Annotated in this window: 52 protein-coding genes (1 of these 52 cut by a window edge); 13 read left to right on the top strand and 39 right to left on the bottom strand. The window is 72.7% G+C overall.

All coding sequences use genetic code 11. The features are described 5' to 3' along the window. Window positions 1–109: 109 nt before the first annotated feature. The 21 genes from PO879_RS06235 to ileS form a co-directional block, all read right to left on the bottom strand. Window positions 110–1,222 carry an amidohydrolase family protein gene (locus PO879_RS06235; RefSeq protein WP_278237052.1) on the bottom strand — a complete coding sequence of 371 codons (1,113 nt, stop codon included), beginning with the start codon at window positions 1,220–1,222 and terminating at the stop codon, window positions 110–112. Window positions 1,223–1,240: 18 nt separating this feature from the next. Then, a complete protein-coding gene (gene ffh / locus PO879_RS06230) occupies window positions 1,241–2,875 on the bottom strand; it encodes a signal recognition particle protein (protein WP_278237051.1) in 1,635 nt (544 codons plus the stop codon). Between the two features lie 55 nt (window positions 2,876–2,930). Then, complete coding sequence (locus tag PO879_RS06225) at window positions 2,931–4,793, bottom strand: HD domain-containing protein (protein WP_278237050.1); 1,863 nt, start codon at window positions 4,791–4,793, stop codon at window positions 2,931–2,933. A 5-nt stretch (window positions 4,794–4,798) separates the two neighbouring features. Beyond that, a complete protein-coding gene (locus PO879_RS06220; RefSeq protein WP_278237049.1) occupies window positions 4,799–5,137 on the bottom strand; it encodes a P-II family nitrogen regulator in 339 nt (112 codons plus the stop codon). Next, window positions 5,134–6,420 carry an ammonium transporter gene (locus PO879_RS06215; protein WP_278237048.1) on the bottom strand — a complete coding sequence of 429 codons (1,287 nt, stop codon included), beginning with the start codon at window positions 6,418–6,420 and terminating at the stop codon, window positions 5,134–5,136. The genes PO879_RS06220 and PO879_RS06215 overlap by 4 nt, the downstream gene beginning before the upstream one ends. A 194-nt stretch (window positions 6,421–6,614) precedes the next feature. Next, window positions 6,615–7,763: a signal recognition particle-docking protein FtsY gene (ftsY, locus tag PO879_RS06210; protein ID WP_278237047.1), complete on the bottom strand. Its 1,149-nt coding sequence runs from the start codon at window positions 7,761–7,763 to the stop codon at window positions 6,615–6,617. Window positions 7,764–7,802: 39 nt separating this feature from the next. Beyond that, the gene (locus PO879_RS06205) at window positions 7,803–8,132 is read right to left on the bottom strand and encodes a hypothetical protein (protein WP_278237046.1); all 330 of its coding nucleotides are present in this window, start codon (window positions 8,130–8,132) and stop codon (window positions 7,803–7,805) included. Between the two features lie 10 nt (window positions 8,133–8,142). Continuing rightward, complete coding sequence (gene smc / locus PO879_RS06200) at window positions 8,143–11,709, bottom strand: chromosome segregation protein SMC (RefSeq protein ID WP_278237045.1); 3,567 nt, start codon at window positions 11,707–11,709, stop codon at window positions 8,143–8,145. A gap of 147 nt (window positions 11,710–11,856) precedes the next feature. Further along, on the bottom strand, window positions 11,857–12,297 hold the full coding sequence (ndk, locus tag PO879_RS06195) for a nucleoside-diphosphate kinase (RefSeq protein ID WP_278237044.1): 441 nt from the start codon (window positions 12,295–12,297) through the stop codon (window positions 11,857–11,859). 52 nt (window positions 12,298–12,349) lie between these two features. After that, window positions 12,350–12,796, bottom strand: a complete 447-nt coding sequence (locus PO879_RS06190; protein WP_278237043.1) for a DUF4233 domain-containing protein — start codon at window positions 12,794–12,796, stop codon at window positions 12,350–12,352. Next, window positions 12,793–14,496 carry an MDR family MFS transporter gene (locus tag PO879_RS06185; protein ID WP_278237042.1) on the bottom strand — a complete coding sequence of 568 codons (1,704 nt, stop codon included), beginning with the start codon at window positions 14,494–14,496 and terminating at the stop codon, window positions 12,793–12,795. The genes PO879_RS06190 and PO879_RS06185 overlap by 4 nt, the downstream gene beginning before the upstream one ends. Window positions 14,497–14,548: 52 nt before the next feature. Next, window positions 14,549–15,154, bottom strand: coding sequence for a TetR/AcrR family transcriptional regulator (locus PO879_RS06180; protein ID WP_278237041.1), 606 nt, complete (start codon window positions 15,152–15,154; stop codon window positions 14,549–14,551). Between the two features lie 58 nt (window positions 15,155–15,212). After that, a complete protein-coding gene (gene dhaM, locus PO879_RS06175) occupies window positions 15,213–15,974 on the bottom strand; it encodes a dihydroxyacetone kinase phosphoryl donor subunit DhaM (protein WP_278237040.1) in 762 nt (253 codons plus the stop codon). Beyond that, complete coding sequence (dhaL, locus tag PO879_RS06170) at window positions 15,971–16,576, bottom strand: dihydroxyacetone kinase subunit DhaL (protein WP_278237468.1); 606 nt, start codon at window positions 16,574–16,576, stop codon at window positions 15,971–15,973. Before dhaL ends, dhaM begins: the two co-directional genes overlap by 4 nt. 32 nt (window positions 16,577–16,608) lie before the next feature. Continuing rightward, window positions 16,609–17,604, bottom strand: coding sequence for a dihydroxyacetone kinase subunit DhaK (dhaK, locus tag PO879_RS06165; protein ID WP_278237039.1), 996 nt, complete (start codon window positions 17,602–17,604; stop codon window positions 16,609–16,611). A gap of 87 nt (window positions 17,605–17,691) precedes the next feature. Beyond that, complete coding sequence (locus PO879_RS06160) at window positions 17,692–18,477, bottom strand: ATP-binding cassette domain-containing protein (protein WP_278237038.1); 786 nt, start codon at window positions 18,475–18,477, stop codon at window positions 17,692–17,694. Continuing rightward, window positions 18,474–19,520, bottom strand: a complete 1,047-nt coding sequence (locus PO879_RS06155; protein WP_278237037.1) for an iron chelate uptake ABC transporter family permease subunit — start codon at window positions 19,518–19,520, stop codon at window positions 18,474–18,476. The genes PO879_RS06160 and PO879_RS06155 overlap by 4 nt, the downstream gene beginning before the upstream one ends. After that, a complete protein-coding gene (locus tag PO879_RS06150; RefSeq protein ID WP_278237036.1) occupies window positions 19,510–20,514 on the bottom strand; it encodes an iron chelate uptake ABC transporter family permease subunit in 1,005 nt (334 codons plus the stop codon). The genes PO879_RS06155 and PO879_RS06150 overlap by 11 nt, the downstream gene beginning before the upstream one ends. Window positions 20,515–20,518: 4 nt before the next feature. Then, complete coding sequence (locus PO879_RS06145) at window positions 20,519–21,499, bottom strand: siderophore ABC transporter substrate-binding protein (RefSeq protein WP_278237035.1); 981 nt, start codon at window positions 21,497–21,499, stop codon at window positions 20,519–20,521. 168 nt (window positions 21,500–21,667) lie between these two features. After that, the gene (locus PO879_RS06140; protein ID WP_278237034.1) at window positions 21,668–23,089 is read right to left on the bottom strand and encodes a Mur ligase family protein; all 1,422 of its coding nucleotides are present in this window, start codon (window positions 23,087–23,089) and stop codon (window positions 21,668–21,670) included. A 191-nt stretch (window positions 23,090–23,280) separates the two neighbouring features. Then, window positions 23,281–26,604: an isoleucine--tRNA ligase gene (gene ileS / locus PO879_RS06135; protein WP_278237467.1), complete on the bottom strand. Its 3,324-nt coding sequence runs from the start codon at window positions 26,602–26,604 to the stop codon at window positions 23,281–23,283. Between the two features lie 352 nt (window positions 26,605–26,956). On the opposite strand from ileS, the gene PO879_RS06130 reads away from it, so the two are divergent. Further along, window positions 26,957–28,288 carry an MFS transporter gene (locus PO879_RS06130; protein ID WP_278237033.1) on the top strand — a complete coding sequence of 444 codons (1,332 nt, stop codon included), beginning with the start codon at window positions 26,957–26,959 and terminating at the stop codon, window positions 28,286–28,288. 129 nt (window positions 28,289–28,417) lie between these two features. On the opposite strand, the gene PO879_RS06125 is transcribed toward PO879_RS06130, so the two are convergent. The 9 genes from PO879_RS06125 to PO879_RS06085 form a co-directional block, all read right to left on the bottom strand. Then, complete coding sequence (locus tag PO879_RS06125) at window positions 28,418–29,203, bottom strand: SDR family oxidoreductase (protein ID WP_278237032.1); 786 nt, start codon at window positions 29,201–29,203, stop codon at window positions 28,418–28,420. 19 nt (window positions 29,204–29,222) lie between these two features. Beyond that, window positions 29,223–30,566, bottom strand: a complete 1,344-nt coding sequence (locus PO879_RS06120) for an aspartate aminotransferase family protein (protein WP_278237031.1) — start codon at window positions 30,564–30,566, stop codon at window positions 29,223–29,225. Between the two features lie 81 nt (window positions 30,567–30,647). Then, window positions 30,648–31,796, bottom strand: a complete 1,149-nt coding sequence (locus PO879_RS06115) for an ABC transporter substrate-binding protein (protein WP_278237030.1) — start codon at window positions 31,794–31,796, stop codon at window positions 30,648–30,650. 82 nt (window positions 31,797–31,878) lie between these two features. Further along, complete coding sequence (locus tag PO879_RS06110; protein ID WP_278237029.1) at window positions 31,879–32,661, bottom strand: ABC transporter permease subunit; 783 nt, start codon at window positions 32,659–32,661, stop codon at window positions 31,879–31,881. Next, the gene (locus PO879_RS06105; protein ID WP_278237028.1) at window positions 32,658–33,545 is read right to left on the bottom strand and encodes an ABC transporter ATP-binding protein; all 888 of its coding nucleotides are present in this window, start codon (window positions 33,543–33,545) and stop codon (window positions 32,658–32,660) included. Before PO879_RS06105 ends, PO879_RS06110 begins: the two co-directional genes overlap by 4 nt. Continuing rightward, window positions 33,542–34,402 (bottom strand): ABC transporter permease subunit, encoded by an 861-nt coding sequence (locus PO879_RS06100; RefSeq protein WP_278237027.1) that lies wholly within the window; start codon window positions 34,400–34,402, stop codon window positions 33,542–33,544. The genes PO879_RS06105 and PO879_RS06100 overlap by 4 nt, the downstream gene beginning before the upstream one ends. Further along, window positions 34,399–35,430, bottom strand: coding sequence for a TIGR03842 family LLM class F420-dependent oxidoreductase (locus PO879_RS06095; protein WP_278237026.1), 1,032 nt, complete (start codon window positions 35,428–35,430; stop codon window positions 34,399–34,401). The genes PO879_RS06100 and PO879_RS06095 overlap by 4 nt, the downstream gene beginning before the upstream one ends. Before the next feature lie 21 nt (window positions 35,431–35,451). After that, the gene (gene hydA, locus PO879_RS06090) at window positions 35,452–36,885 is read right to left on the bottom strand and encodes a dihydropyrimidinase (RefSeq protein ID WP_278237025.1); all 1,434 of its coding nucleotides are present in this window, start codon (window positions 36,883–36,885) and stop codon (window positions 35,452–35,454) included. Window positions 36,886–36,919: 34 nt separating this feature from the next. Then, complete coding sequence (locus PO879_RS06085) at window positions 36,920–37,768, bottom strand: nitrilase-related carbon-nitrogen hydrolase (protein ID WP_278237024.1); 849 nt, start codon at window positions 37,766–37,768, stop codon at window positions 36,920–36,922. 188 nt (window positions 37,769–37,956) lie between these two features. Between PO879_RS06085 and PO879_RS06080 the strand changes: the two genes are divergently transcribed. Next, window positions 37,957–39,375 (top strand): aminotransferase class I/II-fold pyridoxal phosphate-dependent enzyme, encoded by a 1,419-nt coding sequence (locus PO879_RS06080; protein WP_278237023.1) that lies wholly within the window; start codon window positions 37,957–37,959, stop codon window positions 39,373–39,375. A gap of 25 nt (window positions 39,376–39,400) precedes the next feature. On the opposite strand, the gene PO879_RS06075 is transcribed toward PO879_RS06080, so the two are convergent. Further along, complete coding sequence (locus tag PO879_RS06075; RefSeq protein WP_278237022.1) at window positions 39,401–41,035, bottom strand: molybdopterin-dependent oxidoreductase; 1,635 nt, start codon at window positions 41,033–41,035, stop codon at window positions 39,401–39,403. A gap of 311 nt (window positions 41,036–41,346) precedes the next feature. Here PO879_RS06075 and PO879_RS06070 point away from each other — a divergent pair, with 311 nt between their 5' ends. The 3 genes from PO879_RS06070 to PO879_RS06060 are packed head-to-tail and all read left to right on the top strand — an operon-like array spanning window position 41,347 to window position 44,403. Further along, entirely contained in the window at window positions 41,347–42,381 is a 1,035-nt protein-coding gene (locus tag PO879_RS06070; protein ID WP_278237021.1) for a putative F420-0 ABC transporter substrate-binding protein, read from the top strand. A 49-nt stretch (window positions 42,382–42,430) separates the two neighbouring features. Beyond that, on the top strand, window positions 42,431–43,450 hold the full coding sequence (locus PO879_RS06065; protein ID WP_278237466.1) for a putative F420-0 ABC transporter permease subunit: 1,020 nt from the start codon (window positions 42,431–42,433) through the stop codon (window positions 43,448–43,450). Beyond that, complete coding sequence (locus tag PO879_RS06060) at window positions 43,447–44,403, top strand: ATP-binding cassette domain-containing protein (protein WP_278237020.1); 957 nt, start codon at window positions 43,447–43,449, stop codon at window positions 44,401–44,403. The genes PO879_RS06065 and PO879_RS06060 overlap by 4 nt, the downstream gene beginning before the upstream one ends. Window positions 44,404–44,417: 14 nt before the next feature. On the opposite strand, the gene PO879_RS06055 is transcribed toward PO879_RS06060, so the two are convergent. Together PO879_RS06055 and PO879_RS06050 are read right to left on the bottom strand one after the other, a co-directional pair. Then, on the bottom strand, window positions 44,418–45,044 hold the full coding sequence (locus PO879_RS06055; RefSeq protein ID WP_278237019.1) for a hypothetical protein: 627 nt from the start codon (window positions 45,042–45,044) through the stop codon (window positions 44,418–44,420). A gap of 78 nt (window positions 45,045–45,122) precedes the next feature. Continuing rightward, window positions 45,123–45,503 (bottom strand): DoxX family protein, encoded by a 381-nt coding sequence (locus tag PO879_RS06050; protein WP_278237018.1) that lies wholly within the window; start codon window positions 45,501–45,503, stop codon window positions 45,123–45,125. 162 nt (window positions 45,504–45,665) lie between these two features. Here PO879_RS06050 and PO879_RS06045 point away from each other — a divergent pair, with 162 nt between their 5' ends. The 7 genes from PO879_RS06045 (at window position 45,666) to PO879_RS06015 (ending at window position 51,227) form a co-directional block, all read left to right on the top strand. Next, window positions 45,666–46,103 carry a hypothetical protein gene (locus PO879_RS06045; protein WP_278237017.1) on the top strand — a complete coding sequence of 146 codons (438 nt, stop codon included), beginning with the start codon at window positions 45,666–45,668 and terminating at the stop codon, window positions 46,101–46,103. Between the two features lie 190 nt (window positions 46,104–46,293). Then, a complete protein-coding gene (locus PO879_RS06040; RefSeq protein WP_278237016.1) occupies window positions 46,294–46,896 on the top strand; it encodes an HhH-GPD-type base excision DNA repair protein in 603 nt (200 codons plus the stop codon). A 68-nt stretch (window positions 46,897–46,964) separates the two neighbouring features. Further along, entirely contained in the window at window positions 46,965–47,972 is a 1,008-nt protein-coding gene (locus PO879_RS06035) for a glutathione S-transferase C-terminal domain-containing protein (protein WP_278237465.1), read from the top strand. A 13-nt stretch (window positions 47,973–47,985) separates the two neighbouring features. After that, complete coding sequence (locus PO879_RS06030) at window positions 47,986–48,645, top strand: DUF4126 domain-containing protein (protein ID WP_278237015.1); 660 nt, start codon at window positions 47,986–47,988, stop codon at window positions 48,643–48,645. 10 nt (window positions 48,646–48,655) lie between these two features. Continuing rightward, window positions 48,656–49,501, top strand: coding sequence for a hypothetical protein (locus PO879_RS06025; protein WP_278237014.1), 846 nt, complete (start codon window positions 48,656–48,658; stop codon window positions 49,499–49,501). Window positions 49,502–49,713: 212 nt separating this feature from the next. Then, window positions 49,714–50,352, top strand: a complete 639-nt coding sequence (locus tag PO879_RS06020; RefSeq protein WP_278237013.1) for a DUF6318 family protein — start codon at window positions 49,714–49,716, stop codon at window positions 50,350–50,352. Between the two features lie 140 nt (window positions 50,353–50,492). Beyond that, complete coding sequence (locus PO879_RS06015) at window positions 50,493–51,227, top strand: hypothetical protein (RefSeq protein ID WP_278237012.1); 735 nt, start codon at window positions 50,493–50,495, stop codon at window positions 51,225–51,227. A 6-nt stretch (window positions 51,228–51,233) separates the two neighbouring features. Here the strand turns inward: PO879_RS06015 and cutA are convergent, their stop codons facing one another. From cutA to PO879_RS06000, 3 genes are read right to left on the bottom strand one after another with little or no spacing between them, the layout of a single operon-like run. Beyond that, entirely contained in the window at window positions 51,234–51,551 is a 318-nt protein-coding gene (gene cutA / locus PO879_RS06010; RefSeq protein WP_278237011.1) for a divalent-cation tolerance protein CutA, read from the bottom strand. Window positions 51,552–51,602: 51 nt separating this feature from the next. Continuing rightward, complete coding sequence (locus PO879_RS06005) at window positions 51,603–52,175, bottom strand: hypothetical protein (RefSeq protein ID WP_278237010.1); 573 nt, start codon at window positions 52,173–52,175, stop codon at window positions 51,603–51,605. Window positions 52,176–52,185: 10 nt separating this feature from the next. Next, window positions 52,186–53,556: an MFS transporter gene (locus PO879_RS06000; RefSeq protein WP_278237009.1), complete on the bottom strand. Its 1,371-nt coding sequence runs from the start codon at window positions 53,554–53,556 to the stop codon at window positions 52,186–52,188. Window positions 53,557–53,703: 147 nt separating this feature from the next. On the opposite strand from PO879_RS06000, the gene PO879_RS05995 reads away from it, so the two are divergent. Beyond that, window positions 53,704–53,964: a helix-turn-helix domain-containing protein gene (locus PO879_RS05995; protein WP_278237008.1), complete on the top strand. Its 261-nt coding sequence runs from the start codon at window positions 53,704–53,706 to the stop codon at window positions 53,962–53,964. A 134-nt stretch (window positions 53,965–54,098) separates the two neighbouring features. Here PO879_RS05995 and PO879_RS05990 read toward each other — a convergent pair whose 3' ends face one another. The 3 genes from PO879_RS05990 to PO879_RS05980 form a co-directional block, all read right to left on the bottom strand. Further along, window positions 54,099–55,820 carry a DUF2075 domain-containing protein gene (locus tag PO879_RS05990; protein ID WP_278237007.1) on the bottom strand — a complete coding sequence of 574 codons (1,722 nt, stop codon included), beginning with the start codon at window positions 55,818–55,820 and terminating at the stop codon, window positions 54,099–54,101. Continuing rightward, the gene (locus PO879_RS05985) at window positions 55,807–56,127 is read right to left on the bottom strand and encodes a nucleotide pyrophosphohydrolase (protein WP_278237006.1); all 321 of its coding nucleotides are present in this window, start codon (window positions 56,125–56,127) and stop codon (window positions 55,807–55,809) included. The genes PO879_RS05990 and PO879_RS05985 overlap by 14 nt, the downstream gene beginning before the upstream one ends. Before the next feature lie 241 nt (window positions 56,128–56,368). Further along, a protein-coding gene (locus PO879_RS05980) for a hypothetical protein (protein ID WP_278237005.1) crosses the window boundary here: on the bottom strand, window positions 56,369–56,638 show its end. It continues 441 nt past the right edge of the window; only the last 270 of its 711 coding nucleotides appear in the window; the start codon falls outside the window, past its right edge; the stop codon is at window positions 56,369–56,371.

Below are 56,638 nucleotides of genomic sequence, written 5' to 3'. Positions count from 1 at the left end.
GCACGCAGGTGAGAGGGGCCTGGGCACGCCGAGTACCCCGCCATTGTGCCAGAAGAGCGGCCCGGCACCCAACCGGACCTGCGTCACACGACGGGCCCGACCAGCGCGGCTACGGCGCGACGACCCGTCCCCGCAGCACGATCGCCGTCGGGTGGCGCAGCACCTCGATGTCCTCCCGGGGGTCGGCCGGGTAGACGACGAAGTCCGCGCTGGCCCCCTCGACCATCCCGGCCTGGCCCAGGAACGCCCGCGCGCGCCACGTGGCCATGGCCACCACCTCGGCCGCCGGGATCCCCGCCGCGACGAGCTCGGCGCACTCGTCGGCGATCCGACCGTGGTCGATGGTCCCGCCCGCGTCCGTGCCGACCAGCAGCGGGACCCCCGCCTCGTGCAGGGCGCGCACCTGCTCGTGGCGGCGGGCGTGCATGCGCCGCATCCGGGCGGCGTAGACGGGGTACTTGCCGTCGGCCCGGGCGGCGATGTTCTCGAACTGGTTCACCTGCAGCAGGGTCGGCGTGACCGGGATGCCGCGGTGCGCGACCTCGACGATCTGGTCCGCCGTCAGCCCGGTGCCGTGCTCGATGCCGTCGACTCCGGCGGCGAGCAGGTCCGGCACGACCTCCGCGGAGAAGGCGTGCACCGTCACCCGGGCGGCCTCGGCGTGCGCCGCGGCGACGGCCTCGGTCAGCACGTCCGCCGGCCACAGCGGTCGCAGGTCGCCGTCGGCGCCCAGGTCGCGGTCGATCCAGTCCCCGACGAGCTTGACCCAGCCGTCACCGGCGCGGGCCTGCTCGCGCACGACGCGCGGGAGGTCGGCGACGTCGTCGAGCTCGAGGCCGTAGCGCCGCAGGTACCGCTTGGGCCGGGACAGGTGGGCACCGGCCCGCACCAGGCGGGGCAGGTCGGCGCGGTCGGCCACCCACGAGGTGTCCAGCGGGGACCCGGCGTCGCGGATCAGCAGCACGCCGGAGTCGCGGTCGGCCAGCGCCTGCTTGGCGGCGGTCGCGGGGTCCGTCGCTCCCCCGGCGTCGAGCCCGACGTGGCAGTGCACGTCGACGAGGCCGGGGACGACCCACCCCTCCAGCTCCGTGGCGGAGCTGCCCTGCGGCGTCGGGCGCAGCAGGCTGAGGCGTCCGTCGCGGACCCACATCTCGCCGACCTCGCGCTCGCCGTCGAGCAGGATCCGGCCGGTGACGTGCAGCGGGACGTGCGGGACGGACATGGCGTCAGCCTACTCCGGTCAGCGTCCGCCACCCAGGAGCTTGCTGACGTCCGACGGCAGCTCGAGGTTCTCCACGTCCTGGGCCTCGGACTGGTCGCCACCGATGCCGAACGCGGACCCGGACGCGGCCGGCTTCTTGCCGCCCCCGCCGAGCGCCCGCTGCATGGCCTCGCGCTCCTGCTGCGCCCGCTTGGCGGGGTTGCCGGACTTGCCCTTGACCTTCTTCTTGGGGGCCTGCTTGCCCCGGGACTTCTTGCCGCCGCCCGGCATGCCCGGCATCCCGGGCATCCCCGGCATGCCACCGGGGCCACCGCCCGGCATACCGCCGCCCGAGGACATCTGGCGCATCATCTTCTGCGCCTGGGCGAAGCGGTCCAGCAGGCCGTTGACCGCCGCCGTCGTCTGCCCCGCACCGCGGGCGATGCGCGCCCGGCGCGAGCCGTTGATGATCTTGGGGTTGTCCCGCTCGGCGGGCGTCATCGACTGGATCAGCGCCTGGACACGGTCGACCTCGCGCTCGTCGAAGTTCTCGATCTGCTCGCGCATCTGGGCCATGCCGGGCATCATCCCGAGCATCTTCTTCATCGACCCGAGCTTCTTCATCTGCTGCATCTGCACCAGGAAGTCGCTGAGCGTGAAGTCCTCGCCGCCGGCCACCTTGGCGGCCATCTTCTCGGCCTCTTCGGCGTCGAACGCCTTCTCGGCCTGCTCGATGAGGGTGAGCACGTCACCCATGTCGAGGATGCGCGAGGCCATGCGGTCCGGGTGGAAGACCTCGAAGTCGGTGAGCTTCTCACCGGTCGAGGCGAACATGATCGGACGGCCCGTGACCTTCGCGACGGAGAGCGCCGCGCCACCGCGGGCGTCGCCGTCGAGCTTGGACAGGACGACACCGGTGAAGTCGACACCCTCGGCGAACGCGCTGGCCGTGCTGACGGCGTCCTGGCCGATCATCGCGTCGATGACGAACAGGACCTCGTCCGGGTCGATCGCCGTGCGGATGTCCGCGGCCTGCTGCATGAGCACCTGGTCGATGCCCAGCCGGCCCGCGGTGTCGACGATGACCACGTCGTGCTGCTTGGCGCGCGCCTCGCCGACGCCGTCGCGCGCGACCCCGACCGGGTCGCCGATGACGGCGTCGGTGTCCTCGGCGGAGGTGTTGCCCGGGTGCGGCGCGAAGACCGGCACCCCGGCCCGCTGGGCGACCACCGAGAGCTGGGTCACGGCGTTGGGCCGCTGCAGGTCGGCGGCGACCAGCAGCGGGGTGTGCCCCTGCTCCTTGAGCGCCAGCGCCAGCTTGCCGGCCAGCGTCGTCTTCCCGGCGCCCTGCAGACCGGCCAGCATGATGACCGTCGGCGGGTTCTTGGCCAGCGACAGCGGGCGGGTCTGCCCGCCGAGGATCTCAACGAGCTCGTCGTTGACGATCTTGACGACCTGCTGGGCAGGGTTCAGCGCGGCCGAGACCTCGGCGCCGAGCGCACGCTCGCGCACGGCGCGCGTGAACTCCCGCACGACGGGGACGGCGACGTCGGCATCGAGCAGCGCGCGCCGGATCTCCCGCACGGTCGCGTCGATGTCCGCCTCGGACAGCCGTCCCCGGCCGCGCAGGTTCTTGAACGTCGCAGCGAGACGGTCCGACAGGGAGTTGAACACCAGGTGGTCCTCTTCACGGGATGGATGAAGTGCGGTCCCCTAGCCTACCGGCCTCCTACCGGCGGGGTTCACCGTCGGTCGGACCGTCGGCCGGGGCGCCCTCCTCGGCCAGGGCGGCACGCGCCAGGTCGGTGAGCTGGTCGACGAGGCTGCCCCGCCAGCCGGTCCAGCCGGCGGGTCCCAGGGAGGTCGCGTCGCACTCGGTGAGCGCCCGCAGCACCTCGAGCAGGTCGGGCCGGTGGTCGACCGCCTCGAGCAGCGCCCGCACGGTCGCCGGGTCCTCGGGGTCGGAGCGCGTGGCGAGACCGGACAGCGTCAGGTGGTGGCGCACCAGCCGTTCGACGTCGGCGGTGAACTCCTCGGAGAAGCCCATGCGCCGCACGATCGGCGGAGCGATCGCCGCGCCCTCGACGGAGTGGTCGCTGCTGGTCGCGCGCCGTCGCTTGCCGATGTCGTGCAGGATCGCGGTGACGAGCAGCAGGTCCGCGGGCAGCAGGCGCGCGGGGACGCCGTCGGCGATCTGCCGCTTGCGCACCGCCGTGGCCAGCGCCGCCGTCTCGACCAGGTGCCGGTCCACCGTGTGGCGGTGGATGGCGGCCCGTTGCGGCTTGTTGCGCACGTCGGCCCACTCGGGGATCCACGTGGTCACCGCGCCGGCCAGGTCGAGCGCCTCCCAGACGTGGATCTGCGCGGGTCCGGAGGCCAGCAGGGTCAACAGGTGGCTGCGCGCCGTCTGGGGCCACGGCTCCGGGATGGGCGGGCACTCGCCCAGCGAGTGCATGGTCACCGGGGAGAGCACGAGCCCCGTGCGCGCGGCCGTCGCGGCGGCGCGCAGCGAGAGCTGGGGGTCCTCGCGCGGCGAGACGTTGACGCCGAGCACGAGCTCGCCGTCGTGCTCGACCAGCCCGTCGCCGACCGAGCGCAGCCGGGGCGGCTGCCGGCGGCCGCGCACCACCATCGGACGCCGGGCCGCGGGCCGCTGCAGGGCCTGGCGCGCACGTCGCACGGTGGAGTCGAGGGCGAAGGAGATCTCCCGGCCGGCGGCCGCCAGGCTCGCCAGCAGCTCGTCCGGGTCGTCGTAGCCGCACCGGGCCGCGACCTCGTCCAGGTCGGCCAGGAGCAGCCGGGTGGCCCGCCGGCCGGTCACGACGTGCAGCGTGTCGCGGACGTCCAGCAGGTGGGCGTAGGCCGAGTCGACCCGTCCGTGGGGCCGGTCGGTGAGCCAGGTCGCGGCGAGCGCCGAGACGACGACGGCGTCCCGGATGCCGCCACGGGCCTCCTTGAGGTCGGGCTCGATGAGGTAGGCCAGGTCCCCGGACCGTTCGGCACGCTCGCGCACGCTGGAGAGCAGCTCGGGCAGCCGGCGGCGGGCGGCGGAGCGCCAGTCGGTGAGGATCCCCGACGCGGCCCGGTGCACGACGACGGCGTCGCCCGCCACGGGGCGCACGTCCAGCCAGCCGACGGCGGCCGGCAGGTCGCGCATGGCGAGCTGGCGGGTCTGGTTCAACGAACGCACCGCGTGGTCGATGTCGACGCCCGAGTCCCACAGCGGGTACCAGAGGCGCTCGGCGACCTGGGCGAGCTCGTCGGGCTTGTGCGTGCGCCCGTCGTGCACGAGCACGAGGTCCAGGTCGGACAGCGGACCCAGCTCCCCGCGGCCCAGGGAGCCGACGGCGGCCAGCGCCAGCCCCGCGGGGTCGACGTCGGCGGTGGCCTCGGCGTACAGGACGCCGAGGCGGTCGGTGACGAGCTGCTGGAGCATGGCGCGACGCGCGACGCCCGAGCGTCCCGGTCCGGTGAGGTCCCGGGCGGTGGTGAGCAGGTCTTCGCGGAGCCCGACGACAGGGCCCCGCACCCCGGTGGTGGGGTGCGGGGCCTGCTGCGCGGGGCCGCCGCCCGGGATCGGGTGGTCGGCCATCGGCGTCAGAGAGCGGAGTCGCCGTGCTCGCCGGTGCGGACCCGGGCGATGTCGTCGACGGGGACCGTCCAGACCTTGCCGTCACCGATCTTGCCGGTCTGCGCCGCGTTGACCACGACGTCGACGATCGAGGCGGCGTCCTCGTCCCCGACGAGGATCTCGATCCGGACCTTGGGGACCAGGTCCACGGTGTACTCGGCACCGCGGTAGACCTCGGTGTGGCCCTTCTGCCGGCCGTAGCCGCTGGCCTCGCTGACGGTCATACCCCGGACCCCCGAGGCCTCGAGCGCCGACTTCACGTCGTCGAGACGGTGGGGCTGGATGACTCCGGTGACGAGCTTCATGAACGGACCTCCTTGATGACAGAACCCTGAGCGATGGTCTCGTACGCCGTCTCGGAGTGCACGGCGAGGTCGATACCGCTGACCTCGGCCTCCTCGGAGATCCGCCAGCCCATCGTGGCCTTCAGCACCAGGCCGATGACCAGGGTGACGACGCCGGCGAAGATCATCGCGACGAGGGCGATGACCGCCTGGACGCCGAGCTGGGCGAAGTCGCCGCCGTAGAAGAGGCCCGTGCTGGTGGCGAAGAAGCCGAGGGACAGCGTGCCCCACAGGCCGGCCACGAGGTGGATGCCGACGACGTCGAGCGAGTCGTCGTAGCCGAACTTGAACTTCAGGCCCACCGCGAAGGCGGACAGCGCACCGGCGATCAGACCGACGAAGATCGCGCCGACCGGCGAGACGTCGCCCGCGGCCGGGGTGATGGCGACCAGACCGGCGACGACGCCCGAGGCGGCACCGAGCGAGGTGGCCGAGCCGTCGCGCAGCTTCTCCGTGACGAGCCAGCCGATGATGGCCGCGGCGGTCGCGGTGGTGGTGTTGACCCAGGCCAGACCCGCGGCGCCGTCGGCACCGTAGGCGGAACCGGCGTTGAAGCCGAACCAGCCGAACCACAGCAGGGCGGCGCCCAGCATGACGAACGGCAGGTTGTGCGGGCGCATCGGCTCGGAGCCGAAGCCCTTGCGCTTGCCGACGATCAGGGCCAGCACGAGCGCGGCGATACCGGCGTTGATGTGCACCACGGTGCCACCGGCGAAGTCGATCGGTGCGGCGTCGCCGAAGACGAACGGGCCGGCGTCGGACAGCAGGCCGCCGCCCCAGACCATGTGCGACAGCGGGAAGTACGACAGCGTGGCGAAGAGGCCCGCGAAGACCATCCACGTGCCGAACTTGACGCGGTCGGCGATCGCACCCGAGACGAGCGCGACGGTGATGATCGCGAACGTCGCCTGGAAGCCGACGTCGACGACGACGGGCAGGCCCTCGCCGACGAACTCACCGGCGTCGTCCATGATCGCGCCGCCGCCGAGGCCGAACTGCTCGAACGGGTTGGCGAAGAGCGAGTAGCCCTCCGGCCCCACGCCCGTGGCGTAGGACATCGACCAGCCCCACAGGACATAGATGACACCGACGACCGCCATGGCGCCGAACGACATCATCATCATGTTCAGGACGGACTTGCCGCGAACCATGCCTCCGTAGAACAACGCCAGACCAGGCGTCATCAGGAGCACGAGGGATGCTGACGTCAGCATCCATGCGGTCACTCCGGTATCCAGCTCCATCGTGTGTTACTCCCCTCGCCAGCCCGTGTGGCCGGTCGGTGACCACCGTGGCGGCGCCGGGTTTCCCCTGGACTGTCCTGGTGTTACGTCCGTGTGACGAACGCCCTGCGGGGGTAAACATCGAGTTTCTGTCCGGACTGCGAGACACCCAGGGGGGTGTCGTGACCTTCCCGTGACCTCGCGGAGGCCGTCGGTCAGCCCCCGAGGATCCCGTCCACGAAGTCCTCCGCGTCGAAGGGGGCGAGGTCGTCGGGCCCCTCGCCGAGGCCCACGAGCTTGACCGGCACGCCGAGCTCGCGCTGGACCGCCACGACGATCCCGCCCTTGGCCGTGCCGTCCAGCTTCGTGAGCACGATGCCCGTCACCCCCGCGACCTCGGAGAAGACCTTCGCCTGCTGCATGCCGTTCTGCCCCGTCGTGGCGTCCAGCACGAGCAGGACCTCGGACAGCGGCGCCTCGCGCGTGATGACGCGGGAGATCTTGCCGAGCTCGTCCATGAGCCCCGCCTTGTTCTGCAGCCGGCCGGCGGTGTCCACGACCACCACGTCCGTGTCGTTCGCCGCGCCGGTGCGCACCGCGTCGAAGGCGACGGCGGCCGGGTCGGCGCCGTCCCGGTCGGACCGGACGGTCTCGACGCCCACGCGCGAGCCCCAGGTCTGCAGCTGGTCGGCCGCGGCGGCGCGGAACGTGTCGGCCGCACCCAGCACGACGGACCTGTCCTCCGCCACCAGCACGCGGGCCAGCTTGCCCACCGTCGTGGTCTTGCCCGTGCCGTTGACGCCGACCACGAGCAGGACCGCCGGCTTCGTCTCGCCGTCGACCACGGGACGGTCCAGCGCGAGCGAGCGGTCGAGGGTGGGGTCGACGACCTTGAGCAGCTCGTCGCGCAGCAGGTCGCGCACCGCCGACGGCTCGCGCACCCCCAGCACGCGCACCCGGGTCCGCAGCGACTCCAGCAGCTCCTCGGCGGGACCGGTGCCGAGGTCGGCCAGCAGCAGGGTCTCCTCGATCTCGTCCCAGTCGTCCTCGGTGAGCTGGTCGCGCGAGAGCATCGTCAGCAGCCGGGCGCCCAGCGGCGACCCGGAGCGTGCGAGCCGGTCGCGCAGGCGCACCATCCGGCCGGCGGCCGGCTCCGGGCGCTCGAGGACCGCCGTCGCGGTGCCGGTCCCCTGGTCGGCGGCACCCGCGTCGGCGGGCTCGTCCTCGACGTCGGACGGAGGCGGCGCGAGCGTGGTCCCGTCGTCGGACCGGCCCCGACGCAGGCGCGGGACGACGAGAGCGGAGCCGAGCCCCACGACCAGGACGACACCGAGAAGGATGTAGAGCCACAGAAAGTCAGTCACGGTCCCTCAGTCTCCCAGACCGCGGGACCGACGGCGGGCTCAGCGCGGCGACGCCCCGCCGTCCGACGCCGCTCCCGGCGCCTGCCCGTGCGGGCGCACCCGGCCCTGCGCGCGCTGCAGCGCACCCGAGAGCTCGTCGGCGTCGACGTAGCCCGGGGCCGACTCGAGGTTGGCGGCGAAGAAGTCGTCCATGTCGGTGTCCACCGGCCGGGACGTGCCGCCCCGGCGCCTCAGGCCGGCCCGGAAGTCGCGGACGAACCCGCGCAGGCCCTCGCCCTCGTCGTCGCCGCGGTCCATCACGCTCGCGACGAGGAACACCGCTGCGCACAGCAGCAGCGAGACGCCGAACCAGACGATGAACGTGACCACGGCAGCATTCTCACCCCGTCTCGGCGGTTTCGCTCAGCCGCTGGGAGATGACCGTCGTCACACCGTCGCCGCGCATGGTCACGCCGTACAGGGCGTCGGCGATCTCCATGGTGCGCTTCTGGTGGGTGATGACGATGAGCTGGGAGTCGTCGCGCAGCTCGCGGAAGATCTCCAGCAGGCGGCCCAGGTTGACGTCGTCCAGGGCGGCCTCGACCTCGTCCATCACGTAGAACGGGCTCGGGCGCGCCTTGAAGATCGAGACCAGGAACGCGACCGCCGTGAGCGACCGCTCGCCCCCGGACAGCAGCGACAGGCGCTTGACCTTCTTGCCCGCCGGCCGGGCCTCGATCTCGAGACCGGTCGTCAGCAGGTCGCTCGGGTCGGTGAGCACCAGGCGCCCCTCGCCCCCGGGGAACAGCCGGGAGAACACGCCCTCGAACTGCTCGGCCGTGTCCCGGAACGCCTCGGCGAACACCTGCTGCACGCGGTCGTCGATGTCGGCGACGATCTGGAGCAGGTCCTCGCGCGACTTCTTCAGGTCCGCGAGCTGGTCGGCGAGGAACTGGTGCCGCTCCTCCAGGGCCGCGAACTCCTCCAGCGCGAGGGGGTTGACGGTCCCGATGCGCTTGAGGGCGCGCTCCGCCGACGCCAGCCGCTTCTCCTGCTCGGCGCGCACGTACGGGACGGGGTCCGGGTCCGGGTCGTCCTCGGCGGCGTCCGCCGGCCGGGCCACCGGCACCGGGTGGTGCGGACCGAACTCCTCGACGAGCACCTCGGGGTCCGTGCCGAGCTCGTCGACGGCGCGGGTCCGCAGCTGCTCCAGACGCGCGAGCTGCTGGGCGCGGGCCACCTCGTCCCGGTGGGCCACGTCCGTCAGGTCCCGCAGCTCGCCGGTCAGCCGGTCGACGTCGGTGCGCACGTCGTCGACCTCGCGCCGCTGGCGGTCCCGGTCCGCCCGCGCGCGGGCCTGCTCGTCACGGGCACGCTCGATCGACCGCGAGATCGCGCCGAGCGCCGTGGCCACGTCCTCGCGCACCTCCGCCGCACGGTGCGCCTGGGCGGCCCGCCGACGGGCGCGGGCGGCCGCCTCCTCACGGGCGCGGCGCTCCTGCTCGGCCGCGTGCGCCAGCGCCTGGGCCCGGCCGGTCACGGCGCGGGCCCGCTCCTCGGCGGTCCGCAGCGCGAGGCGGGTCTCGGTCTCGGCCTGACGAGCGGTCGTCGCCGCCTGCTGCGCGGCGTCCCGGTCCGCCGTCGCGGCCTCGACGTCCTCCTCGGAACGCGCCGGTTCCGCCTCGGCGACCTCGAGCCGGCGCTGCAGGTCGACCAGCTCCTCCTCGGCGGTCCGCCGGCGCTCCGTCGCATCCTCCATCGTCGCGCGGTGACGCTCGGCCTCCGTCTGGGCCGCACGGCGGGCGGCGCCGAGGGTGCCGAGCTGCTCGGCCACCGCCGCCAGCGCGGCGTCGGACTCGTGCAGGCGCTCCAGGGTCTCGTCGTGCCGCTGCTGGGCGGCTTCGCGGGCCCGGCGGGCGTCGGTCAGCTCGCTCCCCGAGCGCTCGCCGCGACGCTCGGCGTCCTCGAGGCCGGCGCGCGCCTCGTCCAGGGCGCTGGTCAGGTGCAGCACGCTCGGGGCCCCCGCCGACCCGCCCGAGGCGCGGGTCGCGGCGAGCAGGTCGCCCGCCCGGGTGGCGGCGACGACGTCGGCGCGGGCCGCGACGAGGGCGCGCGCCTCGGCCAGGTCCTGCACGACGACGACGTCGGCCAGCAGCGAGCGCACCGCCGCGGCGGCCCCTCCCGACGCCGTGACGACGTCGACGGCGGGCCGGGCTCCCCCGGGCAGCTCTCCCAGGTCGCGGGGCGTCCCGGTCGACGAGCCACCGACGACGAGACCCGCGCGGCCGCCGTCGTCGTCCCGCAGCAGCCGCAGGGCGTCCACCGCCGCCTCCAGGCTCTCGACGGCCACGGCGTCGGCCAGCGGCCCGAGGGCGGCGGCGACCGCCTCCTCGTACCCGGGCTCCACGCCGAGCAGCGCCGCGACCGAACCGAGCACGCCCGGCTGGTCGGCGGCGAGCAGCGCGCCGGCCCCGTCCTTGCGGTCGAGGCTCAGCTCGAGCGCCTCGACCCGGGCCGACCAGGTCGCACGGTCCTTCTCGGCGGCGGCGACGAGCTCCTCGAGGCGGGCGACGGCGTCTCGCGCCCCGGCCAGCTCCTCGACGGCGTGCTCGTGGTCGGCGTCCAGCCCCTCCTCGCCGGCCTCGGCCCCGACGGCCTCGGTCTCGAGCGCCGCGAACTCCCGCGCCGCCTCCTGCGCGCGGCGCTCGGCCTCGGCCAGGCCGTCGCGCACCCGCTCGATCTCGGCGTCGGCGGCCTCGACGCGGCTGCGGCAGGTGGACACCTGGCCGGCCAGCCGGGCCAGCCCCTCGCGCCGGTCGGCCGCACCGCGGTGCAGGGTGGCGAGCTCGCGCTCGGCCTGCTGGGCCGCCCGCTCGGCCTCGGCCCGCCTCTCCTCGGCCGTCTCCAGCGCCTCGCGGGCCAGCTCGACCTCCCGGGTCAGCTCCGACTCCGAGACGCGGGCGCGCTCGGCCTGGGCCTCGAGCTCGTCGGGGTCCTGGCCCCGGTGCTCCGGCTCGGCCGCGCCGAGCAGCCGCACGCGTTCGTCGGCCAGGGAGCCCAGGCCGCGCAGCCGCTCGCGCAGCCCGTCCAGGGCGTGCACCGTCTCGGCGGCACGGGCCGCGGCGCGTCCGGTCTCGGCGGCGGCTGCCTCCAGGCCGGTCAGGCGCCGTCGGCTCGCGGCCAGCTCGTCCTCGGTGGCGCGCCGGCGCTCCGCGAGCGCGGCCTCGTCGGCCCGCTCCTGCTCCAGCCGGGCGCCGAGCTGGGCGAGGTCGTCGGCCAGCAGCCGGGCGCGGGCGTCGCGGACCTCGCTCTGGACGGCCCGGGCCTTGCGGGCGGCCTCGGCCTGCTTGCCGAGCGGGCCGAGCTGGCGTCGCAGCTCGGTGGTCAGGTCGGTGAGCCGGGCGAGGTTGCCGGCCATCGCCTCGAGCTTGCGCAGCGCCTTCTCCTTGCGCTTGCGGTGCTTGAGGACCCCCGCGGCCTCCTCGATGAAGCCGCGCCGCTCCTCGGGCGTCGCGCGCAGCACGGCGTCGAGCTGGCCCTGGCCGATGACGACGTGCATCTCGCGGCCGATGCCGGAGTCGCTGAGCAGCTCCTGGACGTCGAGGAGGCGGCAGGCGCTGCCGTTGATGGCGTACTCCGAGCCGCCGCTGCGGAACAGGGTCCGCGAGATCGTCACCTCGGTGTAGTCGATCGGCAGGGCGCCGTCGGTGTTGTCGATGGTCAGGGCGACCTCGGCGCGCCCCAGGGGCGGTCGGCCGGACGTGCCGGCGAAGATGACGTCCTCCATCTTGCCGCCGCGCAGGGACTTGGCGCCCTGCTCCCCCATGACCCACGACAGGGCGTCCACGACGTTGGACTTGCCGGAGCCGTTCGGCCCGACGACGCACGTGATCCCCGGCTCGAAGCTCAGCGTCGTCGCCGAGGCGAACGACTTGAAGCCCCGCAGGGTGAGCGTCTTGAGGTGCACGACGGCGAGCCTATCGGCCCGTACCGGCGAACCCGGGCATCTGGGCCCGGCGTTCCGGCGCCCCGGCACGGCACCGCCGCGGGGAGGAGCTCGGTCGTCGTCCTCCCCGCGGCGGGACGGGTCGCCCCCGGTCCGGGGGCAGGGTCGTCAGCGGCCGGGGAACCAGATCGCGATCTCGCGCTCGGCCGACTCCGGGGAGTCCGACCCGTGCACGAGGTTCTGCTGGACCTTCAGGCCCCAGTCGCGGGCCATGTCGCCGCGGATGGTGCCCGGGGCGGCGACCGTCGGGTCGGTGGCGCCGGCGAGGGAGCGGAAACCGGCGATGACGCCCTGGCCCTCGGCGATCACCGCGAGGGTCGGCCCGGAGAGCATGAACTCCACCAGCGGGGCGTAGAAGGGCTTGCCCTCGTGCTCGGCGTAGTGCGTGGCGAGCTGGTCGGGGGTGGCGTGCTGGAGGTCGACGGCGGCGAGCGTGTAGCCCTTGGCCTCGACGCGCCGCAGGATCTCACCGGTCAGGCCGCGGCGGACGCCGTCGGGCTTGACGAGGATCAGGGTGCGCTCGATGGCAGGCGTGGTCGGTTCGGTCATGGCGCCACCCTATCGGCGCGCGCCGCCGGTCCGGCCCGGCGCGGGGCCGGGATCAGGCGTTGGGCGCCGTGTCCGGGTTCTCGGCGTCGTACGCGGCGCGCTCGGCGTCGATCCGGCCTCCGAGGCGCAGCGCCACGACCCACAGGATCACGAAGATCCCCGCCACGAGGAACATCATCGGCAGCAGCAGCCCGAGGGCCAGGACCGGTACCTGCACCACGGACCCCGCCAGGAAGCCGCCCGGCTTGCCCACGAGGCGCGAGAGCACGATCAGCACGACGAACAGCACGCCGGTGACGGTCCACATCGCCGGCATCGACTCGATGACCAGCGGCCCGCGCTCGTAGGGCGAGTCGCGCAGCCCGTACAGGGCGAGCGCGGCGAACACCACCACGAACGCCTCGAGCTGGAGCATGGTCGCGGCGAACTGCACCTTCGCCGGCTTGCGCGGTGCGATGCGGTCGCCCGGGCGGGGGCGGTCGTCCTTCGTACGGCTCACCGCTCCAGGGTATCCGTTGCCCGGACCCCGGCGGGTCCGTCGTCGTCGGCGTCGGTCCCGTCAGCGGTCGGCCCGTCGCCCGCCCCGGCGGACGGCGCGACGACGGCGGCCCGCGGCGCCGGCAGCTCGCTCTCGTCGGTCACGGCCTCGCCGCGGGCGACCATGCCGGCGACGTCGGAGAGCTTCAGCACGGGAAGGAACAGGGCCAGCACCAGCCCGAACGCCACGAGCGGCACCAGGTACCAGAACGACGGCGCCAGCGAGTCGGCGTAGGCGTCGACGACTCCGGAGCGCACGGGGTCGGGCAGCTGGTGCACGACCTCCGGCGTCAGGCCCGCCTCGGCGTCCGCCGCACCGCCGGGCGCCCCGGCGAACACCTCCGCGAGGTTGTCCGTCAGGCGCGAGGTGAACATCGTGGTGAACAACGCCGACCCGACCGCGGCGCCGATCTCCCGGAAGAAGTTGTTGGCGCTGGTCGCGGTGCCCAGCTCGTGGGGGTCGACGGCGTTCTGCACCGCGAGCACGACGACCTGCATGACCAGCCCCATGCCGGCACCGAGCGTGAAGATCATCGCGCCGAAGGTCCACATCGAGATGTCACCGGTCAGGGTCGTCAGCCAGACCATGGACAGGCCCACCACGATCAGTCCGACGACCGGGAACGCCTTGTACCGGCCGGTCCGCGTGATCGCCAGCCCCGAGCCGATGGAGGTGATCATCATGCCGGCCATCATCGGCAGCATCAGCCAGCCGGACTCGGTGATCCCGGCACCGGTGGACATCTGCAGGAACGTCGGCAGCATGGCCATCGCCGAGAACATCCCCATGCCGAGGACCAGCCCGATGAGCGTGGAGAGCGTGAAGGTGCGGTTTGTGAACAGGCGCAGCGGCAGCAGCGGCTCGGCGGCACGGTTCTCGGCCACGACGAACACCGCGATCGCGGCCAGGGTGCCCACCACGAGCGCACCCAGGCGCCAGTCGGACCAGTCGTAGCCGCCGTCGGCCAGGGACTCCCAGCTGGTCACGAGCACGATGCCCGTGGTCGCCAGGGCCATCGAGACGATGCCGGGCCAGTCGACCGGCCGCGACGAGCGGAACGACGGCAGCCGCAGCGCGAACCAGGCCACGGCGAAGGCCGCCAGACCGATCGGGATGTTGAGCCAGAAGGCCCAGCGCCAGCCCGGACCCTCGGTGAGCCAGCCGCCGAGGAGCGGTCCGAGCACGGCCGAGATCCCGAACAGCGCACCCAGCGGACCCATGTACTTGCCGCGCTCGGAGGCGGGCACGATGTCGGCGATGATCGACTGCGACAGGATCATCAGCCCGCCGCCGCCGAGACCCTGCACGGCACGCCAGAGCACCAGGGCCAGCATCCCGTCGGCCAGGGCCGCCCCGGCCGAGGACACGGTGAACAGCCCGATGGCGACGAGGAACGGCCACCGGCGTCCGTACAGGTCGCCGAACTTGCCGTACAGGGGCATGCCGATCGCGACGGCCAGGATGTAGGCGGTGATGACCCATCCCTGGTGGGCGACCCCGTCGAGCTCGCCGACGATCGTCGGCATCGCCGTGCCGACGATCGTCTGGTCCAGCGAGGCGAGGAACATCGAGGCCAGCAGGGCGCTGAAGATCAGCCAGACGGTGCGCTGCGTCAGGACGACGACCGGCTTCTCCGGCGCGGGTGCGGGGGCGTGAGCCATGGCGAGCCCTTCGGGGACGGGAGTGGGAGGGGGGTCAGAAAGGGCCGGGGGGTCAGGCCCGGGAGAGGGCGCGCAGCGCCGCGACGGCACCGGGCACGTGGTCGGTCAGCTCGCCCGTGCGGCCGGACCGCTCCCAGCGCTCGCCGGTCGCCCGGACGAGCAGGAACACGGTCATCGAGCAGAAGTCCGGGTCGGCCGGGCCAGAGGCATGCTCGGCCCGGCGGGCGAAGAGCGCCGCGATCTCGGTGCGGTGCTTCTCCAGCCACGTGACATGACCGGCCAGCAGCCGGGGCTCGGACTCCATCAGGCCGAAGGCGCGCTCGGCCCGGTCATGCCCGCCGGCCATCGCGGCGACCAGGGCGGTCACGAGCGCCTCGACGTCGTCGAGGAAGTCGCCGGTCGGTCCGCCGGCCACGAAGGTCGCCACGGCCGCGTCGTCGACGTCCAGACCGCGCTGGCCGAGCACGGCGTCGTCCTTGGAGTCGAAGTAGTTGAAGAAGGTCCGCGGGGAGATCCCCGCCGCCTCGGCGATCCCCTCGACGGTGACGGCGTCCAGGCCGCGGTCGAGCACGAGCCGCTGGGCGGCGTCAACGATGGCGTCGGCGCGCGCCTGCTTCTTGCGGGCGCGCAGCCCGGCGGGCGGGTCGGTCGGTGTCACCGTCACATTCTGCAGCCGGTGCAACTTTGCAGTCAATGCAATGTTGTCGTGACCGACCTCACGCCTCGCCGAAACCGCCCTCGATCAGCCCCGACACCAGCGCGACCGCGCCCTGTGCGCCGTCCCCGCGAGCCGTCACGGTCACCCGTTGCCCCGCCGTCGTCCCGAGGGACATCAGGGCGAGCACGCTCGTGGCGTCCGCCCCCTCGATCGTCACCGGCACCCCCAGGTCGGCCGCGGCCCGGGCCACCACCGCCGCCGGCCGCGCGTGCAGCCCGAGCGCGTTGCGGATCTCGACGGTCGCGCTGACCTCGTCCGCGGCGCCCGACGACGGCGCCCCCGGCTCCGGCACCACCTCGCCCTGCGCCCACGTCCCCGCGATCGGCGGGCTGCCGGTCCCGGCGGCCTCCACCACCTGGTAGACCGGTTCCGGCCCGATCGACCGTGCGGCGTCCTCCGCGGCGGCCGCCACCCCGTCCAGGTCCGCACCCTGCTGGGCGCTCACGGCCGCCGCGACGGCACCCTCGACGAAGGGTGCCGAGACCATCCGCACCCGCGGTGGCAGGTCCGGGTCCAGCTCCAGCACCGACTCCACCACGAGCACCGCGGACCCGAGGTCGGCCAGCACGACGACGGAGTCGGTCCGTGCCAGCGCCGCCTCGACCGCCTCCTGCACACGGTCGAGCGAGGTGCCCAGGCCGCCGTCCACGTCGCCCGCCGCGCAGCGCACCACGACGTCCGGGGCCATCTGGGCGGTCAGCTCGGCGAGACCGTCGGCCAGCCGCGGCGAGTGGGAGACGAGCACCAGGGCCACGCTCACCCGGCCACCTCCTCGGCGGCGGTCACCGCCGCTGCCAGCAGCATCGCCGTCGACCGGGCACCCGGGTCCTCGGTGCCGGCGCTGCGCTCGCCCAGGTAGGACGCGCGACCCTTGGTGGCCACCAGCGGGATCGTCGCGACCGCACCGGCCTCGGCGGCCTCGGCCGCGGCGCGGAGCACGTCCAGGACGTCCCCCGACCCCGCCGCCTGCTCGGCCGCCTCGACGGCCGGCTGCCACGCGTCGATCATCGTCTTCTCCCCCACGTGGGCGCGACCGCGGGCCACGATCCCCTCGGTCGCCGCCTCGGCGAGCGAGACCAGGCAGGCCGGGTCGACCGTGGCCCGGTCCACCACCTTCGACGCGCGCAGGAACGCCGTGCCGTACAGCGGGCCCGAGGCCCCACCGACGGTGGACATCAGCGTCGTGGCGACCAGCTTCAGCACCTGCCCGACGGTCTCCGGCGAGCCCGCGTCGTCCAGCTTCGCGACGACGGCGGTGAAGCCGCGGTCCATGTTGCTGCCGTGGTCCCCGTCGCCGATGCGGCGGTCCAGCTCGGTCAGCTCGTCACGACCCGCCTTCAGGTCGCTCGCTGCCTGACGCATCCATCGTTCGGCCCATCCGGCGTCCAGCGAGCTCACCACGTCAGGGCCGGGGTCCGGACCGGCGCGTCCCAGAGCTCGATCAGCTCGTCGTCGAGCACCGCCACGGTCACCGACACCCCCTGCATCTCCAGCGACGTCACATAGCTGCCCACCAGGGAGCGCTCCACCTGCGCCCCGTGGTCGACCAGCATCTGCCGGGCGATCCCGTACACGACGTAGAGCTCGCTCGCGGGCGTGCCACCCATGCCGTTGACGAACAGCAGCACGCGAGCGCCCTCGGCCAGCTCGATGTCGTCCAGGACCGAGTCGACCAGGCGCCGCGTGATGTCGCTCGCGCCGCTCGCCGTCACCCGGTGACGACCGGGCTCGCCGTGGATGCCGATGCCGATCTCGACCTCGTCCTCGCCGAGGTCGAAGCTCGGCTTGCCGACGTGGGGCACCGTGCACGCGGTCAGGGCCACCCCCATGGAGCGCACCGCGGACGCCGCGCGCTCGGCCAGCGCGGTGACCTGCGCGAGCGAGTCGCCCCGGGCCGCCGCGGCACCGGCGACCTTCTCAACGAACAGCGTGCCGGCGACGCCGCGGCGTCCGGCCGTGTACAGCGAGTCCTCGACCGCGACGTCGTCGTTCACCAGCACGCTGGTGGTCTCGACGTCCTCGGCCTCGGCGAGCTCGGCGGCCGTCTCGAAGTTGAGCACGTCGCCGGTGTAGTTCTTGACGATCAGCAGGACGCCGGCTCCGGCGTCGGCGGCCTGCACGGCCGCCAGGACCTGGTCCGGCGTCGGCGAGGTGAACACCTCGCCCGGGACCGCGGCGTCCAGCATGCCGGCCCCGACGAACCCGGCGTGCAGCGGCTCGTGCCCGGAGCCACCGCCGCTGACGACGGCGACCTGGCCGGGCGGCGTCCCACCGGCCCGGACGACGTAGTTCGGCTCGTGGTGCACCGAGACCTGGTCGGCGTGCGCCAGACCGAACCCCCGGAGCGAGTCAGTGACGGCCTGTGACGGGTCGTCGAGCAACTTCTTCATCGCACAACCTCCTCAGCGCGGGTGCCACGGTCCTATCCAACACCCGGGCGGGAGTCGTCGCAGCCCACGGGGACCGTACGGGACCGTTCACGTGTAGTACAACGCGATCGGTCGGCCGTCGATCTCGTGCACGGCCACGTCCATGTCGAAGACCGCACCCAGGACGTCGGGCCGCATGATCTCGGCCGGGGTGCCGTGCGCCGCGACGCGACCGTCCTTCATGGCCACGACGCGGTCCGACCAGGCGGCGGCGAAGTTGATGTCGTGCAGCACCGTCACGACCGTCTTGCCGAGGTCGTCCGCCGCGCGACGGGCCAGCCGCATCATGGCGCGGGCGTGCACCATGTCGAGGTTGTTCAGCGGCTCGTCCAGCAGCACGTAGTCCGTGTCCTGGGCGAGGACCATCGCGACGAAGGCACGCTGGCGCTGCCCGCCCGACATCTCGTCGAGGAACCTCCCCGCGAGCCCCGTGAGGTCGAGGTACTCCAGCGCGGCGTCGACGTGGCGCCGGTCCTCCGCGGTCGTGCGCCCCTTGCTGTGGGGATACCGGCCGAAGGTCACCAGCTCGCGCACCGTCAGGCGCACCGCCAGGTGGTTGTCCTGGCGCAGGACGCCCAGGCGCCGCGCCATCACGTCCCCCGGCGTGCGGGCGATGTCGTCCCCGTCCACGACCACCCGGCCGGCGTCCACGGGCAGCAGGCGCGAGACCATGCCGAGCAGCGTCGACTTGCCGGCCCCGTTGGGGCCGATGATCGAGACCACGCCGCCGGCCGGGAGCTCGAGGCTCACGTCGTCGACGACCACGGTCCGCCCGTAGCGCTTGGTCAGGGCCTCGGCGGCGATGGCGCGCCGCACCTCGGTCGGCGCCGTCATCGCCGCCCCCCGGCGACGAGCAGGGCGATGAACACGATGCCTCCACAGAACTCGATGACGACGGACAGCACGGTCTCCATGCCGAGCAGGTGCTCGAGCACGGTCTGGCCCCCGACCAGGGTCACGACGGACAGCAGCGCCGCCACGGGCAGGGTCAGGGCGTGCCGCTGGGTGCCGAGCAGCACGTAGGCCAGGTTGGCCACCAGCAGGCCGAAGAACGTGATCGGCCCGACCAGCGCGGTGGAGACCGAGACCAGGACGGCGACCACGACCAGCACCAGCAAGGACGTGCGGCGATGGTCCACGCCCAGGGACACGGCCGCGTCGCGCCCCAGGGCGACGACGTCGAGACGGCGGCGCAGGACCCACAGCACGCCGCAGCAGGCCGCGACGACGACGGCGCTGACACCCAGGAGTCGCTCGTCGACCCCGGTGAAGCTGGCGAAGAGCCGCGACTGCAGCACCTGGAACTCGCTCGGGTCCATCATCCGCTGCATCAGCGCGGTGGCCGAGCGCAGCAGCGTGCCGAGCACGACGCCGATGAGCAGCACGAGGTGCAGGGAACGGCGCGCACCGCCGAACAGGCCGAGGAAGAGGGCCAGGGAGGCACCCACCATGAGGGCGACCGCGAGACCGAACTGCTCGACCACCCCGACCGAGGCGAGGGCGTACGAGCCGAGCACGAACACCAGCGTGGTCTGCAGCAGCTGGTACAGGGAGTCGAACCCGAGGATCGACGGGGTCAGGATGCGGTTCGTCGTCAGGGTCTGGAAGACGACCGTCGACGCGGCGACCGCCACCCCGACGACGACCATGGCGGCCACGCGTCGCCCCCGGAAGGGCAGGGTGAACTCCCAGCCCGCGCGCACGTCCACGGTCAGGTACAGGACGGTCACCGCCAGCGCGAGCACGCCGAGCCCGCCCAGCACGCCCAGGGCGCGACGGCGCAGGGCCCGCTCGGTCGGATCGCTCGCGGCGACGGGGGTCCCGGCGTCGGACCGGGCGCCCGGCACCGCGTCGAGCGGATGGGTGTCAACCGACATCGGGGGCCTTCCGCAGCAGCAGCCACAGGAACACGGCCGCGCCGACCACGCCCATGACGACGCCGATCGGGATCTCGTAGGGGTAGCGGACGACGCGGCCGACGACGTCGCACACGAGCACCAGGGCCGCGCCCCCGATGGCGACCCACGGCAGGGAACGACGCAGGTTGTCGCCGCGCAGCAGGCTGACGACGTTCGGCACGACCAGCCCCAGGAACGGCAGCGCACCGACCACCACGACCACGACCGCGCTCGTGACCGCCACGACGCCCAGGCCCAGGGCCATCACGCCGCGGTAGCCGAGGCCGAGGGCGGTGGCGGTGTCCCGCCCGAGCCCGACGACGGTGAACCGGTCGGCGAGGACGTAGACGACGACGGTCAGGGCCCCGACGACCCAGAGCATCTCGTACCGGCCGGCCGTCACGCCGGAGAAGTCTCCCGTCAGCCAGGCGGACAGCGTCTGCATCAGGTCGTACCGGAACGCGATGTACGCCGCCACGGCGCCGATGATGCCGCCGAGCATGAGGCCGACCAGCGGCACGGTGACGACCGACCGGATCGGCACCGCTCGCAGCACGCACAGGAACAGCAGGGTGCCGGCCACCGCGAACACCGCCCCGACGCCGATCTTGCCGGGCAGCGCCAGGCCGGGCGCCCAGATCGTGACGATCAGCAGGCCCAGGGCGGCCGACTCCGAGGTGCCGACGGTGGACGGCTCGACGAACCGGTTGCGCACCAGCATCTGCATCACGACGCCGGCGACGGCGGTGCAGGCACCGGCGAGCAGGATCGCGACGGTGCGCGGCAGCCGCGACACGGTCAGGAGCTGGCGGGCGTGCCCGTCGTCCGCCCACAGCGTGGCCGGCGAGACGTCGCTGACGCCGATGAACACCGAGGCGACGGCCCCGAGGGCCAGCCCGAGCAGCGCCAGGGGGATGCCGAGGACGGCGCCGCGGTGCGACGCCGTCCCGGCGGGTGCGGTCGTGGCGCCCATGAGGTCAGGAGGCGTCCTGCAGCGCGGCGGTGACCTCGTCGGCCATCCCCGTCAGGGTGGGCACGCCACCGTTGACGATGTACCAGGCCACCGGGTCCAGGTAGACGACCTGGTCCTCGGACCAGGCGGTCGTCTCGTGCACCACGGCGTTGTCGAGCACCTGCTCGGCGTTGTCGGTGCCCTCGCCGATCGCGGCGTCCCGGTCCAGCACGAAGAGCCAGTCGGGGTCGGCCTCGAGGATGAACTCGAAGGAGACCGCCTCGCCGTGCGTCTCCGCCTCGACGTCCTCGACAGCCGGCGTGACACCGAGCGCGTCGTGCAGGTACCCGAAGCGGGACCCCGGTCCGTACGCGGTGACCTCGCCGCCCGAGGTCAGGACGATCAGGCCCGTCCCGGCGTCGGCGGCGACCTCCCGCGCGGCGGCGACGGACTCGTCGAGGTCGGCGACCAGCTCGTCGACGCCCTCCTCGGCACCGACCGCCTCGCCGAGCAGCTCGGTGTTGGCGACCACGGAGTCGTGGAAGGTCGCCCAGTCGTTGGACAGGTCGATGGTCGGGGCGATCTCCGACAGGTCCGGGTACGCGGTGGAGGAACGGCCCGCGACGATGATGAGGTCGGGCTGCTCGGCGGCGACCGTCTCGTAGTCGGGCTCGAAGATCGTGCCGATGTCGGTGACGTCGTCCCCGGCGTACTCGGAGAACACGTCGGGCAGGTTCGACTTGGCGACGCCGGCGACGTCGACGTCCAGCGCGTCGAGGACCGCCAGCGCCGCGTAGTCGAAGGTGAAGATCTTCTCCGGGACGCCGTCGAGCTCGGTGGTGCCCTGCGCGTGCTCGATGGTGAGGGTCGTGGCCCCGGCAGCGGTGTCCGCCTCGGCCGCGCCGGCCTCGGTCTCGTCGGCGTCGGCGCAGGCCGAGAGGGACAGCGCCAGGACGGCGGCGGGCGCCGCGACGACGGCCGCGCGACGCAGGGAGCGAATGCTCACGGTGGAACTCCTCGGGTGAGGGACGTGTGGGGACGGCGTGATGACGCCGGTCACAATATAGGTGAGCCTCACCTAAATAGTCCACCTTTACACAACACGAGTGTTGCGTAATCTATGTCACAGCGCGCGGCCCGGGCGCCGCCGCGGCGGCAGCCCTGTCGGCCCCGGTCAGCCGCGCCCGAGAAGGATCCGGGTGTCCGCCACCGTGACGACGGAGCCCGTGACGACGACGCCGGTGCCGTGCCCGACGCCGACCGAGTCCGCCGACTCGAGCAGGTCGGTCGCCACCTGCAGCGCCTCGTCGAGGCGCTCGGTGACCTGGACCCGGTGGTCGCCGAAGATCTCGCGGGCGATCTCCGCCACCGCGAAGGGGTCCGCCGAGCGCACCGAGGAGTTCCGCGTCAGCACCACCTGGGACAGCCCCGGCTCCAGCGCGGTGAGGAGTCCCTCGGCGTCCTTGTCGGCCATCAGGCCGACCACGCCGACCACGGTGCGCAGCGTGAACGCCTCGTCCAGCGCCGCCACCAGCGACTCCGCGCCGTGCGGGTTGTGCGCCACGTCGACCAGGACCGTCGGGCTGGAGCGGACGAGCTCCAGCCGGCCGGGGACGGCGACGTCGGCGAAGGCCGTCTCGACCGCTCCCCCGTCCAGGGCGCGACCGCCCAGGGCCTGCTCCGCCGCCGCGAGCGCCAGCAGGGCGTTGTGGGCCTGGTGCTCACCGTGCAGCGGGACGAAGATCTCGGTGTAGGTGGCCAGCGGGGTGCGCAGGCTGACCATCTGGCCGCCCACCGCGACCTGGCGCGCCACGACCTCCAGGTCGACGTCCTCGCGCAGCAGCCGGGCGCCGACCTCGAGGGCCCGCTCGACCAGGACCTCGTCGACCTCGGGGCGCTGGACGGCCGAGAACGCCGTCGCGCCGGGCTTGATGATGCCGGCCTTGATCGCCGCGATCTCGGCCGGCGTGGAGCCGAGCCACTTCTCGTGGTCGACGCTGATCGGCGTGATCACGGCGACGTCGGCGTCGACGGTGTTGGTGGTGTCCCAGGTGCCGCCCATCCCGACCTCGAGCACGGCGATGTCGACCGGGGCGTCGGCGAACGCCGCGAAGGCCAGACCCGTCAGGACCTCGAAGAAGTTCAGGCGCGACTGCCCGGCCTCGATCAGCTCGGCGTCGACGACCTGGATGTAGGGGTGGACGTCGTTCCAGATCTCGACGAAGCGCACGGGGCTGAGCGGTTCGCCGTCGACCTGGATGCGCTCGGTGACGCTGCTCAGGTGCGGCGAGGTGAACAGTCCCGAGCGCAGCCCGTGCTCGCGCACGAGCCGTTCTGCCATCCGGGCGGTCGACGACTTGCCGTTCGTGCCGGTCAGATGGATCGCCCGGAAGGTGTGCTGCGGGTCCCCGAGGAGCTCGAGCAGCCGCGCGACCCGGTCGAGGGTCGGCGAGATGTCGTGCTCCGGCGCCCGGGACACGATGTGGGCGTAGATGCGCTCCAGGTCCTCGCGCGCGGCGGCGTCCTCCGCCGCGGCGCGGGCCGCCTTGCGCTCGTCGGCCTTCTGCTTCTTGGTCTTGCCCTGCTCGTCGCTCACGCACCGAGATTACGCGACCCCGCGGCCCCCGAGGTAGGCGAGGTGCCGGCCAGGTAGGCACAGGGTCGGCGAGGTAGGCAACTTTCCCACCAGGTAGGCAACCTCCGGGCGAGGTCGGCGGTCCCGCCGTGCTACCTCGCAGAGTTCTTGCCTACCTCGCCGGAGCGTTGCCTACCTCGCCGGATGGTTGCCTACTTCGCGCGGGCGACGTCGACCGAACGCTCGCCGCCGTCGACGGCGGTCACGTCCAGGGACGTCGCCAGGGTCTCGCGCATCACCAGGTCGCGGTGCGCCTCGACGGCGGCCACGTGCTCGGCCGGCACCCCGAGCGACAGGTCGATGCGGTCGCTCACCTCGAGCCCGGCGGCCTTGCGGGCGTCCTGGACGTCGCGGACGACGTCGCGGGCGTACCCCTCGGCGCGCAGCGCGTCGTCGAGGGCCAGGTCGAGGACGACGAACCCGCCGCCGGGCAGCACGGAGGCGGCCACGTCGGCGCCGGCCTCGGAGCCGACGACGGTGGTCAGCTCGTACTCGGCAGGCAGCAGCGGCACCTCGCCGTCGTCGGTGGTCACCACGACCTCGCCGTCGACCTGGTGCCAGGCACCGGTCTTGGCCGCCTTGATGACCGCCTGCACGCCGCGCCCGAGCCGCGGACCGGCGGCCCGCGCGTTGACGGCGAGCCGCTCGGTGATCCCGAACCGCTCGGAGGCCGCGGCGTCCGCCACAACCAGGTCGACGGCCTTGACGTTGAGCTCGCCGGTCAGGAGACCGGTGTAGTCGGCCAGCGCCTCCGGGTCCGGCACGGCGACGGTGAGCCGGGCCAGCGGCTGTCGGACGCGGAGCTGGTTCGCCTTGCGCAGCGCGAGCGTGGACGAGACCACGGCGCGCACCTCGTCCATGGCGGCCACGAGCGCGTCGTCGGCGACGAGTGCGGGATGCGTGTCCGCCGTCGGCCAGTCGGCCAGGTGCACCGAGCGCTCCCCGGTCAGCCCGCGCCAGATCTCCTCGGTCACCAGCGGGGCGAGCGGTGCCATGACGCGGCACAGCACCTCGAGAGCCGTGTACAGGGTGTCGAACGCGTCCGCGTCCTCCGCCCAGAACCGGTCCCGCTGGGTGCGCACGTACCAGTTGGTGAGCACGTCGAGGTGCTCACGCACGGTCTCGCAGGCACCCGCGACGTCGAACGCGTCGAGCTGGTCGGTCACGCGGCCCACGAGGTCGTGGGTGCGGGCCAGCAGGTAGCGGTCCAGGGCGGGCAGGCCGGGCACCCGGTCGGCCGTCACGGGCTTCGCGAGGTATCCCGCCGCGGAGCTCTCGGAACCGCTCGCGCTGTTCGCGTACAGGGTGAAGAAGTAGTACGTGCTCCACAGCGGCAGCAGCACCTGACGCACGGCGTCGCGGATGCCGTCCTCGGTGACCACGAGGTTGCCGCCGCGCAGGATCGGCGAGGCCATGAGGAACCAGCGCATGGCGTCCGAGCCGTCCCGGTCGAAGACCTCGTTGACGTCCGGGTAGTTGCGCAGCGACTTGCTCATCTTGCGACCGTCCGAGCCGAGCACGATGCCGTGCGAGACGGCGGAGCGGAACGCGGGCCGGTCGAACAGGGCGGTGGCCAGGATGTGCAGCGTGTAGAACCAGCCGCGGGTCTGGCCGATGTACTCGACGATGAAGTCGCCCGGGTAGTGGTCCTCGAACCACTCCCGGTTCTCGAAGGGGTGGTGCACCTGGGCGTACGGCATCGAGCCGGAGTCGAACCAGACGTCGAGCACGTCCTCGACGCGCCGCATCGTGGACCTGCCCGTCGGGTCGTCCGGGTTCGGCCGGGTCAGGTCGTCGACGAACGGGCGGTGCAGGTCCGGCTCGCCCGCCGCGTTGCGCGGCAGGGTGCCGAAGTCGCGCTCGAGGTCGGCGAAGGAGCCGTAGACGTCGACGCGCGGGTAGGCGGGGTCGTCGGACTTCCACACCGGCACCGGGGAGCCCCAGAACCGGTTGCGGGTGATCGACCAGTCGCGGGCGTTCTCCAGCCACTTGCCGAACTGGCCGTGCTGGATGTGGTCCGGCGTCCAGGCGATCTGCTCGTTGAGCTCGAGCATCCGCTCCTTGATCTTCGTGACCTCGACGAACCAGGAGGACACGCCCATGTACATCAGCGGCTGCCGGCAGCGCCAGCAGTGCGGGTAGGCGTGGTCGTAGGACTCGCGCCGCAGCAGCACCGTCCCGGCGCTGACGGACCCGGCGTCGGCCTCCGCGCGGGTGCGGGCCTTGAGGTGGTCGATGATCGGGGCGTTGGCGTCGAACACCTGCAGGCCCGCGTACTCGGTGACGGGGGCGGTGAACGTGCCGTCGGCCTTGACGGGCATGACGCTCGCCACGCCCTCGCGGTCGCAGACGACCTTGTCGTCCTCGCCGAACGCGCCCGCGGAGTGCACCAGGCCGGTGCCGTCCGTGGTGGTGACGAAGTCCGCCTCGACGACGCGGTGCGCCCGCTCGCGCCCGGCGTAGTAGGAGAACGGCGGGGCGTAGGTGGTCTCGAGCAGGTCGCGGCCCGTCAGGCGACCCACGACGCGCGGCTCCTCCGCACCGTCGTCGGTCAGCTCGCGGGCGTAGGCGCCCACCAGTGCTTCGGCGAGCACGAACCGCTGCGGCGTCCCGGTCGGCGAGGCCTCGACGACGACGTAGTCGATGTCCGCGCCGACCATCACCAGGAGGTTCGACGGCAGGGTCCACGGCGTGGTGGTCCACACGAGCAGCTTGTCGCCGGGGCGCACGACGTCGGTGCCGCCGTCGGGCACGGACGTCACGTCCAGGCCCACGGTCACCGCGGGGTCCTGCCGGTTCTGGTAGACGTCGTCGTCCATGCGCAGCTCGTGGTTGGACAGCGGCGTCTGGTCGTTCCAGCAGTACGGCAGGACGCGGAAGTCCTCGTACACCAGGCCCTTGCGGTACAGGTCGGAGAACGCCCAGATCACCGACTCCATGTAGTCGGGGTTGAACGTCTTGTAGTCGTGGTCGAAGTCCACCCAGCGCGCCTGGCGGGTGACGTACTCGCGCCACTCGGCGGTGTACTTCAGCACCGAGGAGCGGCAGGCGTCGTTGAACGTCTCGATGCCGAGGTCGAGGATCTCGTCCTTGGTCTTGATGCCGAGCTGGCTCATCGCCTCGAGCTCGGCGGGCAGGCCGTGGGTGTCCCAGCCGAAGCGGCGCTCGACGTGCTTGCCGCGCATCGTCTGGTACCGCGGCACGACGTCCTTGACGTAGCCGGTCAGCAGGTGGCCGTAGTGCGGCAGACCGTTGGCGAACGGCGGGCCGTCGTAGAAGACGAACTCGTTCTCGCCGTTCTCGCCGGCCGGGTTCTTGGCGACCGAGGCGCGGAACGTGTCGTCGGCCTCCCAGTGGGCCAGCACCTCGCGCTCGATCTGCGGCAGCTGCGGGGACGCGGGGACGCCGGCGATGCCGAACGCCTCGCCGGGCGTGGACGCGGACGCGTCGGGGGTGCGGTGCAGCGGGTAGGCCATGGGCGGGCTCTCCTGAACGAGCGGGCGGTACGGGTCGTCGTCGTGCGTCGCTGCGAGGACGACGTCGGCTCCCCCCGGCGTCCAGGTCGGACGACGGCGGTGCCGGGCCGCGGTACCACCCCGCTTGCGGACCGTGCTCACCCGAGACCGGTCCACCGCTCGTTCCAGGCTGTGACGGGCCCACCCGTCCGGTTCTACTGGGGCCGACGAGTCGGCCCGTTCTTCCGGAGGCTCGCCGGTGATGGCCGGGTCGACGCCTGTGCGGACCATGGTAGCCCGGGCGGCGGCGGGACCGCACCGACATTCGAGGCGTACCCTGCGGGGTATCCCTGCCTGCACGTCCTGGAGGAGCATGTCCGCCGCACCGGCCCCCACCCGTCCCGTCGCCGCGGTGCAGCGGCGCACCCTGCGCGTCCTGGTGCTGGCCCAGGTGCTGTCCGGTGCCGGGCTCGCGGCGGGCATCACCGTCGGTGCCCTGCTGGTGACCGACCTGCTCGGGTCCGCGCGGTTCGCGGGCCTGCCCGCGGCGCTGTTCACCGGCGGGTCGGCGCTGGCCGCGCTGGCCGTCGGACGGCTGTCGCAGCGCCACGGGCGTCGCGCCGGGCTCGCGGCCGGCTACGTCGCCGGCGCCGTGGGCGCCTTCGTCGTCGTGGTCGCGGCGGCCGCGGAGAACGTCTGGGTCCTGATGGGCGCGTTCGCCCTGTACGGCGCCGGGACGGCCACCAACCTGCAGGCCCGCTACGCCGGGGCGGACCTCGCCGCGCCGGACCGCCGCGCCCGCGCCCTGAGCACCGTGCTCGTCGCCACCACGCTGGGTGCCGTCGCCGGCCCGAACCTCGTGGGCGTCATGGGGGACGTCGCCGCCGGCTGGGGCCTGCCGGCGCTCACCGGCCCGTTCATCCTCGGCGGGGCGGCCTACGCGGCGGCCGGGATCGTGCTCTGGGTCGCGCTGCGGCCCGACCCGCTGCAGCTGGCCCGCCAGCGGGACGAGGCCGCGGTCGAGAGCGCGACGGTGCCCGCGGCGGAGAAGGCCGTGGACGCGACCGCGGACCACGCGGACGACGACGGCGGAACCGCCGACTCGACGGCACCGGACGTCGTCGAGGAGGACGCCGGGGACCCCGGGGCGGTGCGCCGCGCGGTGCTGGTCGCCGGGACGGTCATGGTCCTCACGCAGGCCGTCATGGTCGCGATCATGACGATGACACCGGTGCACATGGCCGACCACGGCCACGCGGTGTCCACGGCGGGGTTCGTCATCGCCGTGCACGTGGGGATGATGTACCTGCCCTCGCCGCTGTCGGGCTGGCTGACCGACCGGTTCGGGCCGCTGCGGGTGGCGGTCGCCGCCGCGGTGACGCTGCTGGCCTCGGGGCTCGTCGCGGGTCTCGTGCCGTCGTCGTCGGTGGTCGGGCTCGCCGTGGGCCTGGGTCTGCTGGGGCTGGGCTGGAGCCTCGGGCTGGTCTCCGGCACCGCGATGCTCACGTCGTCGCTGCCCCTGGCGACCCGGGCCCGGACCCAGGGCGCCGTCGACCTGGCCCTCGCCCTGGCGGGTGCGGCCGGCGGGCTCGGGTCCGGGTTCGTCGTGGCGTCCACCAGCTTCGCGACGCTCTCGCTCGGCGGCGGGCTGCTGGCCCTGGCCGTCCTGCCCGTGGTGGCGGTGACCGCCCGGTCCCGCACCTGAGCTCGGCCCCCCCCTGCACGCGAGATACCGGTCCGTCGCCGAGATACCGGCCGGTCGACGTTCCAGGACGCGACGCAGCGGTACCTCGGCGACCGGTCGGTATCTCGGCGGAGAACGGAGACCGCCCGGTCAGACTCCCGTGCGCGCGATCTTCTGGTTGTGCGCCTGGGCGCGCGGTCGGATGACCATCAGGTCGGTGTTGACGTGCGCGGGCCGGGTCAGGGCCCAGGTGACCGCGTCGGCGATGTCGTCCGCGACCAGCGGCTGGTAGCCCTCGTAGACCGCGGCCGCCCGTTCGGCGTCGCCGTCGAACCGCACCAGGGAGAACTCCTCGGTCGCGACGTTGCCGGGCGCGATCTCCATGACGCGGATCGGCTCACCCGCGATCTCCCAGCGCAGCGTCGTGGTCAGCATCCGCTCGGCGTGCTTGACGCCGGTGTACCCGGCACCGCCCTCGTAGGCGCCGTGCGCGGCGGTGGAAGTCACGACCACGACGTCCGCGCCGCCGTCGGACCCCTGCGCCCGCGCCGACGCGCGCAGCAGCGGCAGCACCGCCTGCGTGACGCGCAGCGTGCCGAGCACGTTGAGCTCGTACATCTGCCGCCAGCCGTCCAGGTCGCCGTCCTCGACACGGTCCAGGCCGAGCGCACCGCCGGCGTTGTTCACCACGGCGTCCAGCCCGCCGGTCGCCTCCAGGTGCGTGGCCAGCGCGGCCACGGCCGCCTCGTCGGTCACGTCCAGCGGGTAGGCCTCGGCCCCGGTCTCGGCGGCCAGGGCCTCCAGGCGGTCCGCGCGACGGGCGGACGCGACGACCTGCCAGCCCTCGGCGCGCAGGCGGCGGACGACGGCGGCGCCGATGCCGGAGGACGCCCCGGTGACCAGGGCGCGGCGGGCGGGCGTGGGGGTGGTGCTCATCGGTGGTGCTCCTCGGGGTTCAGGCGGACGGTCGGTCGGCGGCGACGTCGCGCAGGACGCCGGCGAGGATCGCCAGGCCCTCGCGCGCCTCGTCGTCGGTGACGACGCACGGCGGCACGACGTGGACGCGGTTCTCGGCCACGAAGGGCAGCAAACCACGTTCGAGGCAGAGTGTCTTGATCCGGGCCATGTCGGCGGCCGGCAGCGGCTCGCGCGAGGCCCGGTCCGCGACGAGCTCGACCGCCCAGAACACCCCGGTGCCGCGCACCTCCCCGACGAGCGGGTTCTCGGCCGCGAGTGCCGCCAGGCCGGGGCCGAGCACCTCGCGCCCGACCCAGGCGGCGTTCTCGACCACCCCCTCGGCCTCCATGGCGTCCAGGGCGGCCACGATCGCGGCCATCGCCAGCGGGTGGCCCGAGTAGGTCAGCCCACCCGGGAAGACCCGCTCGTCGAAGGTCGCGGCGACGTCGGCGCTGACGAGGACGCCGCCGGCGGGCACGTACCCGGAGTTGACCCCCTTGGCGAAGGTGACCAGGTCGGGCACGACGCCGTGGTCGTCGAAGGCGAACCAGGTCCCGGTGCGGCCGAACCCGGCCATCACCTCGTCGAGGATCAGCAGGACGCCGTACCGGTCGCAGATCTCGCGGACCCCGGCGAGGTAGCCGGGCGGCGGCACGAGCACGCCCGCCGTGCCGGGGACCGTCTCGAGCAGGATCGCGGCGACCGACGCGGACCCCTCGCACTGCACCACCCGTTCGAGGTGGTGCAGGGCGCGCTGGCACTCCTCGGCCTCCGACGTCGCCCAGAACTCCGAGCGGTAGGCGTAGGGCCCGAAGGCGTGCACGTGGCCGCGGGCGTACTCGTTGGGCACGCGCCGCCAGTCCCCCGTGGCGACGACGGCGGCCCCGGTGTTGCCGTGGTACGAGCGGTAGGTGGAGACCACCTTGTCGCGGCCGGTGTGCAGGCGGGCCATGCGCACGGCGTTCTCGTTGGCGTCGGCGCCGCCGTTGGTGAAGAAGACCTTGGCGAAGCCCTCCGGGGCGCGGGCCAGGATGCGCTCGGCGGCCCGGCCGCGGGCCAGGTTCGCGATGGCGGGCGAGATCGTGGTCAGGGTGCGGGCCTGCTCGGCGATGGCGGCCACGACCGCCGGGTGCTGGTGGCCGATGTTGGTGTTGACGAGCTGGCTGGAGAAGTCCAGCCAGGTGGTCCCGGCGTGGTCCCAGACCCGGCAGCCGGCCCCGCCGGCGACGACGAAGGACGGCAGGTGCGCCTGGGCGGACCAGGAGTGCAGCACGTGCCGGTGGTCGGCCTCGACGACGGCGGCGTCGAGCGCCGCGCCGGTCAGCGGTTCGGTGGCGGTCATGGGACGTCCTTCCGGGACACGGTGGGCAGGGCCGGGCGTGGCGCCGCCGGGGACTGCGGCGCCACGCCCGGAGGGCGGGTGTTACGCGCCGCCCTCGGTGAGGGTGACCTCGATCGGGGCGAAGTCCTCGCCCATGACGTCGACGCCCTCCTCGGTGAGCTCGGCCAGGGCCTCCTCGACGTACTCGTTGGAGTAGGCCGTCTCCGGCGGCTCGGTGGTGATGATCGTCGAACCGGTCTCGTTCTGGGTGTTCATCGCGATGTCGACGGTCTGGTCCCACTGGTCGGCGTTGATGGTGCCGACGCCCGAGGTGGACGGCCAGATGAGCTTGTTGGTCTCGTTGGTCTGCCAGAGCTGGTGGCTCGTGCCGAGCGTGGACCCGGCGGCGGTGACGATGTCGGCCGCCGCCTCGGCGTCGTCGCGGGCGTACACCCAGCCCTTGAGGGACGCCTTGATGAAGTCGACGGTGGTCTCGGCGTAGGCCTCGTCGTCGGCCAGGCGGGTGGCGTCGGCCCAGATGGCGTCCTGCAGCATCGCCGTGCCGACCTCGTTCCAGTCGATGACCGTCAGGTCCTCGGGCTGGTAGAGCTCACCGGTGTCGGGGTTCACGGTCTCCAGCACCTGGGCGTACTCGTTGTACGTCATCGCCTGGGCGGCATCGATGTCTCCGGCGAGGAACCCGTTCATGTCGAACGCCTGCTGGACCAGGGTGATGTCCTCGCTGGTGTCGAGCCCGGCCTGCTGCATGCCGGCGAACAGCTCCCACTCGTTGCCGTAGCCCCAGGAACCGACGTTCTTGCCCGCGAGATCCTCGGGGCCCTCGATCCCGGAGTCGGCCATGGCGACCTGCAGGGTGCCGGAGCGCTCGAACACCTGCGCGACGTTGGTCACCTCGGTGCCCTGCTCGATCGACCCGAGCACCTTCGGCACCCAGGAGATGGCGTAGTCGGCCTCGCCGGCGGCGAGCACGTCGATGGGGACGGTGTCGGTCCCGGCCTCCTGGATCGTGACGTCCAGTCCCTCCTCCTCGTAGAAGCCCTGGTCGACGGCGGCGTAGTAGCCGGCGAACTGGGCCTGGGCGACCCACTGGAGCTGGAGCGTGACCGGGGTCAGCTCCTCGCCGTCGGCGGACCCGGTGGGTTCGGTCTCGCCGCCGCAGGCGGACAGCACGAGCGCTGTGCTCGCGACGACGGCCCCCGTCCGGACGACGGTGCGTGCTGTGTGCTTCATCGTGCGTTTCCTCTCGAGTGCTGGGACGTGCTGGACGGTGCTGCTCGGTGCTGCTCGGTACGACAGGTGGTCGGCGTCCGGGTCAGCGCTGGGAGCGGCGGTGCAGGACCGCCCGCTCCAGCCCGGAGCTGCCGCAGAAGAACAGGAGCCCGACGACGACGGCTCCCACGACGTAGGCCCACGCGAGCGGGTAGTTGCTGGACGACACGGCCGAGGTGATCGCCTTGCCGAGCCCGTCCACCGGCCCGCCGAAGTACTCGGCGACCAGGGCGGAGATCACGGCCAGCGAGGTGGCGACCCGCAGGCCGCTGAAGAAGAACGGCAGCGCGCCGGGCAGGGTGACGGTGAGCGTCGCCTGCCGGCGCGTCGCGGCGTAGGCGCGCAGCAGGTCGCGGTGCACCGGGGCCACGGTGCGCAGGCCCCGCAGGGTGTTGACGTACACCGGGACGAAGGACACGATCGCGGCCACGGCGACCCGGGCGGTCTGCGTGCTCGCCCCGAACATCGTGTAGAGCACCGGGGCGAGGGCGACGATCGGCACGACGGCCGCGGCGGCGGCCAGGGGCGCCGACATCTCGTCGATCGTGCGCACGGCGGCCGAGACCGCGGCCGCGACCAGCGCGACGACCACGCCGATCACCAGTCCCCACCAGGCGTTGAGGGCCGTGGAGAGCGCGGCGGTGGCGATGATGCCGGCGTTGCCGGTGAGCTCGGCGCCGATGCTGGTCGGGCTGGGGACGACGAACGGTCGCAGCTCGAGCACGACGACGGCGGTCTCCCACAGCGCCAGGGCGAGCAGCCCGAGCAGGACGGGGGCGAGGACGACCTCGGCGCGGCGCCAGGTGGTCGTCGCTGATCGGGTCATCGCCGGTCCACCCCCCGCGGTGTGGTGCCGTCGGCGCCGTGCAGCGCCTCGCGCACGGCCCGCACCCGGTCGAAGAAGGCGTCGTCCTCGCGGACGTCGTCGCTGCGGTCGCGGGCCTCGCCGAGGCCGACCGGCACGACCTCGCGCACCTGACCGGGACGGGCGGACATCACGACCACGCGGTCCGAGAGGTAGACCGCTTCCGGGATGGAGTGGGTGACGAACACGACGGCGGCCCCGGTCTCGGCACGCAGCCGCAGCAGCTCGGTCTGGACGTGCTCGCGGGTCATCTCGTCCAGCGCGCCGAAGGGCTCGTCCATCAGCAGCAGGCTGGGCCGCTCGGCGAGCGCCCGGGCGATGGCGACGCGCTGCTGCATCCCGCCGGAGAGCTGGTGCGGCAGGTGCTCGGCGAAGTCGGCCAACCCGACCATCTCCAGCAGCTCGGTGGCCCGGGCGCGGCGCGCGCCGCGTCCGGTGCCGTGCAGCTGCAGCGGCAGCTCGACGTTGGTGCGCACGCTGCGCCACGGCAGCAGCCCGGCCTGCTGGAAGGCGATGCCGAAGTCGTGGTTCTGCCGGGCCACCCGGGGCGGCCGGCCGAAGACGGACAGCTCGCCGGCGGTGGGCTCGTCGAGGTCGGCGATCAGCCGCAGCAGCGTGGACTTGCCGCAACCCGACGGGCCGATGAGCGAGACGAACTCCCCGGCGCGGACGGTGAGGTCGACGTCGGACAGCGCGACGACCTCGCCGGACCGCGAGGAGAAGCGCCGGGTGACGCCGCGGACCTCGACGGCGGCCGCGGCGTGCGGGTCGGGGGCGGTCCCGGCCGGGGTGCCGGCCGTGCCGGCCGACGTCGCGGTGGCGCGGGTGGGCGCGGACGAGTTCATGAGACCTCCGAGACGCGGTAGCGGGCCAGGCCGCGGGCGATCAGGGCGCACACGCCCGCGGCGACGAGGCCGACGAGGACGGCGCCGAAGATCGGCGACCACTGCTTGGCGGGGTCGGCGCTGGCGCTGGCGCCGAACTCGACGATCATCCGGCCGATCCCGCCGCGCAGGCCGATGGAGACCTCCGCGACGACGGTGCCGATGACCGCGTTCGCCGCCGCCAGGCGCAGGGCGGGGATCAGGTGGGGCACCGCGGCCGGCAGGCGCAGGCTGCGGTAGGTGCGCCACCACCCGACGCCGTAGGAACGCATGAGGTCCAGGTGCACGGCGTCCGGGGAGGACAGCCCGCGCAGCGCGCCGATCGAGACGGGGAAGAACGCCAGGTAGGACGCGATCACGGCGACCGACATCCAGTCCTGCCAGTCGAAGGTGCCGACCTCGAGCTGGCTGCCCCACCGGCGCACCAGCGGCGCGAGGGCGATGAGCGGCACCGTCTGGGACAGCACCACCCATGGCAGCAGCGCGGACTCGGCGGTGCGGAAGCGCTGCATGAGGGTGGCGGTGCCCAGCCCGACGACGACGCCCACGACCCAGCCGACGGCGGCCACCCCGAGGGTGAACGCGGCGGCGACCAGCACGGCGACCCACAGCGGCAGGGCGTCGGTGGCGGAGTTCACCGGCTCGAACGCCCGGGCCGCCATGTCCCACAGGTGCGGCATGGCGATGTCGTTCGTGCGGGGCAGGACGGTGAGCTCGCCCACCACGACGCCGTCGTCGGGCGCCACCAGCTTGTATCCCTCCCACAGCAGCGCCAGCGCGCCGACGCCGGCGGCGCCCAGGAGCACCTGGCGTCTCATGCGCTCGCCACCACCGGCTCGCGCATGGCCGGGATGACGCGCTCGCCGTAGGTGCGCAGCGTGTCGTCCTTGTTGTCGTGCTGCAGGTAGAGGGCGAACTGGTCGACGCCGAGCTCGCGCAGCGCCTGGAGCTTCTCGACGTGCTCGTGCGGGGAGCCGAGCAGGCAGAACCGTTCGACGATCTCGTCGGGGACGAACGCGGTGTGCGAGTTCCCGGCGCGGCCGTGCTCGTTGTAGTCGTAGCCCTCGCGGTCGCGGATGTAGTCGGTCAGCGCCTGCGGGATCGCCGAGTCCGTGCCGTAGCGCCGCACGATGTCCGCGACGTGGTTGCCGACCATGCCGCCGAACCACCGGCACTGCTCGCGCATGTGCGCCCGGGCGGCCGGCGAGGACCCGTCACCCGTGTAGCCGGGGGCGGCGACGCAGAACGTCACGTCGTCGGGGTCCCGCCCGGCGGCCTCGGCGGAGTCCCGGACGGCCTTGATCATCCACGCGGCGATGTCCGGGTCGGCAAGCTGCAGGATGAACCCGTCGCCCACCTCGCCGGTCAGGGCGAGCGCCTTGGGCCCGTACGCGGCGACCCAGAGGTCCAGCTCGGAGCCGTGGCTCCACGGGAAGCGGACGGTCCGCTCCCCCACCTCGGCCTCGCGGGAGTTGCCGAGCTCGCGGATGACGTGGACGGCGTCGCGCAGGGTCGCCAGGTTCGAGGGCCGACCGTTGAGGGTGCGCACCGCCGAGTCGCCGCGACCGATGCCGCAGACGGTGCGGTTGCCGTACATGTCGTTGAGCGTGGCGAACAGCGAGGCCAGGACCGTCCAGTCGCGCGTGGCCGGGTTGGTGACCATCGGCCCCACGGTGATCTTGCGGGTGGCGGCGAGCATCGCCGAGTAGATGACGAACGGCTCCTGCCACAGCAGGTGGGAGTCGAAGGTCCACGCGTAGTCGAAGCCGTGGTTCTCGGCCTGGCGCGTGAGCTCGACGACGCGGGAGGCGGGCGGGTCGGTCTGCAGGACGACACCGAAGTCCATGGGGTGCTCCTTCTCCCTCGCTCAGACGAGGTACTGGGACAGGTCGCGCTTGACGTACTTGCCGTGCCCGACGCGGCCGACGAACTCGTCGTCGGCGACCAGGACCTGCCCGCGCGAGATCACCGTGTCGACGTGGCCGTCGATCTCGAAGCCCTCCCAGGGCGAGTAGTCGAGGTTCGAGTGGTGCGTCTTGCCCAGGCCGATGGAGGTGTGGCCGGCCGGGTCGTAGACCACGACGTCGGCGTCGGCGCCCGGGGCGAGCACGCCCTTGCGTCCGTACATGCCGAACATCCGCGCCGGGGTGACCGAGGTGATCTCCACCCAGCGCTCCAGCGAGATCTGACCGGTGACCACGCCCTGGTACATCAGGTCCATACGGTGCTCGACCGACCCGATGCCGTTGGGGATCTTGGAGAAGTCGCCGCGCCCGAGCTCCTTCTGGTCGGCCATGCAGAACGGGCAGTGGTCGGTGGAGACGAGCTGCAGGTCGTTGGTGCGCAGGGCCTGCCACATGTGGTGCTGGTGGCCCTCGTGCTTCGAGCGCAGCGGGGTGGAGCACACCCACTTGGCGCCCTCGAAGTCGCCCCACTGCTCGCTCACGGCGCCGAGCTGCTCCTCCAGGGACAGGTAGAGGTACTGCGGGCACGTCTCGCCGAACACGTTCTGGCCCTTGTCGCGGGCCAGGGCGATCTGCTCGACGGCCTGCTTGGCCGAGACGTGCACGACGTACAGCGGGGCACCGGTGAGGTCGGCGAGCATGATGGCCCGGCTCGTGGCCTCGGCCTCGGCCTGCCACGGGCGGGTGGTGCCGTGGAAGAACGGGGACGTGTTGCCGGCGGCGAGCGCCTGCTGCACGAGGACGTCGATGACGGCGCCGTTCTCGGCGTGCATCATCATCATGGCGCCGTTGTCGGCGGCCTTCTGCATGGCCCGCAGGATCTGGCCGTCGTCGGAGAGGAACACGCCCCTGTAGGCCATGAACAGCTTGAAGCTGGTCACGCCCTCGTCGATGAGCTCGTCCATCGCGGCCAGCGACGAGTCCTGCACGTCGGACAGGATCTGGTGGAAGCCGTAGTCGACGGCGCAGTTCCCGGCGGCCTTGTCGTGCCACAGGGCGTACTGGTCGAGGACGTTCTGGTCGGGGTACTGGACCACGAAGTCGACGATCGTCGTCGTCCCGCCCCAGGCGGCCGCCGTCGTGCCGGTGGTGAAGGTGTCGGCGGCGAACGTGCCGCCGAACGGCATCTCCATGTGGGTGTGGGCGTCGATCCCGCCGGGCACGACGTACTTGCCCGTGGCGTCCACGACCTTGTCGACGGAGGCCGCGAGGTCGACGCCGAACAGGGTGGATCCGGGTTCCAGCAGGGCGACGATCTGCTCGCCGTCGATGAGCACGTCGGCCCGCGAGCGGCCGCTGGCGTTGACGACGGTGCCGCCGGTGATGAGGGTCTTCAAGGGGTCCTCCTGTCGTGGGCGCGTGCGGGGCGGGTCACGGGGCGACGATCGGGCCGTAGGCGTCCGGCCGGCGGTCGCGGAAGAACTGCCAGCGCCGGCGGACCTCACGGATCTGGCCGAGGTCGAGGTCGCGGATCACGAGCTCGTCGTCGCTGTCGCTGGCGACGTCGCCCACGTAGTTGCCGTCGGGGCCGACGGCGTACGAGCTGCCGTAGAACTGGACCGCCTCGTCGCCGTACTCGTTGTCCTCCAGGCCGACGCGGTTGTTCGCGACGATGAAGTAGCCGTTGGCGGCCGCCGCGGCGGGCTGCTCGATCTCCCACAGCCGGTTGGAGACGCCGGGGGCGGTGGCGTTCGGGTTGAACACGATCTCGGCGCCGTTCAGGGCCAGCACGCGCCAGCCCTCGGGGAAGTGCCGGTCGTAGCAGATGTTGACGCCGATCTTGCCCACGCTCGTGTCGAAGACGGGGTAGCCGAGGTTGCCGGGGCGGAAGTAGAACTTCTCCCAGAACTTCGGCAGGTGCGGGATGTGGTGCTTGCGGTACTTGCCGAGGTAGGTGCCGTCGGCGTCGATGACGGCCGCGGTGTTGTACAGCACGCCCGGCTGCTCCTCCTCGTAGACGGGGAGCACCATGACGACGCCGAGCTCCTTGGCCAGCGCGGCGAAGCGGTCGACGGTCGGGCCGGGGACGGACTCGGCGTAGTCGTAGTACTCGGTGTCCTGGGTGATGCCGAAGTAGGGGCCGTAGAACAGCTCCTGGAAGGCGACGACCTGCGCGCCCTGCTCGGCGGCCTCGCGCGTCCAGCGCTCGTGCAGCGCGATCATCGACTCCTTGTCGCCGGCCCAGCGGGCCTGGGTGAATGCGACGCGTACCACGCTCATGGAGGACCTCCCGAGGTCTGGCTGGCGATGCGGCCCGCCGGGATGCCGGCTGCCCATCGGACGAATGAATGTGACTCTGGGGCTTGAACATTTCTGTGGCGTCACCGACCGTTTTCGGTACCGGGTCGACTCGGGCCGGCGGTGTAAACACTCCGAGTCGGACACTTCGGTCACCGCAGGAGGAGCGCATGCCTCAGGATCAGCAGCCCGAGCACGACCTCGACGCCGCACGGCTCGCCGCACGGGTCACCGACCCCAGCCCCCGCGGCATCGCCGCCACGCTGTCCCGGGTGGTGCGCTCCGGCGAGCTCCGGCCCGGCGACCGCCTGCCGACCGTGCGCGACCTCGCCGCGGCCCTCGGCGTCAGCCCGGCCACGGTCAGCGGCGCGTTCCAGGCGCTGTCCGCCGTCGGGCTCGTCACGTCCCGGGGCCGTGCCGGGACCGTCGTGCTGCCCGAGCCGCGCGGCTGGCTGCCCCCGCGGTACCGGTCGATGGCCGACGGTGGTCCGCGGTCCGGGGCCCCGTCCGCCGCGCGGGGCGACGCCCGCCGCCTCGACCTGTCCGGCGGGACGCCCGACCCGGCCCTGCTCCCCCGCCTGGGCGCCGCGCTGCGCCGCGCCGCCGCCGACGACCCGGCCGCCGACACCGGCAGCTACCTCGACGCGCCCCTGCTGCCGGAGCTCGAGACGCTGCAGCGCGAGACCTGGCCGTTCCTGCCGCAGCGCGTCACCGTCGTCGACGGCGCCCTGGACGCCATCGAGCGCACGCTGGAGCAGGTGGCGGGGTTCGGCGACCGCGTCGCCGTCGAGGACCCCGGGTTCCCGCCCGTGTTCGACGTCCTGGACCAGCTCGGCCTGGAGCGGGTGCCGCTCGCGCTCGACGGCCACGGCGTGCGCCCGGAGTCCCTGGCGCAGGCCCTGCGGCGCCGAGTGCGCGCCGTCGTGCTCCAGCCGCGCGCGCAGAACCCGACCGGACGCAGCCTGACCTCGACGCGGGCCCGCGAGCTCGCGCGACTGCTGCGCGCGCACGGCCCCGACGTCGTCGTCCTCGAGGACGACCACTCGGGCCTCATCGCCTCGGCCCGGGACGTCAGCCTCGGGTCCTACCTGCCCGACCGCGTGGTGCACGTGCGCTCGTACTCCAAGTCGCACGGCCCCGACCTGCGCATCGCGACCGTCGGCGGACCGGCCACGGTGCTCGACCCGCTGGTGGCCCGGCGCATGCTCGGGCCCGGCTGGACCAGCCGCCTGCTGCAACGCGTCCTGGCCGACCTGCTCACCGACTCCGAGGCCATCGCGGCCGTCGAGCACGCCCGCCGGATGTACTTCGCCCGCCAGCGCGGGTTCGTCGCCGCCCTGGAGCGGCACGGCGTGGTGGCACAGGCCGGCGACGGGGTGAACCTGTGGCTGGCGGTGGCCGACGAGGACACCGCGCTCGTCCGCCTGGAGGCCGCGGGGATCCGGGCCGCCCCCGGGTCACCGTTCCACGCCGGCCGGGAGGGCTCGGCGGCCGACGGCGGCCCGCACGTGCGGCTCACCGTCGGGATGGTGCGCGACGACGTCGAGGAGGTGGCCGCAGCCGTCGCCCTGGCCGTCGGGGGCGCGTGAGCGCCGGCGGCGGCCGACCGTGGCATCAGCCGACGAAGAGGCCGAACGAGTGGTGGCCGGTCGCGCCGTCCGGTGCCGGTGGCGCCTCCTCCTCGGTCTGCACCTGCCCGTCGGTGTCGGTCGCGCGGACGAGGACGGTGTGGTCGCCCGCGGTGGCGTCCCAGACGTACCGCCACTGGCGCCACGTGTCCGGGCCGACGGTGTCGGCGAGCTCGGCGGGCATCCAGTCGCCGTCGTCCACGCGCACCTCGACTCCGGCGATACCAGTGTGCTGGGCCCACGCGACCCCGGCGAGCGTGACGGGGCCCGGCTCGAGCGGGGTGCCGGGGCGCGGCACGTCGATGCGCGAGTGCAGCTTGACCGGCCCTCGCGCCGACCAGCCGCGCGGGGTCCAGTAGCCCTCGTCGTCGGCAAAGCGGGTGACCTTCAGCTCGGTGACCCACTTGGTCGCCGAGACGTAGCCGTACAGTCCCGGCACGACGAGGCGCGCCGGGAAACCGTGCTCCTCGGGCAGGGGCTCGCCGTTCATGCCGATCGCGAGCAGGGCCTCCCGGTCGGGGTCGGTCAGCGCCTCCAAGGGTGTCCCCGCCGTCCAGCCGTCGACGGAGGAGGACAGCACCATGTCGGCGTCGGCCTGCGGGCCGGCGCGGGCCAGGAGCTCGCGGACCGGGTAGCCGAGCCACAGCGCGTTGTCGATGAGGTCGCCGCCGACCTGGTTGGACACGCAGCACAACGTCACGTGGTGCTCGGTCATCGGCAGGTCGAGCAGCTCGTCCCAGGAGATCTCGAACGGCTCGTCCACGAGACCGGTGACCCGCAGCGACCAGGTCGCCGGGTCGACCTTCGGCACCCGCAGGGCGGTGTCGATGCGGTAGAAGTCCGGGTTCGGCGTGACGTAGGGCGTGAGCCCCTCGACGCCCAGGTCGGCGCCGGACGGCACGGCGGGCGCGGGGGTCGCCGCGCCCGGCAGACGGATGGCCTCGCGGACCACCTCGACCGCTCGGCTGCCGGCGGCCAGGGTGCGCGAGGCGGCCAGGGCCAGGACACCGCCGACGGCGGTCGCACCGGCCCAGACCAGGAAGGTGCGGCGCGAGGCGCCGGTCTCGGCCGCCGTGTCGGTCGGGGTGCCGGTCGGGGTGCCGGCCGGGGTGCCGGCGTCGGCCTCTCCGGCCGGCGCGGGGCCCGTCCCGCCGGCGGCGACCGGCGCGGCGGCCGCGGTGGCGGGCGCCGGCACGCGCGCGACGAGCAGCCGCAGCAGCACCACGGCCGCCCCCACACCGACGACCGCCGGGACGGCCCACAGCGGCGTGGCCTCGGGGCGGGTCGCGGCGACGAACGCCATGACGACACCCACGGCACCGAGCAGGACCCGGCCGGTGGGGGGCCGGCGCAGCTCCAGCCACCCGGACAGCGCCGCGCCCACGGCCAGCACGACGCCCATCGTGGACAGCAGCACGAGCTTGTCCGCGGTGCCGAACCACTCGACCGCGAAGTCCTTGAGCCACGGCGGGACGGAGTCGACCACGACCCCGCCCAGACCGAGCACGGGCGAGGACGCCGGGTCGACCCAGGCGGCGACCAGCTCGGCCAGCGCCAGCCCCGCGCCGGCGGCGACGACGCCGGCCGGGGCGGCCCACCAGCCGTTTCCTCGGATGCTCATGCCCTCCACCCTGCCACCGCGAGCGCCGTGCGCCGCGCCGGATCCGCCGTCGGACGCGGACCGTCATCACCCCGTAATCCCCGACCCGTTGTGGGCATGAAATCTGCAGCCTGGGCCCCGTCCGAGTTGCAGATTTCATGCCCACAACTCCGGGCCGGTCGGGGCGCGTACTAGGGTGGAAGACCTCGCGGACCACGGGCACCGGTGAATCGCCCGTCGGTGCGGCCCCACTCTCTGGGCCGCAGGTCCGGTCGGTGCGAGATGACGCACCTGCCATCGACGCCACCCCCTGCCTTCCGGGAGTCCCGCCCGTGCCCCGAGCGCGTATCGCTGCCCTGACCCTCGCAACCCTCGCCGTCGCCTCCCTCGCCGCCTGCTCGACCGGCTCGCCGCCGGCCGACGGTGCAGCGTCCGCGGGACCGTCCGAGTCCGCCGTGTCCGACGGCATCAGGACCGGGTACCCGCTGACCCTCGACAACTGCGGGACCGAGGTGACGTTCGACGCCGCGCCCGAGCGCGTCGTCACCGTCAAGTCCTCCACCGCCGAGACGCTGCTGGCGCTCGGCCTCGGCGACCGCATCGTCGGATCGGCCTTCCTCGACGGCCCCGTGCCGGACTGGCTGGCCGAGGACGCCGAGGGCACGGCCGTCGCCGATCCCTTCAGCGACGAGGTGCCCGGCACCGAGGCGGTCCTCGAGCTGGAGCCGGACCTGGTCTACGCGGGCTGGGAGTCGAACGTCGCGGCCGACGGCGCCGGCGACCGCGAGACCCTCGACTCGCTCGGGGTGCACAGCTACGTCGCCCCGGCCGCCTGCAAGGCGCCCGAGTACATGCCGAACCCGCTGACCTTCGAGGAGGTCTTCGCCGAGATCAGCGAGGTCGGCGCGATCTTCGACGCGAACGACGCCGCCGCCGCGCTCGTCGCGGAGCAGCAGGAGACTCTCGACGGGGTCACCCCGGACGACCGGGAGCTGAGCGCCCTGTGGTACTCCTCGGGCAGCGACATCCCCTACGTCGGGGCCGGCATCGGTGCCCCGCAGATGATCCTGGAGGCCGTCGGGCTGTCCAACGTCGCCGGCGACGTCGAGGACACCTGGACGTCGCTGTCCTGGGAGGAGATCGTCGACGCCGACCCGGACGTCATCGTCCTGGTGGACGCCGTGTGGAACTCGGCCGACGACAAGATCGCCCGCCTCGAGGACAACCCGGCCACCGCGGAGCTGACCGCGGTGCGCGAGGAGCGCTACCTCGTCGTGCCGTTCCCGGCCACCGAGGCGGGCGTGCGCAACGCCGACGCCGTCGCCGACCTCGCCGACCAGCTCGCGGAGCTCGAGATTGCCGACTGAGACCGCGGCACGCACGGCACCGGCCCCCGCGACGCTCTCGCGGGGCCGGCTGCTGGCGTGGCTCGGCGCGACGACGGCGGTGCTGCTGGCCAGCGTCGTCGTCACGGTCGCGATCGGCCCGGCCGGGCTGACGCCGTCGGACGTCGGGCAGGTCGTGGCGACGCGGCTCGGGCTGGGCGACCTGCTGGGGATCGCCGCGCCGGACCGGCTCGACGACGGCATCGTGTGGCAGCTGCGCCTCCCCCGGGTGCTCACCGCCGCGGCCGTGGGGGCGGGACTCGCGGTGTGCGGCGTCGTCATGCAGTCGCTGACCCGCAACCCGCTGGCCGACCCCTACCTGCTGGGCCTCAGTTCGGGGGCGTCGCTGGGCGCGGTCAGCGTGCTCGTGCTCGGCTGGCTCGCCGTGCTGCCGATCGCGGCGTTCGCCGGTGCGGCGGCCGCCCTGGTCGCGACCCTGGCGCTGGCCACGGCCGCCGGACGGGGCGCCGGCGGACTCTCCCCCGGGCGGACCGTGCTGGCCGGGCTCGCGGTGTCCCAGCTCGCGGCGGCGGCGACCAGCTTCGTCATCTTCTGGTCGGCCCAGGGCGACCAGTACCGCGAGATCCTGTCCTGGATGCTCGGGTCGGTGGCCGGGGCGGAGTGGTCCTCGGTGCTGATCGCCGGCGGCGCGGTGCTCGTGCTGGGCACGCTGCTCGCCTCGACCGGGTCGGTGCTGGACGCCTTCACCTTCGGCGACACGGCCGCCGCGACGCTCGGCGTGCCGGTGGCCCGGGTGCGCTGGGTGCTGCTGATCGGCGTCGCGCTGCTGACCGGCGCCCTGGTCTCGCAGTCCGGGGCCATCGGGTTCGTCGGCCTCATCCTGCCGCACGCGGTGCGGATGATCACCGGTGCCCGGCACCGCGCCCTGCTGCCGCTGTCCATGCTCTGCGGGGCGACGTTCCTCATCTGGGCCGACACCCTGGCCCGCACGGTCTTCGCCCCGCGCGAGCTGCCGGTCGGGATCGTGACGGCCGCGATCGGTGCGCCCGTGTTCGCGGTGCTGCTGTGGAAGGGACGGGCCCGCGCATGACGCAGACCTCGGAGCACCGCCCGGGCACCCGGACGCCGGTGGCCGACGCACCCTTGCAGGGCGCGGCGTCGTCCGGCACCGGACTGGCCGCCGACCGGGTGCGCTGGTCGGTGGGCGACCGACTGATCCTCGACGACGTCGACGTCACCGCTCCCCCGGGTGCCCTGACCGGCCTGCTCGGGCCGAACGGGACCGGCAAGTCGAGCCTGCTGCGCCTGATCGCCGGGGTGGAACGGCCCGACGGCGGCCGCGTCGCCCTGGTCCCGCGGCACGGCGGCGCCGACTCGGCCGGGGCCGGGAAATCCGCTGCAGCCGACGGTGCCGCCGGCGCCGACGGTCCTTCCGGCGTCGGTGAGCCGGAGGACCTGCTGACGATGCGGCGCCGTCGTCGGGCCCGAACGCTGGCCTTCGTGGAGCAGGACGCCGCGTCCGAGCTGCCGGTCACGGTGTTCGACGCCGTCCTGCTGGGCCGCACCCCGCACCGCTCGGTGCTGGCCGGCCCCACCGAGGACGACCACACGATCGCTCGGTCCGCGCTCGAGCGGGCCGGCGCGGGCGACCTGGCCACCCGCGAGATCTCGACGCTGTCCGGGGGCGAGCGCCAGCGGGTGCACATGGCCCGGGCGCTCGCGCAGCAGCCGCGTGTGCTGCTGCTGGACGAGCCGACCAACCACCTCGACGTGGCCGCCCAGCTCGCCACGATGCGGCTGGTCGGCGAGCTCGCGGCCGACGGCGTCACCGTGCTGGCCGCGCTGCACGACCTGTCCCTGGCTGCCGCGACGTGCGACCACGTCGTCGTGCTCGCCCCGGAGCCGGCCGGGCACGTCGTCGCGGCCGGACCCGTCGAAGAGGTCCTGGTGCCCGAGGTCATCGACCCGACCTACGGGGTGCGCACCACGGTGCTGCGCCATCCGCGCACCGGGCGGCCGGTGCTGACGTTCGACGAACGGTAGGCCGCCCGAGTCGATCACGGGGCCTCCGTGAGACCGTCGACCGTCCAGCCGCCGTCCTGGGCGGCGTAGAGCGAGGCGTACAGGTCGTAGGCCGATGCCGGCACACGCCGCAGGGCGTCGTCGGCGCCCCGGAGCACGCCGGCGTCCTGGTGCACGCGGGTGTGCAGCAGGAACGTCCGTGCGACGAACTCGGCGTCCAGCCCGTCGGTGTCGGCGACCTCCGCGACCGGGATCCGACGGACGAGCTCGACCCGAGCGTGCGCGCCCTCGAGCTCGAGGCCGGCAGCGTGGGTGTCCACGCCGATCCGGACGCGGGTGCGGCACGCGGAGCAGTCCGCCCCGACCATCGCCTCGGCCTCGGCCGCGTCCCCGGTGCGGTAGACCTCGCGTTCACGGTCGAGGTAGCGCTGCAACGCGGTGACGGCCTCCTCGACCGATGGTGGGATGCTCTCGACGCTCTCCACGACGTGGTCCGGCGCCGCGAAGTACTCGTGGGCGGCGTCAGCAGCATCGACGGGGGTCGCGGCGGCGGGCGTGTCGACGCCGGGCGGTGCGTGACCGCCGTCGGCCGCCGGGGACCCGCACCCGGCGACGAGCAGGACGAGCAGGGCCGGCCACAGGGTGCGCCATCGGAAGTTCATGCCTGCGGACGTTAGGGACGGTCCGGGTCCGTCCGCTCAGAGTATCCACAGCCTGTGGACAGACGGGGCCGGGAGCGCTCACCCGGCGCTGCGGGCCACCCGCCAGGCCCACGCGACCAGCGGGACCTGCAGCGGCAGCCGACCCCAGGCGACCGACGGCCTGCGCGACCAGTGCCGCGCGCCCGGGTGGGAGTCGAGCGCCATCTTCACGTTGCCGGGGAACACCCCGACGAACAGCGCCGCGGAGGCGTACCCGCCGACTCGGCGCGTGGCCGGGACCGCGACCGCGGCGGCACAGGCGAGCTCGGCCACGCCGCTGCCGTAGACCCAGGCGCGCGGGGAACCGAGAGCCTTCGGGATGAGCCCCTCGAACACGCGGGGCCGGAGGAAGTGCAGGGTGCCGGTGACGGTGAGCGCGGCGACGAGGGAGCCGGCCAGGACGTTCGGGTGTCGAGCCATTCCGCGAGGCTATCGGGGTAGAGATCCTCACGGTGAACAGGAGACGCCCGCCCACGTCGGGCCCACTCGAACCGACGGCAAAGCCGGCGCTGAAGGCCTCTACGCACCCACCAGCGTGCTCCGAACGGCAGCACAGCCCCACGTGCAGATCGATAGGCTGCGATGGTGCAACCACTCGCGACGACAACCATCACGCGATCGTTCCAGTGGGGTATCGCGATCATCCTCGCCGCCGACGGCGAGATCCCGGACGTCGTGCCGGATGCTGCCGTATCGACCGGTGACTCCGGGCTTGTGGTCTCGGTGCGCCACGAAGCGGACATTCCCTCGTTCGAGGGCGACTTCGCCTGGGCCGAAGTCCAGATCACCGTGCGTTGGCTCGACGAGACGCCCGACCTCCAGAATCGCCGAGCCGTCTTCGACGGGACGCTGAACACCACCGCCGGCCGGCTGTCGATCGGCGATGCGGACGACAACGTCAAGATGTCCACGCACGTTGGCCGAACTCGAGTGGTGGTCTCAGTCGACCAGGACTGGCCACGGGACGATCACCACTACGAATCCCTCCTGGTCGATCTCGCGCCCGTGGACCAGACATGACCGGTCGGAGAGATCCCGAGCCACGGACGATGGGCCACTCGTCAACCTCGACGGCGGTCCGGAGCATGGCGTCAGACAGATCACACGACTCTGCATCGGAGGCGACGTCGGCTGATGGTGGGATACGAGGAAGCCTAACTCCCGATCGGCGTGCCGCGTCACGCCCTGACAGCACCCGAGGACAGGACACATGACCGCACAGCTCTGGATCACCGGTGACGACGCCACGGACCGGTTGCTCGCCGAGGACCCGTTCGCCCTGCTGATCGGGATGCTGCTGGACCAGCAGTACCCGATGGAGCACGCGTTCGCGGGGCCGCGCAAGATCGCCGACCGGTTCGGCACGCTCGACCCGGCCGCGATCGCCGACGCCGACCCCGACGCGTTCGTCGAGATGGCGACCACTCCCCCGGCGATCCACCGCTACGGCCGCTCCATGGCCGGGCGGGTGCAGGCCGTGGCACGCGCCGTCGTCGACGACTACGACGGGGACGTGACCCGGATCTGGACCGACCCGGGGGCCTCCGGCGAGGCCCCGACCGGTGCCGAGGTGATGAAGCGGCTGAACGCTCTGCCCGGGTTCGGCGCGCAGAAGGCGCAGATCTTCCTGGCGCTGCTGGGTAAGCAGCGCGGCGTCGAGCCGGACGGATGGCGCGAGGCCGCCGGGCACTACGGCGACGACGGGTCGCGCCGCTCGATCGCGGACGTGACCAGCGCGGAGACCCTGCAGGAGGTCCGCGAGTTCAAGAAGGCCCAGAAGGCCGCAGCCAAGACAGCGAAGGCGACCAAGTGAGCGAGCAGCAGACGAGCCCCGGCACGACGGCGGAGCGCCCCGAGCACGCCCAGGGCGGCACCTACACGGTGCCCGGCCAGGAGTACGTGCGCGACCAGAACTACCTCTCGACCCGCATCACCCGCGACGGGGCCGACGGCTACCCGGTCGAGCCGGGCCGGTACCGGCTCGTGGCTGCCCGCGCCTGCCCGTGGGCGAACCGTTCGATCATCGTGCGGCGGCTGCTGGGCCTCGAGGACGTGCTCAGCATCGGGATGCCCGGCCCGACCCACGACGAGCGCAGCTGGACGTTCGACCTCGACCCGGACGGCCGGGACCCGGTGCTCGGCATCGAGCGCCTGCAGGAGGCGTTCTTCGCCCGGGACCCGCAGTACCCGCGCGGCATCACGGTGCCGGCGATCGTGGACACGCGTGACGGCGCCGTCGTGACGAACGACTTCGACCTGATCACGCGCGACCTGTCGGGCGAGTGGACCGAGCACCACCGGGCGGGCGCGCCGGCCCTGTGGCCCACCGATCCCGACGAGGCCGCCGAGATGGAGTCCGTCATGCGGCGCGTCTTCACCGAGGTCAACAACGGCGTCTACCGGTGCGGTTTCGCGGGCTCCCAGGACGCCTACGAGGCGGCCTACCTGCGGCTCTGGACCGCGATGGACTGGCTGGAGGACCGGCTCAGCACGCGCCGCTTCCTCATGGGCGACCGGGTCACCGAGGCCGACGTGCGGCTGTTCACGACCCTGGTGCGGTTCGACGCCGTCTACCACGGGCACTTCAAGTGCAACCGGAACAAGCTGACCGAGATGCCGGTGCTGTGGGCGTACGCCCGCGACCTGTTCCAGCTGCCCGGGTTCGGCGACACCGTCGACTTCGAGCAGATCAAGGAGCACTACTACGTGGTGCACACCGACATCAATCCCACCCAGATCATCCCGTGCGGGCCCGACACCTCCGGCTGGCTGACGCCGCACGGCCGCGAGTCGTTCGGCGGCGACCCGTGGGGTGGCGGCACCGCGCCGGGTCCGGTGCGCGACGGCGAGCAGGTCACCGCGGGGCACAACCCGCTCGTGGAGCTCTGACGCGGGGGCGCTGATGCTGGAGCTCGTCACCGGGACCGGCCTCGCGCTCGCCGCCGGGCTGAACGCGTGGATCCCGCTGCTGGCACTGGGTCTGCTCGCCCGGTACACGGACCTGCTGACCCTGCCGAGCGGTTGGTCGTGGCTCGAGAACGGCTGGGTGCTGGTGGTGCTCGCCGTGCTGCTCGCGCTCGAGGTGGTCGGCGACAAGGTGCCGGTGCTCGACTCGGCGAGCGATCTCGTCCAGACGGTGGTGCGGCCCGGTGCGGGCGGGATCGCCTTCGGCGCCGGGGCGACGTCGTCGACCACCCGGGTGGAGGACCCGGGCGCGTTCGTGGACTCCGGCGCCTGGGTCCCGGTGGTGCTCGGCGTCGTGCTGGCGCTCGCCGTGCACCTGACCAAGGCGGCGCTGCGCGCCGGCGCCAACGCCGCCACGGGCGGGCTGGCCGCCCCGGTGCTGTCCACGGCGGAGGACGGCGCGTCGGTGGGGCTGTCGTTGGCGGCGATCCTCGTGCCGCTGCTGGTGGTCCCCCTCGTCGTCGTGCTCGGGGTCCTGACCTGGCGGATGCTGCGGGCACGTGGACGACGGCGGGACGCGGCCCGGGGTGTCGAGCCTCACGCGGGCGGGCCGCCCGCGCCTCCGCCGGTGCCGCCGTCGGGCACCCGTGGCGGTTAGGCTCGTCGGCATGGACGCTCTGCTCCCCCTCGGTACTGCCCCGCGCCCGGACTCGGACCAGGACCTGGCCGCCCGGCTGCGTGCCGCGCTCGTCGGTCTGGCCGGTGACCGCGTGCAGGGCCTGGACGCCGCGAAGATCCTGCCGGTGCTCGACGGCGCCGACGTGGCCTCGCTCGACCTCGACCTGACCGACGTGGTGGTCGGCATGCCGACCGGTGCGCAGGACAAGCCGGCGCCGTGGCGTCCGGAGGTCACCGGGCGGGAGGCCGCGGCGCTGCGCACGCTGCGGATCGACGCGCACCCGATGGTCGCCGTCGACCTGCCGGTCGACCTGACCGCCGAGATCACCGGGCTGCAGTTCTCCTGGGTGACCGCGGCCGACGAGACCGTGGGCGTGGAGTTCGTCGAGCCGACCGACGACTCGCCCGTCTCCGGGCACGCGCGCGTGGCGGTGTCCCGCGACGGGCTGGCCGGCACCGTGCAGGGCCTGCTCGCCGTGGCGCTGTCCGGCAACGGCATCGCGCTCAACGACTTCGACCTGCAGGTCGAGCAGGCGGGGCCGCGCGAGGCGTCGCTGCGGATCGAGGCGGGCATCAAGAAGTCGTTCCTGTCCGCGACCGTCACGGCGACGGCGTCGGCCTCGATCGACGACGCCATGGTGCTCACGATCGGCGACGTCGAGCTGTCCAGCGGCAACCCGATCGTCGGGGCGATGCTCGGTGCAATCCGGGGCCGTCTCGAGGCCGCTGCCGGCCGGAAGATCGACCTGTCGACGTCGCTGCCGCCCGGCGTGCAGCTGGCCGACGTGCAGATCGACGTGGGCGAGGACATCGTCCTCACCGCCCAGCTCGCCTGAGCTCTGTTCCCTCACCTTCCATGCCCCCCACCGACCCGCCCACCGCCGAGGTAGGCAACTCCGGGCCGAGGTAGGCAACTTCTTTGCGGGGTAGGCAACTTCCGCGCGAGGTAGCACGCGGTTGTCCACAGGGTGGGACGGGAGGTTTCGTCCGGTGTGTCCGGGTCGCTAGGGTCGGGAGTCGTTCCTGCCACTGATGCCCTGGAGACGCAATGGCGCGCACACCCCGGCACCTCCTGCAGCTCCGACCGCTCGCTGCGGCCCTCCTTGGTGCCGCGCTGCTGTCGGGCTGCACCGGCGACGATCCTGCAGCGCCCAACGCCGTGGCTAGCGAGACGCAGGTATCGGCGCCAGTGCCGGAGTCGCCGTCGGCGGAACCGAGCCCGTCCCCGTCGCCATCGGAGACGGGTCCGGCGAAGCCGGAGCGCCCGGCCGCGATGGACCACAAAGATGCCGACGGCGCTGCCGCGGCAGTGAAGTACATCCTCGGGCTCGAGCAACAGATGATGATGACCGGCGACACCGAGGAGTGGGAAGCGCACTCTCACCGATCATGTGGCTTCTGTGCGTCACGCCTAGAACAGGCGCGGACCATCGCGGAACGGGGCGACATCTACACCGGCGGCGAAGTCAAGGCAACGATCGAGACGATCTACGAGCGCGACGCAATTACCGGGGTATGGCCGCTCGACATCGCCATTCGGGAGGACTCCACACGGATCACCGACAGTTCGGGTGAAGTGCTCTACGAGTCCGAGCGGAGGATAGCGAAGCACCGCGCCGAGATCGGTATCAGAGACGGCGAATGGGTGCTCGTTGGGATCGGTCAGATCCCTGAGGCTTCGTCATGACTCGAGCAAAAGCCGTTCGCACACTGGTCGCGGCCTTGGTTGCTGGTCCGATCTATCTGAGCCCTGCGCTCGCTGCCGCCTCGGATGAACGCCCTTACCCGGACTATCAGGGCGCCATCGATGACGGGAACGACGAGATCGTGGCGACCGCGACACTCAGGGAGCAGGACGACCTCCTCAACGGCACGAGCAACGACTCCGCCTCCGACACCCGCTACTTCCGCGCCACCGTGCACTACTGCCTGCTCAGCGATCTGGAGAACACTGTTCTGCGCCTCGCCTGCGCGGAGGGCACGGAGACGATCGCGACCGGCATCGACTGCCCCGACGACGCCTACGAGCTGCCCGGCCTGTTCGCCGTTGCGGTCGGAGGCAACGGGTCCGAGTCGGCCCCGACGCTCGTCAGCCAGGGAACCTGCGTCACGCCGGCCGACCTGCGGGCCGAGGCGGAGCACGCCTTCCGGACCATGCCCGTGCAACCGGCCGAGATCGAGCTGGAGGTCGACCGGGACTGGGCCATCGTCAACTTCGGCATCCATCCCCGCACCACCGACGCCGACCAGGTCATGGACACCACCCTCTTGGGCGTCCCGGTCCAGATCCGGGCACTCCCCGCCGAGTTCACCTGGGACGCCGGTGACGAGACCGAACCTCTCACTACCGAGCATCCTGGCGGTCGCTGGGACAGCGCCGACGCCGTCCATCTCCCCTACCCGGCTCCGGGGACCTTCACCGCGAGCCTCACCACCACCTGGCACGGCCAGTTCCGCATCACCGGCACACCGACCTGGACCGACATCGACGGCGAGCTCACCACGACCGACTCGACCCAGCCCCTCGAGGTGCACGACGCCGAGGTCCGACTGACCGGCTGATCTGCGTCAGCCGACCTCGGAACGCACCCACGCCAGGTAGTCGGGGTTCCCGTCGGTCACGGGCGTGGCGAGCACCTCGGGGACGTCGTACGGATGCTGCTCGACCAGCCAGGTCCGCAGCTCGCCGACCCGAGTCGCCGTCGTCTTGAGGGTCAGTCGCCACTCGATGGACGTCTCCACCGCACCGTCCCACCAGTACGCGCTGATGACGGGTCCGTCGACCTGGCCGCAGGCGACCAGGCGGCGTCCGACGGCGTCCTGCATGAGCCGCAGCGCGGCCTCTTCGGAGACGGTCGTGGTGACGACCTGCACGGCATCGTCCATGCACCCGACGCTAACCGGTGTGCTCGGCTCCGTCAGGTCGGCTCGGGACGATCAGTGCGGAGGGTCGGCACTCTCGGGCGCCTCGACGTCGGCGCTCGACCGCGTGTCGTCGGCACTTCCGGCGGAGCGTGCGCGGACGGCCTCGAGCCAGGTCACCAGCTCGTCGTGGTGGTCGAACGGACCGGCGACCTCCACGCAGGCCTTGCCGCACGTGTCGTCGTCGTTGCGCAGCAGCCGGCGTGTGACACCGTGCTGGGAGCCGAGCCGCGCCGCCGCCTCGTCGGTGATCTGCAGCAGAACGAAGCGGTTGGCCCCGGTGGACCGCTCGTGGACCGCGACGACGTCGTCCCACGGCAGCTCAAGACGTCGATAGCGGACGCCGTCCCGCGTGACCACCAGCCGGACGGGCCGGACGACCCGCCACAGCAGGACGCCGACGCCGACGGCGAAGACCACGACGACGGCGACGGACAGCGGCCGGACCTCGTCGCTCACCATGGCGACCCCGAGGGCGAGGAAGACGGCCGCCGCGGCGAGCGGCCAGAGCATCCGCGCGCGGGACGCGGTGATCTGCGCTCGCCCGTCCCGGGTGAGGTCCGCGTCCCAGCGTTCAGCAGGTGCCATTCGATCCAGTTTAACGGTCGGCCAGCCTCCAGTTCGCGACGGCGGCCGCCAGGACGACACCTCCGGCGACGGCCGGCGTCGCCAGGGCGGCCCCCGTGCCGACCGTGTCGGCGAGCGCGCCGGTGGCCGCCGAGGCCGCCGACTGCCCGAGGATCACCGACGAACCGAGCATGGCCATCAGGGTGGTGCCGCGGCCGCGCGGGCTGCGCTCGGAGCCGAGCGAGTAGATCGTCACGAGGCTCGGGCCGATACCGAGACCGGCGACGAGGAGCCCGACGATCAGCACGCCGGTCGAGTCCGACGTGGCGACCACGACGGCGCCGGCGAGCTGCAGGACGGCAGCCGTCAGCCAGCGGGCGCGGAGGCTGAACCGCGCCGGGAACGCGGAGACCGCGAGCGCCGAGACGACCGACCCGATCCCCATGAACCCGTACAGCAGCCCAGCCCGCTCGGAGTGCCCGGCATCCCCGGTCACGGCCGACATCGCGGTCAGCGTCGCGCCGAAGAACAGTCCGATGCCGACGAAACCGGCCACCAACACCAGGACGCGTCGGTGCCACAGCTCCTGGACCGGCGCCTGGGAGCCGGTGCTGTGCGCGGCGGGGGCCGTCGCACCCGTGGCGGGTGCCGCCGTCGTGCGCGACGTGGCGTGCAGAGCGAAGGCCCCGACGGCCACGGCGGTCAGCCCGGCTGCCGCGATCATCGGCGCGGTGGGGCCGAAGGCCGCCGCCAGCACGCCGACGACGAACGGTCCGACGACGAAGACGATCTCGTCGGCCGCGGACTCGTACGACATGGTGCGGCTCAGGGTGCGCTGCTGCCGTGCCACGGGAAGGCGCGTGCGGATGATCGCCACGAGGCGGCTGCGCGACATCGGCGGCACCTGCGGGGCACTGGCGCCGATGGCGAACGCGATCGCGAGGACGGCGGCGTCCGACGCCGTGGAGTACACGGCGGCCGTCAGGCCAAGGAGCAGCAGGCTGTGCACAGCGGCAGTCGCGAGCAGGACGCGACGCTGGCCCGCGCGGTCGGCCCAGGCCCCGACGAGCGGCCCGATCGCCGCCCCTCCGAGGCCGACCACGCCCGACGTCGCGCCGCCCAGGGTGAGCGAGTCGCGGCCGGCGACCACCAGGGTCAGGACGCCGACGACCATCATCGCGAACGGCAGGCGCGCGACGAACGCCAGCGGGAAGTAGGTGCGGCCCACGGCCTGCAGCACGGTCGTGCTGCGGTGCGTGTCCGGCGTGGACTCGGGCCCGGTGACCTGCGTCGTCGCGGTCAGGGTCTGGGTCGTACTCAAATCTAGGGTCTCCTCCAGCGCGGCGATGCCGCACGATCGTCGTGCCGCCGTGGGCGCGAGGAGCACCTGGTAGATACACAAGCCTGTTTCGTTCTCGGTCGGGACGCCTGGGGTGCCGACCACGGGCCACGTTACATGCTGGCAACACTTCGTGCCGTGATCTGGGTCGCGTCGGTGGTAACGGGCCGGCGAACGGTCCGGATGTCGCGGTACGGCGACATCGACGCAGTGTCGCCGTACGTTGACTCTGTAGAGCCGAACCTGCTCAACGCCCGCTCGCTCCCCCGGCTGGGCGCAGCGGTCCGACGCCTGCGCCTCGACCGCGGGATGACCCAGGCCGAGCTCGCCCGACGTGCCGAGGTGTCCCGACAGTGGCTGGTCGGCCTGGAGGGTGGCGAGACGCCCGGCCTCGAGGTCGGGCGTCTGATGCGCGTCCTCGACGCGCTCGACGCCAGCCTGACGATCCGCGACGGTCACGGGGACGTCTGACATGGCGCGCACGAACCATCTGGCCGTGCTGCTCGAGGGCCGCCACGTCGCCGAGCTGAACCGGACCCGCTCCGGAGTCCTGCAGCTGACGTACAGGCCGTTTCCGCAGCAGCGAGACTCCCCGGGGCCAGTACCTAGGCGGGCACCGAGAAGTACGGCCGCAGATACTCGCGCAGTTCAGGATCACACACGTAGACGTAGGTGCCGATAATCCCGCGGGTCATCAGCACGGCGTAGATGTTGAGGATGAAGGATCGCAGATCCTCATCGGTGTAGACGATGCCGAGCCGGGGATTGTTCTCCTTACCCTTCTTGTCATGATAATTTGCACGATCGATCACCAGACGGCGCTGACGTCGGTCGTAGCGGAGATCGGGGCCGACGATGACACCGGCATAGTTGAGGTCATATCCCTGCACAGTGTGGATCGACCCCACCTCCTGCGGCGAGGTCGCCGAGTTGATCCAGTCCGTCGGGGCCTGGTTCCACCGCAGCCTCTCGCCGTCGAGCTCGATGTCGTAGGCGGTCGGATCCTTCTTGGTCACCCACGGCCAGGCGTACCCCGCGACCAGCCGACCTAGACCGACCTCCTGGTTGCGCCGGGCGATCTCCGCTCGCATCTCACCGAGGTCGTCGAAGAACCGCAGGTCGTAGGGCGAGAAGTTCTCCGCCTCGTCTGGGGCCGCGTCCCCGAGGACGCGCCGCACGTAGCGGACGTAGTCGCTCCCCGCGCGGACGCGCATCTGCGACATGAGTCGATAGATGCGTCCCCCACGCTGCGCCTCATCCACCAAACCCCGCTGGAGCTCCCGGGGGATGTCTGCGGGTTTGACGCTCTGGAGACTGTCGAGCAGGAAGATGGTGTGCTTGCTCTGTCGCCTGATCCAGTCGAGCTGGGTCCACCGTGAGTCGTCGTTGCCGAAGAGGCGCAGGTTGATCTCGGTGTACTTCGAGTTGAGAGAAGCCGAGGGCTGATTGGCTCGCTGACCCAGTCGGTGCGCCTCGTCAACGACGAGAAGATCGAAGCGCTCCTGGGCAGCCCCGACATCGAAGGGTCCGATGACCTCGACGCCCTTCATCCGGGGCGTCTTGCGGAAGACCTTCTGGATCGTCTTTCGGAGCGACTGCTGCGGGATCACGAAGCCGATACGCTTTCCTTCGAGCATCTCTCGGTGCCCCTTGGCGAAGAAGTCGGAGAACATCGTGTCCGTCTCCGCGTTCTCCTCCACACCGAGCGTCGCAATGTCCCGCAGCAGCTTGAGCAGGAAGACTGCCACGATGGTCTTTCCGGTTCCAGGCTCCCCCTCGATGACAGCCGTGGTGTCGACGTCCTGCTCCAGATCGACGAACAGCCCTTCCAGGACGTCCTCGATCACGATGGCCTGTTCCTGGGTCAACGCCTTGAAGGGTGAGTACTTGAACAGGTCGCTGTTCTCGATCTCCGGGATCGACCGTTCGAAGAGACCGAGCGAGCGCAACTCTTCGAAGACCGCCTTGAAGGTGTCCTTGTAGTCCTCTCGCAAGAAGTAGTCGGCGTCGATCACGCCGTCGTTGCGGTTGAGGACCTCAAGCTTGGCGTCGCCGGAGAAGTACCGAATCAGGTGCGACTCGAGATCGAGGCACACCGACTTGTTGAACGTGTCGTCCAGCACGATGCGCACCTGCTCCAGGTGGCTCTTCGTCTCTGCGTGCTGCCTCATCCGGTTGGCCACGTTGCCCGTCTCGCCCACGTAGACCTGTCGACCGTCGTCCAGCACGTACACGACGGGCCAGTTCGTGTACCGATCCCCCGCCTGGCGAAGCTCCTCGTGGGTCGTCGACGAGAAGGCACGACTCGAGATCTCAAAGCTGGTCATACTTGGCACTGCTCCCTCGCGCCTTGTCGACCGGGTACTTCTCCCGCGTCATCTCCAGCTTCTCCAGGACGATACGGTCCGCGTCGAGGTCGAGGCGCTCGGCGAGATGTAGGCAGTAGGACAGCACATCAGCCAGCTCGTGGCGGACAGCCTCCGGATCGGGTTCCGCACCCCACTGAAAGCACTCGAGCAGCTCGCCGGCCTCGATGGCGATGCTCTTCGCCAGGTTCTCAGGGGTGTGGAACTGGGCCCAGTCCCGTTCGGCGACGAAGTCCCGTAGCGCGCCTCTCACCTGCTCATCCACCATGACTGCACCCTAGCTCGCACCCCCGCTACGCCCCCGTCAAGTGCCCTGGGGCCTGCGATGGTGCGGCGTTCCGTGGCCCAGCGGAGGAGCCGATGACCACCATTCAATCCCAGCCCCACCGTCGCGCCAGCCCCCGTAATCGATGATGCCTGGTCCCGTCGCCTTGGAGACCTTCTCCACGGCCACGAGTACGCCCGTCCAAGGACCTTCGCTCACGTCCACATGGCGAGGTCTCTCGACGTCAGAGCACCCGGCCGTACTCCGAGTACGCGTACTCGATCTCGTCGCTGCGCACCGAGCGGCCGAGCTCGACCGTGGCCAGCCACGCCTGGTCCGCGGCGATGTCGAGCCAGCGCGCGTACAGGTCGGCGGACCACGGACCGCCATCGGGCACCGACAGGCCGTGCAGGTCGTTCAGCGCGCGGACGACGAACCGGTCCATGATCAGCGCGTCACCGCCGCGCACACCGCCGCGGGTCCCGAAGTCCGCGACGTACAGGTACGTGGTGAA

This window comes from Isoptericola sp. AK164, assembly GCF_029643425.1.
In the GTDB taxonomy this organism is placed as follows: Bacteria; Actinomycetota; Actinomycetes; order Actinomycetales; family Cellulomonadaceae; genus Isoptericola; species Isoptericola haloaureus.
The sequence above is the reverse complement of the archived record's forward strand: the minus strand, read 5'-3'. Positions and strand labels throughout refer to the sequence as shown.

Bases quoted from the DNA above. Each gene is read 5' to 3' on its own strand.
- PO879_RS05990 (WP_278237007.1), bottom strand. From the start codon at position 55,820: ATGACCAGCTTTGAGATCTCGAGTCGTGCCTTCTCGTCGACGACCCAC.
- PO879_RS06235 (WP_278237052.1), bottom strand. From the start codon at position 1,222: ATGTCCGTCCCGCACGTCCCGCTGCACGTCACCGGCCGGATCCTGCTC.
- dhaL (WP_278237468.1), bottom strand. From the start codon at position 16,576: ATGCGTCAGGCAGCGAGCGACCTGAAGGCGGGTCGTGACGAGCTGACC.
- cutA (WP_278237011.1), bottom strand. From the start codon at position 51,551: ATGGACGATGCCGTGCAGGTCGTCACCACGACCGTCTCCGAAGAGGCC.
- PO879_RS06185 (WP_278237042.1), bottom strand. From the start codon at position 14,496: ATGGCTCACGCCCCCGCACCCGCGCCGGAGAAGCCGGTCGTCGTCCTG.
- dhaK (WP_278237039.1), bottom strand. From the start codon at position 17,604: ATGAAGAAGTTGCTCGACGACCCGTCACAGGCCGTCACTGACTCGCTC.
- PO879_RS06130 (WP_278237033.1), top strand. From the start codon at position 26,957: ATGTCCGCCGCACCGGCCCCCACCCGTCCCGTCGCCGCGGTGCAGCGG.
- PO879_RS06105 (WP_278237028.1), bottom strand. From the start codon at position 33,545: ATGAACTCGTCCGCGCCCACCCGCGCCACCGCGACGTCGGCCGGCACG.
- PO879_RS06110 (WP_278237029.1), bottom strand. From the start codon at position 32,661: ATGACCCGATCAGCGACGACCACCTGGCGCCGCGCCGAGGTCGTCCTC.
- PO879_RS06050 (WP_278237018.1), bottom strand. From the start codon at position 45,503: ATGGCTCGACACCCGAACGTCCTGGCCGGCTCCCTCGTCGCCGCGCTC.
- PO879_RS06125 (WP_278237032.1), bottom strand. From the start codon at position 29,203: ATGAGCACCACCCCCACGCCCGCCCGCCGCGCCCTGGTCACCGGGGCG.
- PO879_RS05985 (WP_278237006.1), bottom strand. From the start codon at position 56,127: ATGGTGGATGAGCAGGTGAGAGGCGCGCTACGGGACTTCGTCGCCGAA.
- PO879_RS06100 (WP_278237027.1), bottom strand. From the start codon at position 34,402: ATGAGACGCCAGGTGCTCCTGGGCGCCGCCGGCGTCGGCGCGCTGGCG.
- PO879_RS06160 (WP_278237038.1), bottom strand. From the start codon at position 18,477: ATGACGGCGCCGACCGAGGTGCGGCGCGCCATCGCCGCCGAGGCCCTG.
- PO879_RS06095 (WP_278237026.1), bottom strand. From the start codon at position 35,430: ATGGACTTCGGTGTCGTCCTGCAGACCGACCCGCCCGCCTCCCGCGTC.
- PO879_RS06115 (WP_278237030.1), bottom strand. From the start codon at position 31,796: ATGAAGCACACAGCACGCACCGTCGTCCGGACGGGGGCCGTCGTCGCG.
- PO879_RS06030 (WP_278237015.1), top strand. From the start codon at position 47,986: ATGCTGGAGCTCGTCACCGGGACCGGCCTCGCGCTCGCCGCCGGGCTG.
- PO879_RS06045 (WP_278237017.1), top strand. From the start codon at position 45,666: ATGGTGCAACCACTCGCGACGACAACCATCACGCGATCGTTCCAGTGG.
- PO879_RS06060 (WP_278237020.1), top strand. From the start codon at position 43,447: ATGACGCAGACCTCGGAGCACCGCCCGGGCACCCGGACGCCGGTGGCC.
- PO879_RS06155 (WP_278237037.1), bottom strand. From the start codon at position 19,520: ATGTCGGTTGACACCCATCCGCTCGACGCGGTGCCGGGCGCCCGGTCC.
- PO879_RS06080 (WP_278237023.1), top strand. From the start codon at position 37,957: ATGCCTCAGGATCAGCAGCCCGAGCACGACCTCGACGCCGCACGGCTC.
- PO879_RS06040 (WP_278237016.1), top strand. From the start codon at position 46,294: ATGACCGCACAGCTCTGGATCACCGGTGACGACGCCACGGACCGGTTG.
- PO879_RS06120 (WP_278237031.1), bottom strand. From the start codon at position 30,566: ATGACCGCCACCGAACCGCTGACCGGCGCGGCGCTCGACGCCGCCGTC.
- PO879_RS06215 (WP_278237048.1), bottom strand. From the start codon at position 6,420: ATGGAGCTGGATACCGGAGTGACCGCATGGATGCTGACGTCAGCATCC.
- PO879_RS06055 (WP_278237019.1), bottom strand. From the start codon at position 45,044: ATGAACTTCCGATGGCGCACCCTGTGGCCGGCCCTGCTCGTCCTGCTC.
- PO879_RS06020 (WP_278237013.1), top strand. From the start codon at position 49,714: ATGGCGCGCACACCCCGGCACCTCCTGCAGCTCCGACCGCTCGCTGCG.
- ileS (WP_278237467.1), bottom strand. From the start codon at position 26,604: ATGGCCTACCCGCTGCACCGCACCCCCGACGCGTCCGCGTCCACGCCC.
- PO879_RS06150 (WP_278237036.1), bottom strand. From the start codon at position 20,514: ATGGGCGCCACGACCGCACCCGCCGGGACGGCGTCGCACCGCGGCGCC.
- PO879_RS06025 (WP_278237014.1), top strand. From the start codon at position 48,656: ATGGACGCTCTGCTCCCCCTCGGTACTGCCCCGCGCCCGGACTCGGAC.
- PO879_RS06225 (WP_278237050.1), bottom strand. From the start codon at position 4,793: ATGGCCGACCACCCGATCCCGGGCGGCGGCCCCGCGCAGCAGGCCCCG.
- PO879_RS06075 (WP_278237022.1), bottom strand. From the start codon at position 41,035: ATGAGCATCCGAGGAAACGGCTGGTGGGCCGCCCCGGCCGGCGTCGTC.
- PO879_RS06220 (WP_278237049.1), bottom strand. From the start codon at position 5,137: ATGAAGCTCGTCACCGGAGTCATCCAGCCCCACCGTCTCGACGACGTG.
- PO879_RS06085 (WP_278237024.1), bottom strand. From the start codon at position 37,768: ATGAGCGTGGTACGCGTCGCATTCACCCAGGCCCGCTGGGCCGGCGAC.
- ndk (WP_278237044.1), bottom strand. From the start codon at position 12,297: ATGACCGAACCGACCACGCCTGCCATCGAGCGCACCCTGATCCTCGTC.
- PO879_RS06005 (WP_278237010.1), bottom strand. From the start codon at position 52,175: ATGGCACCTGCTGAACGCTGGGACGCGGACCTCACCCGGGACGGGCGA.